Raw genomic sequence first — 56,890 nt, 5'->3', positions numbered from 1 at the left:
ACGGCACCGCCCTGCCGCTGGCCGCCTCGGTGGGGGTCTGCCCGGTCGCTGAGCTGCCGGTGCCCGCGCTCACCGATGCCCTCGCCGCCGCTGATGCGGCCATGTACGCCGCCAAGGGCCGCAGCCGCCGGGACTCCCGCGCTGCTCGCTGACCGGCCACCGGGTGGCGCACAAGCCGCCAAGCACGCCGCCACCCGGGGCCGTCCCTTCCAACCGCAATCGAAAGGAACCACCATCATGGCCCACCACACCCCGCCCCGGCCGAGGATCTGCCCGGCCTGCGACGGCTTCGCCTCCGTCCACATCACCACCGGCGGCCGCAACGCCCGCGGCCACCTGCGCACCATCACCGCCCACTGCCCGGCCTGCCACGGCACCGGCACCACCACCCGCCACACGCGGGAGGGCGCCCGTGCCTGACACCCTGCTCGACCCGACCACCCTCGGCGACCTGCTGAGGGTGGCTTCGGCCTCTGACTACGCCCGCTGGGAAGACCAGATACGCCGCACCGGCGGCTGCGCCAACCCCATCCACCTCACCGGCTGGACCCTCCACAAGGACAAGACCACCGGCGAGACCCTGCACCACTACACCACCGCCGACGAACCCGGCGGACGCCTCCGCCTCGCCTGCGGCAACCGCCGCGCCTCCCGCTGCCCCTCCTGCGCCTGGACCTACGCCGGAGACACCTACCACCTCATCCGCGCCGGACTCGCCGGAGACGACCGCCGCGACATCCCCGCCACCGTCCGAGACCACCCGCGGGTCTTCCTCACCCTCACCGCCCCGTCGTTCGGCCCGGTCCACAACCGGCCCGATCACGGCGCCTGCCGCTGCGGCACCCAACACGCCCCGGACGCCTCAGAACTGGGCACCGCCCTCGACCCGGCGACGTACGACTACGCGGGCGCCGTCCTCTTCAACAACCACGCCGGACAGCTCTGGCAGCGCTTCACCACACGACTGCGCCGCGAGATTGCCGCCCGCGCCGGCATCATTCAACGCGATTTGAAGGAGTGCGCCCGGCTTTCGTACGGCAAGGTCGCCGAGTTCCAGAAGCGCGGCGCCGTGCACTTCCACGCCGTGATCCGCATCGACGGACCCGACGGCCCCGACACACCGCCGCCGTCCTGGGCCACGGTCGACCTTCTCACCGAGGCGATCCACGCCGCCGCAGCGCACTCCTACACCTCGGTCTCCGTCCCGGCCGCCGCCGACCAACCGGCCCGCACCTTCCGCTGGGGCACACAGCTCGACGTCCGCCCGGTCAAGGCGTTCGGAGACGGCTCCGACATCACCGAACAAGCCGTCGCCTCCTACGTCGCCAAATACGCCACCAAGGCCGCCGAGAACACCGGCACCCTCGACCGCCGCGTAGGGGAGCTGTCCGAACTCGACCGTCACAACGTCCCCGACCACGCCCGCCGCCTCATCACCGCGTGCAAGACGCTCGATCCGCTCTACCCCGACCGGCGCCTGTGGGCCTGGGCTCACATGCTCGGCTTCCGCGGCCACTTCTCCAGCAAGTCCCGCCGTTACTCGACCACCCTCGGCGCCCTCCGCCAGGCGCGCGCCGACTACCGCGCCGCCCAGGAACACGCTGCCCTCGCCCTGGACGACGCCGAGCCGGACACCGTCCTCGTCCTCGCCGACTGGCAGTACGCCGGCCACGGCCACACCCCCGGCGAATCAGTCCTTGCCGCGTCTATCGCCCGGGACCTCCAGCTCAACCGCGAGACGGCCCGCGAAGCCCTACGTGACCAACTCACCGACGAAAGGGATCACTGACCATGGCCTCAGACCTGCCGCACCGGTTCCTGACCCCTGACGACCTGGTCGAGATGTTCGAGCTGCCCAGCATCGAGACGGTCTACCAGTGGCGCCGCAAGCGCACCGGCCCCCGCGGCTTCCGCGTCGGCCGCCATCTCCGCTTCGACCCGAACGACGTACGCGCCTGGATCGACTCCCAGCTCAGGGAGGCTGCCTGATGGCCGGCCACATCCAAGACCGCTGGTACCGGACAGAGACCGGCCAGGACGGCAAGGCTCGCAAGGTCAAGACCGACCGTCACGGCACCGGCTTGCGCTACCGCGCCCGCTACGTCGGCCCCGACGGCACAGAGAAGTCCAAGAGCTTCCCGGACCGGCAGAAGCGACTCGCTGAACAGTGGCTCGCGCAGGTTGAGGCTGACATGGCGCGCGGGCAGTACATCGATCCGCAGGCCGGTCGTGTCACCGTCCGGCAGCACGCAGAACGGTGGTTGGCCTCCCTCACCATGGACCCGAGCACGTTTGTGAGCACGGAACAGCGCATCCGGTTGCACGTCCTGCCCTACCTGGGAAGCCGCACGTTGGGCTCCCTGCGACCAACGCACATCCGCGAGTGGTTGCGGAAGCTGCAGGATGGGGGAGTGGCTCCCGCCTATCAGCGCGTGATCTTCGCGAACCTCTCCACCATGCTCACGGCGGCAGTCGATGACCGGCTCATCACTGAGAACCCGTGCCGCTCGTCGTCGGTACGGGCTCCGAAGCTCGATCACCGCCGCGTCGCCCCGTGGTCGCGTGACCGCGTCCTCGCCGTTCGCTCAGCGCTGCCCGAGAGGCATCGGGCCATGGTGGACCTGGGTGGTGGCTGTGGGCTGCGTCAAGGTGAGGTGCTGGGCCTGGCCGTCGATGACCTCGACCTCATCGAAGGGCTGGTGCACGTGGAACGGCAGGTCAAGCTCATCCGCAACCGGCCGGTGTTCGCTCCGCCCAAGGGCGGCAAGACGCGCACGGTCCCCCTGCCCGAGAGCGTCGCGCGGTCGATCGAGGAACACATCAGTCAGCATCCGCCGGCCGCTGTCACCCTGCCCTGGCGGGTGGTCGACGGAGAGCCAGTCACGGCGTCGCTGCTCTTCCATAGGGATCACGGCCGCCCGGTCAACCGCAATGACTTCAACCGCTGGACCTGGCGACCGGCCCTTGCTGCGGCAGACGTGCCCTTCGGGCGGGCGAGTGGGATGCACGCGCTGCGGCACTTCTACGCATCTGTCCTCCTGGACGCGGGGGAGAGCGTCAAAGCCCTCTCCGAGTACCTGGGGCACCACGACCCGGGCTTCACGCTCCGCACGTACACCCACCTGATGCCCAGCAGTGAGAAGCGCACCAGGGAGGCAGTGAACCGGGCCTTCGCGGACGGCCCGGAAACCGATGACGGCCCCACGACGGCCCAGGAGGCGTGAGAAGGGGCGGGAAGTGCAGGTCACGGCCCACACGACCTGACTTGCCCGTCTACTGACCGGCTCCCGGACCCGCTTCCCGGACGGCGGGGGTTTCGCGCACCGCAGGTGCCCGAAGCCCCCGCCGCCGTCATGAGCAGACCTTGCCGTCCTTCGGCACCGTCCCCTTCAACAGGTAGGCGTCCACCGCGGAGTCGACACAGTCGCTCCCGCTCCCGTACGCGCCGTGGCCCTCGCCCTTCCAGGTCAGCACCACGCCGACGTCCTTGCCCATCTCGTCCGCCATCCTGCGGGCGCCCTCGTAGGGAGTGGCGGGGTCGCCCGTGTTGCCGACCACCAGGACCGGGGCCGCGCCGGGCGCGCTCACCTCCGGGGTCTCGTGCTGACCGGCCACCGGCCAGTCGTGGCACCACCCGGCCGTGTCCCAGCCGAGGAAGGCCCCGAAAACGGGCGAGACCTTCTCGAACCTCGGCAGCAGCTTCTTCGTCTCCTCCACGGTCGGCCGCTGCTTGTCGTCCAGGCACGATATGACCCGCTGTGAGTGGGTCGTCGTGCCGTAGCGACCGGAGGGATCACGCTCGTTGTAGCCGTCGGCGAGCGCCAGCAGTTCGGAGCCGTCGCCCTCCTCGGCCGCCGCCAGCGCACTGGTCAGGGCAGGCCAGCCGCTCTCGCTGTACAGCGGCAGCACGATCCCGGTGAGCGCGAGCGTCTGCGTCAGCTCGCGCCCCGGCGAGGACGTGGGCAGCGGGTTCGAATCCAGCCGCTTCATCAGGTCGGCGATCTTCTGCGCCCCCTGCCCGGGTTCCTGTCCGGTCGACTTCAGGTAGTCGTCCAGCGCGCGCTGGAAGCCCCGGGTCTGGTTCTCGGCATGGCCCATCGTGTCGGCGCTCGGGTCCACCACGGCGTCGAGGATCACGCGTCCCACGTGCTTCGGGAAGAGGTGGGCGTAGACGCCGCCGAGTTCGGTGCCGTAGGAGATGCCGAAGTAGTGCATCTTCTCGTCGCCCAGGACGTGTCGCATCAGGTCCATGTCGCGGGCGGTGTCCGTGGTCGAGACGTGCTCCATGAGCTTGCCGGCGGCCTTCTCGCAGCCCTTGCCGAAGTCGGCGGCGTCCTTCAGGTACGCCTGCTCCTCGGCCGGGGTGTCCGGAGTGGAGTCCACTGATTCGGCGGCCTCGATCGCCTTGTCGGAGCGGCAGCGGACGCCCTCGCTGGCGGCCACCCCGCGCGGGTCCCAGCTCACCAGGTCGTACCGCTCGTGCAGGGAGGAGACGGTGTCGGCGTAGGAGGGCATCATGGAGACGCCGGAGCCGCCGGGGCCGCCGAAGTTGAACAGCAGGGAGCCGATGCGGTCGTCCCCGGTCGCCCCGGACCGGATCAGCGCGAGATCGATGGTCTCGCCGTCCGGATCGGACCAGTCCAGCGGCGCCTTGAGTGTGGCGCACCGCCAGTCGCCGTCCGGCGCCGGGGCATCGTCGGTGCCCTTGCAACGGGTCCAGTCAAGCGTCTGGGACGCCAGCGCCTTCGGCACTCCGGACGGTGCCGCCGCCGAAGGCCCCGCACTGCTCCTGCCCCCGTCGTCCTTGTCCTCGTCGGACGAGCCCCCGCTGCAGCCCGCTGTCAGCAGTGCGGCGGCGGCCGTCACAGCCGTCCACCTCACGAGACGCGCCATGTCCTCTCCCCCCTGGCAAGCCGTCCGCGCCGTGCGGCGGATGGCGTTGCTGCCATGGTAGGTGGAGGCGGCAGCGTCCGCCGAAGCCTGTGGATAACGCTCTGACCTGCCGGTTCGCCGATTCGCCGACGCCGTCCGCGGTCAGGAGCAAACGGTCCCGGCCGCCGGCACCTTGCCGTCGAGCAGATAGCCGTGCACCGCGTCCTGCACGCACCGGTTCTTGCTGTCGTAGGCACCGTGCCCCTGACCCTTGTAGGTCAGTTCCACGCCGACGCCCTTGCCCAGCGCGTCCACCATCCTGCCGGCGCCCTCGTAGGGCGTCGCGGGGTCGCCGGTGTTGCCGATCACCAGGATCGGCGGCGCACCGGGCGCGCCGACGTCGGGATGGTCGGCGGCTCCGGCGACCGGCCAGTCGGTGCAGCTGAGCATGGACCAGGCGAGGTAGTCCACGAACAGCGGGGAAGCGTCCCGGAACTCGGGCAGCTTGCGTTCCACGTACGCGGTGTCGTACCGGGGCTTGTCGTCGGCGCAGTTGATGGCGACGTTGGCGGCGGTGATGTTGCTGTACTCGCCGTCCTCGTTGCGCCCGTTCAACGCGTCCGAGAGCACCATGAGGACCCGCCCGTCCCCGTCGTACGCCTGCTCCAGGCCCTCGGTGAGGTACTCCCAGAAGTCCTTCGAGTACAGCGCCTGCGCGATGCCGCCGGTCGCGGCGGTCTCGGTGAGTTCGCGGGGGAAGACGCCGGGGATCGGTTTGCGGTCGAGGTCCTTCAGCAGCCGGGCGATGCGCGCCTTGACGTCCTCGGCCGTGTCCCCGACGGGACAGTCCTCGGCCTTCGACACACAGTCCTCGGCGAAGTTGTCGAGCGCCAGCTGGAATCCCTTCGCCTGGCCCAGCGAGCTCTGTTCCGAGGTCTGCGTCGGGTCGACGACCGCGTCGAAGACGGCACGGCCCACGTGCTTCGGGAAGAGGTGGGCGTAGACGCCGCCGAGTTCGGTGCCGTAGGAGATGCCGAAGTAGTGCAGCTTGTCGTCGCCGAGTACCTGGCGCATCAGGTCCATGTCGCGGGCGGCGTCGGTCGTGCGCACGCGCGGAAGGATCTTCTTCGAGTTCTTCTCGCAGGCCGCGTTGAACTTCTCCGTGTTGTCCACCAACTCCGTGCGCTCGGCCCGGTCGTCGGGCGTGGCGTCCTGCTGGAAATAGGTGTCGAGCTGTTTGTCGTCCAGGCACTCCACGGGGTCGCTGCGGCCGACGCCGCGCGGATCGAAGCTGACCAGGTCGTAGCGGGTGCGCAGTTTCGCGTAGTCCTGGCCGAACGCGGGCAGTGTGGTGACGCCCGATCCGCCCGGCCCGCCGAAGTTGAAGACGAGCGATCCGATCCGCCGGTCCGCCTCGCCGCCGGCCTTGGCCCGGATCAGCGCGAGGCCGATCGTGTCACCTTTGGGGTCGTCCCAGTCGAGCGGCGCCTTCATGGTGGCGCACTGCCACTTGTCACCGTCCGGCAGCGGGGAGGGGGCGGCGCCGCCCCCCTCTGCCTCGGACGGCGCCGGGCAGTCCTTCCAGCCGAGCTTCTGGTCCTTCAGGTTCTCGTCGTCCTCCTGGGACCCGCCGCCGCAGCCCGCCAGCAGGACGGACAGCGTGACGGCGGTGGCGGTCAGGGCGGCGGCGCGCAGCCGGGAGGGATTCGGCATGCGTCCATCGTGCGGTCGCGCGGGAGCACCCGCTCGGGACCAGGGCCGTACGAGGTACGGAGAGCACACCCGTGTCCGGTTACAGCGCCTCTTTGCGCGTGAGGTGGTTGAAGACCAGCCAGCCCGGCAGTACCGGCAGCCACAGGGTGAGCAGCCGGTAGAGCAGGACCGCGGGCGCGGCGACCTCCTTGGGGAGGCCGACGGCGATCAGACCGACCGTCAGTGTCGCCTCGACCGCGCCCACACCGCCCGGCGTCGGCGCGGCGGACCCCAGGGCGTTGCCCGCGAGGAAGACGACCGCGACGCTCGCCAGACTGATCGACGACGACTCGTCACCGAAGGCGCGGATCGAGGCGTCCAGGCACATCACGAAACAGGCGGTGAGCAGCAGCATGCCGCCGATACCGGTGATCAGCTTCTGCGGTCGCTGCAGCACGTCCAGCATGCGCGGCACGACCCCGGCGAAAAGCGACCGCACGCGCGTGACGACGAATTTGCGCAGGAACGGCACGGACGTCACCACGAGCACCAGCACCGCCACGGTCAGCAGGCCCGCGATGACCGTCCGGGACGGCGACAGCGACGGCGTCTTCTCGGTGCCGGTCAGATAGCCGAAGGACAGCAGCATCAGGATGTGGCAGCCGAGCCCGAACAGCTGGGACGCGCCGACACTCGCCACCGCGAGCCCCGGCCGCACGCCCGCACGTTGCAGGAAGCGGGTGTTCAGGGCGACGCCACCGACCGCCGCGGGGGCGACGATCTTCACGAACGACCCGGCGACCTGCGCGGCCACGGTCCGCAGGAAGGGCACTCTCTCGGGCACGAAGCCCAGCAGCGACATCGCAGCCGCGACGTAACTCGCCGCCGAGAACAGCACGGCCGCGGCCACCCAGCCCCACTGGGCGTTCGAGATCAAGGGGCCGAACTCGATGTGGGTGAGCTGCGTCAGCAGGAAGTAGGCGCCGATCGCGCCGGCGATGAAGCTGATCAGCGTGCGTGGCCGTACCCGCTCCAGACGGGCCGGTTCGACGGGGGCCTGCGGCCTGATGCGCAGCACCGCGTGGCGGATCAGGGTGAGCAGGTCCTCCTCGCGCGCCTCCTCGATGGCCTCGTCCACGGCCCGCTTCTCGGCCCGCTGCTCGGCACGTACGGCCTTCTTGTCCGGCTTGTCCGGTTTCTCGGGTTGGGTCGGCTTGTCGGTTCTCTCGGACGCGGGGCTCGTGGCGTCGCTGCCGGCCGCCTCCGCGCGGGCCAGCTTGGCCTGGCGGGACGACTCCAGGACCGCCTCGCGCTCGCGCTGGGCCCGTTCCCGCGCCAGCTTGCGCAGGGTCGCGCGCGTGGAGCGGCTGAGCGCGATGGGCTGGAGCATGGGCAGGCAGTCCGCCACGGTGTCGGGGCCGAGCACACCCACCGCCGACGCGACCGCGCGTTCGGCACCCACCCGCAGGCCGAGCGTCACCAGGAGCTGGGAGATGTCCATGCGCAGCAGCAGGTCGCCGGCGGCGATCTCGCCGATGCGCAGGTCGGTGAGGATCACCGTGCCGGAACGATCCACCAGGATCGCGTCGCCCACCAGCCTGCGGTGCGCGATGCGCCGGGACTGCAGGGCCTGTACCTGCTCCCAGGTGTCGCGCAGCAGGTCGTCGGTGATCTCCTCGTCCGCCAGCGAGTCCAGGGAGCGCCCGCCGGTGTGCTCGTAGACGAGCATCACGGCGTCGGGACCCAACTCCGATGTGGCGATCAGCTTGGGCGCGTTGGCGCCGGCCGCGATGGCCGCGTAGGCGAGCAGTGCCTCCTGCTCCAGGGCCTGCCGCAGCGAGGGAAGGCTGCTGCGGGTGGCGAAGCCGCGCAGCGTCAGATTGCGCCACGCCCGGTAGAAGAAGCCCTGCGCCTGCTGCTCCCGGTCCACCACCGTCACGTCGAGCGGCCGGCCGTCCTCCAGCGTGACGAAATAGCGGCGGCCGCGGTCACCGGTCTCGACGCTGTCCGACGGTGCCTCCTGCCGGGCGGCGGTCACCGGCCGGAAGCCGACGTGCCGCAGGCCCGCCATCAGGGTCCGGCCGGTGGGGCGCACGTTGGGGGAGCCGACGGCATACAGGGTGCCGTAGGCGACGGTCCAGCCGATGAGGACGGTCAGGATGATCGAGAAGGGTGTCGTGTAACCGGTGACGAGCATCGAGAAGGCGTCGAGGAGCAGCACGATCCACAGCACCGCGCGCCAGCGGGGTCTGCGGGACATGCCGACGGCCGTCATGTACGCGATGACCGGTGCGAGGTAGCCGTGCACGGGGTCGGTCAGCGCGTGGATGTCGCCCGGCGACGGCTGGGTGAGCGCCTCCTGGATCGAGCCGGGAGCGGCCTTGGCGACCCACAGGTCGGTGGCGAGGGTCACCCCGTGTGCGAGGACCGCCGCCAGCACGCCGTCGGCGATCCGCAGCCCGTCCCGTTTGATCAGCCGCTCGATCGCGAACGCGACCGGCACCAGAAGGATCGCGATGCTGGAGGCCAGTCCCGCGATCTTGATGAGCAGGTCGGGAGCCTGTCCCGTGCCCTTGTTGATGTCCTGTTCGAGGCCCGAGGTGGTGCCGTGCGCGAAGGCGGCGATGGCGAGGAGCACGGCGACGGCGAGCACGCCCACCAGGAGGCGCACCAGGTCGGAGGGGCGGTGCACGCGCGCGGGGAGCAGGGGTTCGTCGCCCTCGACCTCGTCGATGTGTGCCACGTCGTCGGGGTCCGCGGCCGTCGCCGACGGGCCCTCGGTCGTCCGGTCGCCGGTCTTCCCGCCGCCCGCGTCCGCGGTGTCCGGGCGCGACGAAGAGTCAGAGGTGCCCTCGGCGTCCTCGGGGTGCACACCCTGCTGCTTCATCGCCTCTTCTTGCTCTCGTATCACTGGTCACCGCCCGCACGATGGTGGCATGCCGCGTCGGCCTCGGCAGGCATCAGGGTGCCCGTGCGGGCCGCACAGTCTGCCCGAAGCGCCGCTTCCGGGCGAGGGACGCGGGCCCTCGGGAGTGCCCCGCGTTGTCGGCGGGGTGCGGCAGGATGGGGCGGATGAGCGAGCAGAGCCTTCCGGACGGCATCCGTCCGGAGAACGCGGACGCGCTGCCCGAGTACGCCGAGCGGGTCCTCGACGTGACCGAACTGATCCCGCCCGGCCGCGTCATGACGTACGGAGACGTGGCCGAGTACCTGGAGGAGGGAGGACCCCGCCAGGTCGGCCGCGTGATGTCCCTCTACGGGGGAGGCGTCCCCTGGTGGCGTGTCGTCCGCGCGGACGGGGCCCTGCTCGCGGGGCACGAGCTGGAGGCGATCGACCGCTACCGCGAAGAGGGCACGCCCCTGAAGGAGGCGAGCAGAGCCGCCGAGGGCCACCTGCCGCGCCTCGACCTGAAGCGGGCGCGGTGGGACGGCGGCCAAAGCGCACAAGGACACGGCGGACGTGCGCAGGGCGGCAGCGGACGCGCACAGGGTCACACCTGACAGCTTCCGCCATGCGACCTGTCGATGTGTGACCTGTGATCCGTACGAGGTAAACCGGACAGTTCGGGCATGTCCGTGGCATGGCGTACGTTCGTGGGGCAGGGATCGTTCGTGCCGTGAGTGACGCGATGGACGCGAGGGAAGAAGGGGAAGCGCTGCTTCCGCCTCTTCCGTCGGCGTAGCGTCGGCCGCACGCGTCCCCCTCATCCCGTGGCCACCGCCCCACCCGCGGCGCGGACGGCCCACCAGCACACCCACCAGGACCGGCGAACCACGTGAGCTCCTCTTCCTCCAGCGGACACCCGTCGCACCCCCAGGTGCGGCGGGGGAGCCGTGGCGCTTACCGACTGGTGCGTACCCCGCCGGCACGCATGGACCCCCCTCGTCTGGACGCCGCACAGCGTGCCGTGGTTGACCACCGGGCCGGACCGCTGCTCGTCCTGGCGGGGCCGGGCACCGGCAAGACCACCACACTGGTCGAGTCGGTGGCGGACCGGATCGCACAGGGCGGCGACCCCGAGCGCATCCTGGTGCTGACCTTCAGCCGCAAGGCGGCCGTCGAGCTGCGCGACCGGATGGCACTGCGCATCGGCGCCGCGCGTGCCCCTCGGGCGACGACCTTTCACTCCTTCGGCTACGCCCTGGTCCGCGCCCACCAGGACAGCGACCTGTTCGTGGAGCCCCTGCGGCTGCTGTCCGGCCCGGAGCAGGATGTGACCGTGCGCGAGCTGCTCGCCGGGCAGGTGGACCTGGAACGGCTCGGGCTCGCCCATGTGCGCTGGCCCGACGAGCTGCGCGCCTGCCTGACCACCCGCGGCTTCGCCGACGAGGTCCGCGCGGTGCTCGCCCGCAGCCGGGAACTGGGGCTGGGCCCGGACGCGCTCGGGGCCTTCGCCCGGCGCATCGGCCGCCCCGACTGGCGCGCCGCCGCCGTCTTCCTCGCCGAGTACCTCGACGTGCTCGACCTCCAGGGCGTGCTCGACTACGCGGAACTGGTCCACCGCGCGGTGCTCCTCGCCCGCCGTCCCGAGGTCGCCGCGCACCTGACCGCCCAGTACGACGCGGTGTACGTCGACGAGTACCAGGACACCGACCCGGCCCAGGTACGGCTGCTGCACGCCCTGGCGGGCGGCGGGCGCACCCTCGTCGCCTTCGGTGACCCCGACCAGTCGATCTACGCCTTCCGGGGCGCCGATGTGAACGGCATCCTGGACTTTCCGGCCGCCTTCCCGCGCGCGGACGGCCGTCCGGCGCCGGTCGCGGTCCTGCGGACCTCACGCCGGTCCGGGGCTGCCCTGCTGGCTGCCACCCGGCTGCTGACCCAGCGCATGCCGCTGACCCGCCTTCCCGCCGACAAGGTCCGCGCCCACCGCGAGCTGACCCCGGTACGGGACGGCGGGCGCGTCGAGGCGTACACGTACCCGACCTCCGGCACCGAACTGGACAACATCGCCGACATCCTGCGCAGGGCGCACTTGGAGGACGGCGTTCCGTGGGGCGACATGGCCGTCCTGGTGCGCGCCGGCTCACGCACCATCCCCACGCTCCGCCGCGCCCTCACCGCGGCCGGCGTCCCCCTCGACATCGACGGCGACGACCTCCCGCTGCGCCACGAACCCGCGGTGGCACCCCTGCTGACGGCACTGCGAGCCGTGGCGGAGGCGGAGACGGGCGCGGGGGAGCAGCCCGGGGCGGGCGCGGACACGGCGGGGGAACCGCTGCCCGACACGGCCACCGGCACGCGTGACATCGGCGAAACCGCGCCCGCGGAGCGCGCCGACGACGCGCCGCGCGCGACCGAAGCCGAGGACGTGCCGCGCACGACCGATGCCGAGGACGCGCCGCGCAGGACCGATGCCGACGACGCGCCGCGAGCGACCGACGCCGATGCGGCCCCCGACGCGGCCGCCAAGGACGAATCCGTACCCGACACCGACACCGACACCGACACCGACGCCGACACGGAGGCAAAGCCCCCGCGCGGTGAACGCGCGCCCCGCGCGTACGATCCGTGCTGGCTCCCCACCGAGACCGCCCTCACCCTGCTCACCTCGCCCCTCGCCGGCATGGACGCCGCGGACCTGCGCCGACTCGGCCGCGCCCTGCGCGACGAGCAGCGCGCCGCCGGCAACCCGTTGCCGCCGCCCTCGGACGAACTCCTCGCTTGGGCGCTGGCCGAGCCGGAGCGGCTCGCCGTGCACGACCCCGCGTACGCGCGCGGCGCACAGCGACTCGGCGCGCTGCTGCGCAAGGCACGTGAGCGCCTGGCGGGAGGCGGCAGCGCCGAGGAAGCGCTGTGGGACCTGTGGGACGGCACGCCGTGGCCCACCCGTCTGGAACGCTCCGCCCGGCGCGGCGGCGCGGCCGGACGCAACGCCGACCGCGACCTGGACGCCGTGTGCGCACTGTTCGCGACGGCCGCCCGCGCGGAGGAGCGCACCGGCGGCCGGGGCGCCCTGAACTTCCTGGAGCAGATCGATGCCGAGGACATCGCCGCCGACACCCTCACGCGGCGTGCCGTACGCCCCGACGCCGTCCGCCTGATGACCGCGCACCGCGCCAAGGGGCTGGAGTGGCGGCTGGTCGTCGTCGCCGGCGTCCAGGAGGGCCTGTGGCCGGACCTGCGCCGCCGCGGCTCCCTGCTGGAGGCCGACCGGATCGGCCGCGACGGACTCGCCGAACCCCTCACCCCCGGGGCCCTGCTCGCCGAGGAGCGCCGCCTGTTCTACGTGGCCGCCACCCGCGCGCGTGAACGGCTCGTCGTCACCGCGGTGAAGGCACCGGCCGACGACGGGGACCAGCCTTCCCGGTTCCTGACCGAACTCGGCGTCGAACCCGCCGACGTCACCGGCCGTCCGCGCCGCCCCCTCGCCGTCGCGGCGCTCGTCGCCGAACTGCGCGCCACCACCGTCGACCCCCGTGTCTCCGCACCCCTGAGGGAGGCCGCCGCGCGCCGCCTGGCCCGCCTCGCCGCCCTGACCGACGAGGACGGCCGGCCCCTGGTGCCCTCCGCCCACCCCTACCGGTGGTGGGGCATGTGGGACCCGACCGAGAGCAAGGTGCCGCTGCGCGACCGCGACCAGCCCGTCACGCTCTCCGGCAGCGCCCTGGACCAGTTGGCCAACACCTGCGCCCTGCAGTGGTTCCTCGGCCGTGAGGTGAAGGCCGACGCGCCGGCGACCACGGCCCAGGGCTTCGGCAACGTGGTGCACGTGCTCGCCGACGAGGTGGCCTCCGGACACACACCGGCCGACCTCTCCGTCCTCATGGAGCGCCTGGACTCGGTGTGGAACGCGCTCGCCTTCGACGCGCCGTGGAAGTCGGCGCAGGAGAAGGCCAACGCGCGCGTGGCGCTCGAACGCTTCCTGAAGTGGCACGTCATGGACCGCGTCGGGCGCACCCCGGTGGCGAGCGAGCACGACTTCGACGTGACCCTGGAGGCGGGCGACTACGAGGTCCGCATCCGCGGCCAGATGGACCGGGTGGAGGCCGACGGCGACGGCCGCGCCTACGTCGTGGACTTCAAGACCGGCAAGCAGGCGCCCACGTCCGCGGAGGTGGCCCGCCACCCGCAGCTCGCCGTGTACCAGCTCGCCGTCCGCGAGGGCGCCGTCGACGAGGCCTTCGACGGCGTGCGCCCCGAACCGGGCGGCGCCGAACTCGTCCACCTGCGCCAGGGCGCGCCCAAGCGGGACGGCGGGGAGACCCTGCCCAAGGTCCAGGCGCAGGAGTCGCAGGAGGGGCCGGAGGGCGAGTGGGTCGGCGACCTGCTGGCCACGGCCGCCGGCAAGGTCCTCGACGAACGGTTCACCCCGACCACGGGCCAGCACTGCACCCACTGCGCCTTCCGTGCGTCGTGCAGCGCGCGGCCCGAGGGCCGGCACGTCGTGGAGTGAGCGACGGGACCAGCCGGTGTGCGGCGCGCCGGGGCTTCCGAGCGAGCGGAAGCCACCGAGCCCACAGAACCCACAGAGCCCACAGAAGCCGAGTGGCCGGTGTCACCGGTGTGACAAGTCGCACCACCCCGGCTGACCTGCGCTTCCCCCGGCCCCTGAGGACATCCGGCACCCGCTGTCAGTGACCGCCGCTAGCCTCTCTGACGTGCCCGCCCACATCACCGATCCCGAGCAGCTCAAGGAGCTCCTCGGCATCCCCTTCACCCCCGAGCAGACGGCCTGCATCGTCGCGCCGCCCGCCCCGCAGGTGATCGTGGCCGGAGCCGGATCGGGCAAGACGACGGTGATGGCGGCACGCGTGGTGTGGCTGGTCGGCACCGGCCAGGTCGCCCCGGAACAGGTCCTCGGCCTCACCTTCACCAACAAAGCGGCCGGCGAACTCGCCGAACGCGTCCGCAAGGCCCTGATCAGAGCGGGCGTGACCGACCCGGACGCGATCGACCCGGACCACCCGCCGGGCGAGCCCGCGATCTCGACGTACCACTCCTTCGCGGGCCGCCTCCTGACCGACCACGGCCTGCGCCTCGGGCTGGAGCCGACCTCCCGACTGCTCGCCGACGCCACCCGCTACCAGCTCGCCGCGCGGGTCCTGCGCGAGGCCCCCGGCCCCTATCCGGCGCTCACCCGGTCCTTCGCCGACCTGGTCAGCGACCTCCTCGCCCTCGACGCCGAACTCGCCGAGCACCTCGTACGCCCCGAGGACCTGCGCACCTGGGACGCCGGCCTCCTGGGCACCCTGGAGGGCGTCCGGCTCAGCAACGCCGACCTGCGCAAGGTCCCCGAAGCGGCCGCCGCCCGCCGCGAACTGGCCGACCTGGTGATCCGCTACCGGGCCGCCAAACGCCGGCAGGACCTGCTCGACTTCGGCGACCAGATCGCCCTGTCCGCGCAGCTCGCCGGGCTCCCCGAGGTGGGCCGCGCCCTGCGCGACGAGTACCGGGTCGTGCTGCTCGACGAGTACCAGGACACCTCGGTGGCCCAGCGCATCCTCCTGGCGGGATTGTTCGGCGGCGGCACCGGCCACCCCGTGACCGCCGTGGGCGACCCCTGCCAGGCGATCTACGGCTGGCGCGGCGCCTCCGTCGCCAACCTCGACGACTTCCCCGAACACTTCGCCCACGCGGACGGGCGGCCCGCGGCCCGGCAGGCGCTCAGCGAGAACCGCCGCAGCGGCGGCCGCCTCCTCGACCTCGCCAACGGCCTCGCCGAGCCCCTGCGCGCCATGCACGCGGGCGTGGAGGCCCTGCGACCCGCCCCGGGCGCCGAACGCGACGGCACGGTCCGCTGCGCCCTGCTGCGCACCCACGCCGAGGAGATCGACTGGATCGCCGACTCGGTCGCCCACCTCGTGCGCACCGGCAAGGCGCCGGGTGAGATCGCCGTCCTGTGCCGCACGGCGACCGACTTCGCCGAGATCCAGGGCGCCTTGGTGGCCCGCGACGTCCCCGTGGAGGTCGTCGGCCTCTCCGGGCTGCTGCACCTGCCCGAGGTGGCCGATCTGGTCGCCGTCTGCGAAGTCCTCCAGGACCCGGGCGCCAACGCTTCCCTGGTCCGGCTGCTCTCCGGACCACGCTGGCGCATCGGCCCGCGCGATCTCGCCCTCCTGGGCCGCCGCGCCCGGCTGCTCGTGAGCCACGCGCGCGTGGAGGGCGACGACGACCCCGACCGGAGGCTCGCCGAGGCCGTCGAGGGAGTCGACCCGTCCGAGGTGATATCGCTCGCGGACGCCCTCGACACCTTCCTGGAGACGCCGCTGGACGGCACCGGGGACGACGACGGGCTCCCCTTCTCACCGGACGCCCGCGTGCGGTTCGCACGGCTGGCCACCGAACTGCGCGAGCTGCGCCGAGCCCTTTCCGACCCGCTCATGGACGTCCTGCACCGTGTCCTCGCCGTCACCGGCCTGGAGGTCGAGCTGTCGGCCTCCCCGCACGCCCTGGCCGCCCGCCGCCGCGAGACCCTGTCCAACTTCCTCGACGTCGCCGCGTCCTTCGCCGCGAGCGACGGCGAGGCCAGCCTCCTGGCCTTCCTCGGCTTCCTGCGTACCGCCGCCCAGTACGAGAAGGGCCTGGACAACGCGCTGCCCGGCGGGGAGAACACCGTCAAGGTGCTCACCGCCCACAAGTCCAAAGGCCTCGAGTGGGACGTCGTCGCCGTACCCGGCCTCGTCACCGGCACCTTCCCCAGCGGCCAGGGCCGCGAGAAGTGGACCGCCCAGGGCAAGGTGCTGCCGCACGGCCTGCGCGGCGACGCCGACACCCTGCCCGACGTCGAGTCCTGGGACTCCCGTGGCCTGAAGGCCTTCCAGGAGGCCATGAAGGACCACCAGCACACCGAGGAGCTCCGCCTCGGCTACGTCACCTTCACCCGACCCCGCTCCCTGCTCCTCGGCTCCGGCCACTGGTGGGGGCCCAGCCAGAAGAAACCCCGCGGACCGTCCGACTTCCTCACGGCCCTCTACGAGCACTGTGCCGCCGGACACGGCGAGATCGAGGCCTGGGCGGACGAACCGGCCGAGGACGAGGAGAACCCGGCCCTGCACCGGGCGACCGTCGACGAGGTCTGGCCCCTGCCCCTGGACGACGAGGCGCTCGCCCGGCGCCGGGCAGCCGCGGAGACGGTCCTCGCCCACCTGGACGCCCTCGACACCCGGCAGGAAGGCCTTCCCGCCGCCCCCGACACCTACGACGACCCGGACTGGCCGCCGCCCCCCGACGACGACGAGGCGCTACCGGACGAAGCGGACGCCGACCGGGCCGGGGACCCCGCCGACTGGGACACCTGGACCACTGACCGTCCGACCGACCCGGAAGCCGGCCCCACCCGCCCGCGCAGCGGCCCCGCGGCCCCGCAGGACAGCCCCACCGTCCCGCACCAGGCGGCTCCCCCCGAAGAGCCTCCAGGCGCGGCCCCGGCCCCCGGGTCCGCCCCCGCGCACCTCACCCCGGAAGAGGCCCGTACCGTCGCCTCCTGGGACCGCGACCTCGACGCGCTCACCGGCGAGCTCCTGCGCGCCCGCGAGAGCGTCACCGAGGTGCCCCTTCCGGCGTCGCTGACCGCTTCCCAGCTGCTGAGTCTGGCCGCCGACCCGGACGGTTTCGCCCAGGAGCTGGCCCGCCCCATGCCCCGCCCGCCCCAGCCCGCAGCCCGCCGCGGCACCCGTTTCCACGCCTGGGTGGAGGCACGGTTCGAACCGCTGACGCTGCCCCTGCTGGAACCGGAGGAGCTGCCGGGCGGCGACGCCGAGATCGCCGACGAACAGGACCTGGAGTTCCTGAAGGACGCCTTCGAGCGCACCGAGTACGCCCGCCGCACGCCGTTCCGCGTAGAGGCGCCCTTCCAGCTCTCGCTGGCCGGCCGGGTCGTACGCGGCCGCATCGACGCCGTCTACAAGGAAGGCGACGGGGCGACCGCGACGTACGAGATCGTCGACTGGAAGACGAACCGCGCCGCCACCGCGGACCCGCTCCAGCTCGCGCTCTACCGCATCGCCTGGGCCGAGCAGCAGCGCGTACCGCCCGCCTCGGTGACGGCCGCCTTCCTGTACGTACGCACCGGCGAGGTCGTACGGCCCGAGGGACTGCCGGACCGTGCGGCGCTCGAGAAACTGCTGCTGGCCGAGCCGGTCGGTGACGAACCGCACGATCGGAGTGTCCGCGCGGGCCGATAGGCTCGTAAGCATGAGCCACCCCGTTGACAATGCTGTCAGCGCTGTCCGCACGTACATCGAACAGCACCGCGCCGCCTTCCTCGACGACCTCGTCGACTGGCTGCGCATCCCGTCCGTGTCGGCCCAGCCCGACCACGCGACCGATGTGCGCCGCAGCGCCGACTGGCTCGCCGCCAGACTGAAGGAGACCGGCTTCCCGACCGCCGAGGTCTGGCCCACCCCAGGCGCCCCGGCGGTCTTCGCCGAGTGGCCCTCCGGGGACCCGCAGGCACCGACGGTCCTCGTCTACGGCCACCACGACGTACAGCCCGCAGCACGCGAGGACGGCTGGAACAGCGAGCCCTTCGAGCCCGTCGTCCGCGAGAACCGTCTCTACGCGCGCGGGGCGGCCGACGACAAGGGGCAGGTGTTCTTCCACACACTCGGCGTCCGCGCCCACCTCGCCGCCACCGGCCGCACCGCCCCCGCGGTGAACCTCAAGCTGCTGATCGAGGGCGAGGAGGAATCCGGCTCCCCGCACTTCCGCGCCCTCGTCGAGGAGCGCGCCGAGCGGCTCGCCGCCGACGCGGTGATCGTCTCCGACACCGGCATGTGGTCCGAGGACACCCCCACGGTCTGCACCGGCATGCGCGGGCTCGCCGAGTGCGAGATCCGGCTGTACGGCCCCGACCAGGACATCCACTCGGGATCCTTCGGCGGCGCGGTCCCCAACCCGGCCACCGCCGTCGCCCGCCTCGTGGCCGCCCTGCACGACGAGCACGCGCGCGTGGCGATCCCGGGCTTCTACGACGGCGTGATCGAACTCACCGACCGCGAACGCGAGCTCTTCGCCGAGCTGCCCTTCGACGAGGGGCAGTGGCTGCGCACGGCCAAGTCGTACGCCGCCCACGGCGAAGCCGGACACACCACCCTGGAGCGCGTCTGGGCCCGCCCCACCGCCGAGGTCAACGGCATCGGCGGCGGCTACCAGGGCCCCGGCAGCAAGACGATCGTTCCGTCGTCCGCCATGGTGAAGCTCTCCTTCCGCCTCGTCGCGGGCCAGGATCCGGACCACGTGGAGAAGGCCGTCCGTGCCTGGGCCGCCGAGCAGGTGCCTCCGGGCATCCGCTGCGAGATCACCTTCGGCTCCGCCACCCGCCCCTGCCTGACGCCGCTGGACCACCCTGCTCTGCAGTCCGTGGTCCGCGCGATGGGCCGGGCCTTCGACAAACCGGTCCGCTTCACCCGGGAAGGCGGCTCCGGACCGGCCGCCGACCTCCAGGAGGTCCTCGGCACCCCGGTGCTGTTCCTCGGCATCTCCGTCCCGTCCGACGGCTGGCACGCCCCCGACGAGAAGGTGGAACTGGACCTGCTCCTCAAGGGCGTCGAAACCTCCGCCCACCTCTGGGGCGACGTGGCGGAGTACTGGCGTCACGCGCCTTGAGCGCCGCGCACGGTCCGGGACCCGACCGGCATCGCGCGCGGCACACTGGAAAGGCCGCCCCGCACCGCCGAGCCCTCCCGGACCCGGTCACCACCCGCCGTACGAACCGCTGAACCCGCCTGCCGAACCGAACCGCTCACCGGGGGAGTTGGAAGCACTCGTGACCACCTGGACCGACCACACCGCCGACCGTCCCATCTCGCTCACCGCCCCGAGCGGCATCGACCGCGCCGCCCACCACCGCCTCGACGAGGCCTGGCTCGCGGCGGCGTGGAGCCACCCCTCGACGCGCTGCTTCGTGGTCTCCGGCGGCCAGGTCCTCATCGACGAGACACCCGACGGGGCCACCGAACTCGTCATGACCCCCTCCTTCGAGGCCCCGCTCACCGAGGCGCACCGCTATTTCCTGGGCACCGACGAGGACGGGACCAGCTACTTCGCCCTCCAGAAGGACTCCCTGCCCGGCCGCATGGACCAGTCCGCGCGCCCGGCGGGCCTGCGCGAGGCCGGCCTGCTCCTGTCGGACCGCGACGCCGGACTGATGGCCCACGCGGTCGCCCTGGAGAACTGGCAGCGCCTGCACCGGTTCTGCTCCCGCTGCGGCGAGCGCACCGTCATCGCCGCGGCCGGCCACATCCGCCGTTGCCCCGCCTGCGGCGCCGAGCACTACCCGCGCACGGACCCCGCGGTGATCATGGCGGTCACGGACGGTGAGGACCGCATCCTGCTCGGCCGCCAGGTGCACTGGCCCGAGGGCCGCTTCTCGACCCTCGCCGGTTTCGTGGAGCCCGGCGAGTCCATCGAGCAGTCTGTGCGCCGCGAGGTCCAGGAGGAGGTCGGCGTCACCGTCGGTCCGGTCGAGTACGTCGCGAGTCAGCCGTGGCCCTTCCCGTCCAGCCTGATGCTGGGCTTCATGGCCCACGCCACCTCGACCGAGATCAACGTCGACGGCGACGAGATCCACGAGGCCCGCTGGTTCTCCCGCGACGAGCTGGGCGCCGCCTTCGAGTCCGGCGAGGTGCTGCCGCCCTACGGCATCTCGATCGCGGCGCGCCTCATCGAGCTCTGGTACGGCAAGCCACTGCCGACACGCGGCGCCTTCTGAACCCGGCAGCACAAGAGGGGCGGCCCTCCCGTTGCGGGGGAGGACCGCCCCCTCTTGGGGCGTCTGACTGCGTCCTGGCCTGCCGGCTGCTTGTGGCGGCCAGGGAGACCATGCGGAAGACGGGCCGCCGACCGGGCGGTCCGGTGCCGTTCGGCCGCAGGGCTGTGAAGGGGGAGGAAGGACCCGTATGCGTGCGGCGGCAGGAGAGAGTACGACTCGGCTGGCGGCCCCGAAGCCCCGGAGGAGCAGGTGGACGCCGACCACGGTGGTGTCCGGCGTCGGTGTGGTCCCGGTAGTCCTCGGCAGGTGCGAGGGGGATCAGCGCCCGAGCACGTCAGTCCAGCAGCGCGACAGTGAACGTCTCGCGGTGGTCGGCCAGCCAGGCCTGCATGCGGTCCCAGCGCTCCCATCCGCCACGGTCGGCCAGCGCTTGGAGGTAGACAGGGTCACCGCCAGCCACGTGGCGAGCGACGAAGGCCCGGCAGACCTGCGTGGCTTGTTCGATCACGCCGGGCAATTCGGTGCGCTCTTCCGGCGAGAGGCCGTAGCTGTTGGCGAGGATCCGCAGCCGTGCAGGCGCATCCAATCCGGCGGGATACAGGACAGCTGCGGATACCGGATCAAGCATGGGAACCCAGTAGCGGGCGGCCATGGCCACGTCCCAGAGAGGACGGCCCGGAGCCGCCAGGTCGAAATCGATCAAGGCGGCGGCACGACCGTCGCGGAAGACGACGTTGTCCGGGCACACGTCGTTGTGGCACAACATCGTTCCGCCCTCCGGGTCGGCGAGGTCCTGGGGCCATTCGACGTCTGTGTCGACCGCGATGGTCGCGCTGGCCGCATGCAGGCGGCGCAGCAGGATCCCCACCGATTCGAGAGCGGTTGTCGTCAGCACCCAGGGCGGGAACGGTGGCAGAGCCACATCGCCGGGAATGAAGGTCAGCTGCTCACGACCGTTGGCAGTCAGACCCACGGGAGTCGGAGCCGCGTCGAAGCCGTGCTCTTTCAGCGCGAGGAGGTGGGCATGGAGAGCGTGTGCGTTGTGCGGTGCCGGGCGTTCCACCAACGCACCCCGGCGGAAGACCGCGCCTGCGTTCGCCATGCCTCCGACCAGCGCCTCGCAGTCCGCCTCGTCCTCGGTCGTCATGTCGATCACGCTACCGCCAAGCCGCCTCGTACAGACTGGGCACACAAAACCCCCCGATCCGGCGCCAGGCCGGTCGGGGGGGTCGTGGGCGTCATGCGAATCAGACGCCCAGCGCCTGCTTCACCTGGGCAAGGCTCGGGTTCGTCATCACGACCTCGGCGCCACCACTGGAGGGAACTACCTGAACAGTGGGCACCGTCTGGTTTCCGCCATTCGCCTTCTCCACGAACGCGGCGGACTCCGGGTCCTGCTCGATGTTCACCTCGGTGTACGCGATGCCCTCGCGGTCCATCTGGCTCTTCAGCCGACGGCAGTAGCCGCACCACGTGGTGCTGTACATCGTCACAGTGCCCGGCATGTCTCTCGTTCTCCTTCGGCGACTCGGGTAAGCGGCGGCTCGGGGATGAGGTCGCAGGAAGGGAACGTCCTCGGCGGCGCCACCATTCCCGTCGCGTGATGCCTGTCGCATCGGTACGACTATCGGTGCGTGCCTGTGGACAACCGACTCACCCGTCTCGCGAGACCTGGCAGCATGGCGGTGTGACAGCAGCAACGCACTCCACCCTCTTCCCGCAGGTACCGGACTCGGCCGACGCGGTGCTCGAAGGGCTCGACCCCGAGCAGCGCGAGGTGGCGACCGCCCTGCGCGGCCCGGTGTGCGTGCTGGCGGGAGCCGGTACGGGCAAGACCCGGGCGATCACGCACCGCATCGCCTACGGGGTGCGCGCCGGGATCCTCCATCCCTCCAGCGTGCTCGCCGTCACCTTCACCAATCGCGCGGCCGGGGAGATGCGCGGTCGGCTGCGCCAGCTCGGTGCGTCCGGTGTACAGGCCCGCACCTTCCACTCGGCGGCACTGCGGCAGCTGCAGTACTTCTGGCCGAAAGCGATCGGTGGCTCCCTGCCCAGGCTCGTCGACCGCAAGATCCAGCTCGTCGCCGACGCCGCCGCCGCCTGCCGCATCCGCCTCGACCGGGGCGAGCTGCGCGACGCCACCGCGGAGATCGAGTGGTCCAAGGTGACCCAGACGGTCCCCGCCGACTACGCCCTGGCGGCGGCCAAGGCCGGCCGTGAGGCTCCCCGCGACCCGGCGGAGATCGCGCAGCTGTACGCCGCCTACGAGGACCTCAAACGCGCACGCTCCGTCATCGACTTCGAGGACGTGCTGCTGCTGACGGTGGCCGTCCTCCAGGACCGGCACGACGTCGCCGAACAGGTCCGCGCCCAGTACCAGCACTTCGTCGTCGACGAGTACCAGGACGTCAGCCCCCTCCAGCAGCGGCTGCTGGAGCTGTGGCTCGGGGACCGCGACGACCTGTGCGTGGTCGGCGACGCCAGTCAGACGATCTATTCGTTCACGGGAGCAACCCCCGACCACCTGCTCGACTTCCGTGGCCGTCACCCCGGTGCCACCGTCGTCAAGCTGGTCCGCGACTACCGTTCCACCCCCCAGGTCGTCCACCTCGCCAACGGCCTGCTCGCCCAGGCCCGGGGCCGGGCCGCCGACCACCGTCTGGAGCTGGTCTCCCAGCGTCCCGCGGGTCCTGAGCCCGTCTACGCCGAGTACACCGACGAACCGGCCGAAGCCGAGGGCGCGGCCCGCCGCATCCGCGAGCTCATCGACTCGGGCGTTGCGGCCGCCGAGATCGCGGTCCTGTTCCGTACCAATTCCCAGTCGGAGACGTACGAGCAGGCGCTCGCCGACGCCGGGGTCCCGTACCAGCTGCGGGGCGCGGAGCGCTTCTTCGACCGGCCCGAGGTGCGCAAGGCCGGCAGTGCCCTGCGGGCCGCGGCGCGCTTCGGCGGCAACGACTCCCTCCTCGACGACGTCGTCGACCTGCCCTCGCAGGTGCGCGCGGTGCTGTCCGGGGAGGGCTGGACGACCGAGCCTCCGGCCGGGTCGGGTGCCGTGCGGGAGCGCTGGGAGTCCCTGGCCGCCCTGGTCAGCCTCGCCCAGGACTTCGCTGCCGCCAGGGCGGGAGCCACGCTGAGCGACCTCGTCGTGGAGCTCGACGAGCGCGCGGGCGCCCAGCACGCCCCGACGGTGCAGGGCGTCACCCTCGCCTCCCTGCACTCGGCCAAGGGCCTGGAGTGGGACGTCGTGTTCCTGGTCGGCGTCGCCGAGGGCATGATGCCGATCACCTACGCAAAGACCGACGAGCAGATCGAGGAGGAACGCCGCCTTCTCTACGTCGGTGTCACCCGTGCGCGTGAACGCCTGCACCTTTCCTGGGCGCTGGCCCGATCGCCCGGCGGTAGGCCGAGCCGTAGGCCCAGCCGCTTCCTGAAGGGGCTGCGGCCCGGTTCGGGCACGGCAGGCGGGCGGGCGTCCGCCGGCGGTACCGGGGGCGTGGAGCGCGGGTTCCAAGGCGGCGGTGGCGGTGCCGCGGTCGCCGTGCCGAGACGGACCCGGCGGACGCCGGCCCGCTGCCGGGTCTGCGGGCGCACGCTCACCGACGCCGGTGAGATGAAGCTGATGCGCTGCGAGGGCTGCCCGTCCGACATGGACGAGGGCGTCTACGAGCGGCTGCGCGAGTGGCGGGCGGTGCAGGCGGAACGCAGCGGACAGCCCGCGTTCTGCGTCTTCACCGACAAGACGCTGATGGCGATCGCCGAGTCCGTCCCCGAGGACGAGCGGGAGCTCGCCCGGATCCCGGGGGTCGGGGCACGCAAGCTCAACCGTTACGGAGCCGAGGTGCTGGCCATCTGCGCAGGCCAGGAGGGAGTGGGGCTTGACGCGGACGGCTGATACAAACTCGTCGAAAAAATAGTTTGCGCATGCCCCGGGAATCCCCATAGGTTCTTGGTCACGGGAACAGCGGCCTTCCCGAAGGCCCTGAATCCGTGTTGTACTTGCATATCCGCGGACTGGTTCGTCCCAGTCCCCCGAGACGCCGAGAGGAGGCGAGTCCAGTGATCAGCATCAACAGCAGCTTCGTCGCCAGCTCCAACGCCAAAATGACCGATCGCTCGGCCGTCTCCCTGTGCATCCTCGGCGCTTCCCACTCGGGCACCGGTCTGTCCGGCATTCGTGCCGTGCGTCCGGCTGCCTCCGCCGCTGCCCCCGCGGGCCTTCCCGTCCGCGAGCGCAATGAGCGACCGACCAAGGCACTGGAAGCAGCAGTAGCGGCACAGGCGCAGGCCTATGCCTTTACCGCGACCGGTGCCGGATTCCGGAAGCAGACGACGCAGCACCACCTGATGTGGGCCTTCCGTGGGCCAGAACCCTGGAGTGATCCAGCCTGATCGCCGATCAGGCCGGCGCCTTCAGGGCCGCGGAACCCCACCCGGGATCCGCGGCCCTTCTGTTTGTCCCCGAACGGGGGCGACGGCACGAAGGAGCCTCGGGACAAGAAAAGAACCCGGTACCAAGCCGCCACCCGGTCAACCGGCCGGAACGACCAGACGAGGAAGACCACCCGTGCAACTCGAAGCGCACGCCCCGTCCGTACCGCCTTCCGACACGATCCCCAAGCCCTGTTCCACGGAGGACTCCACCTTGACCCCGCTCACCGCGCTCACCGCGCTCGACGACGCCATCGAGAACCTCGGCGTGCCCGTCCCCTGCCGCTCCTACGACCCGGAGGTCTTCTTCGCCGAGTCGCCGGCGGACGTCGAGTACGCCAAGTCCCTCTGCCGCACCTGCCCGCTGATCGAGGCCTGCCTCGCCGGTGCCAAGGAGCGGCGTGAGCCCTGGGGCGTCTGGGGTGGCGAGCTGTTCGTCCAGGGCGTCGTCGTCGCCCGGAAGCGGCCCCGTGGTCGCCCGCGCAAGAACCCGGTTTCGGCATGAACACCGCAGGCACGATCGACCGCCCCCTCACGTACGACCCCCAGAAGCAGGCCCCGATGAAGCCGTCCACCCACGACACCGCAGGCACCGCGCCTGAAGACTTCACCACCAGCGGCGCGAAGGACTCGCGTCAGAACAGGACCCGTGAAATGCAACTCATCCCAGAAGCCCTGGCACGTGCGCATATGCACGACCGCCTGCATGAGGCCGAGCGGGAACGCCGGGCGCTGCGCCTGGCGACCGCTCGCCGGATGCAGCGCCGGGCGGAGCGCGCGTCGATGCGTGCTCGGCGTGCGCTGGCCATGGCGGTCATGCAGTAACCGACACACCTGAAGCGGTGGTCTCCCGGCGGGAGACGAAGCTCCACGCGTGGGGGCCGGTCCGGCCGAACGGACCGGCCCCCACGGCGCGTTCGGCTCCGGACGATCAGGCCTCCGCCGCCGTCTCCTCGACCTCGTAGGCGTCCTCGTCCTCTTCGGTGACGTCTTGGTCCGCCGGCTCGGTCTCCTCCTCGGCGAGGAAGCCCACCAGCCACTCCTCCAGCTCGTCGCGCAGCCGAACGGTGGCCCCCAGCTGGCACAGCACACCGATGGTGCTCAGGGTCACGCGGTGGATCAGCAGGTACGCCGGCGGCAGGTTGAGCTGCTTGGCCAGCTGGTACGCGGGGGAACGGGGATCGCCGATGCGGGCCGCCTGGCTCCGCATCCAGCCGCGGGTGAACGTGAACGCGTCGACCCTGGCCGGCTCGATGATCGGCAGGAGGTAGTCGAGAACGGCGCCGGGGTCCAGCTCTATCGATTCCTTGACGAAGCCCTCCGCGCAGAGCATCTCGTAGACGGCCTCCGCCTCGCCGTCCAGCGTCATGCGCAGGGCCTCGCCGATGGGCTCGGGCAGGCCGCCCGGGAGGCGGTCGACCGTGCCGAAGTCCAGGACACCCAGACGCCAGTCGTCCTCGCCCTCCGGCCCGCCGGGCAGCAGACGGAAGTTGCCCGGGTGCGGGTCGGCGTGCAGAAGACCGGTGCGCGCCGGACCGGAGAAGAGGAAGTGGGCCAGCAACTGGCCGGCCCGGTCCCGCTGCTCCTGCGTGCCGTTCGAGATGATCTCGGACATCGGGATGCCGTCGATCCACTCGGTGATCAGCACCTGTTCGCACTGATGGACGACGTCCGGCACCACGATGTCCGGGTCGTCGGCGAACACCTCGGCGTGCGTCCGCTGTGCCTCGGCCTCCAGGTCGTAGTCCAGCTCCTCCGAGACCCGGTCCTTCAACTCTGTGATCAGCGGTTTGATGTCCATGCCGGGGACCAGCGGGCCGAGCAGGCGGGCGAAGCGGCTGAGCTGGTTCAGGTCGGACAGCAGCGCCTCGCCGGCGCCCGGGTACTGCACCTTGACCGCCACCTCGCGGCCGTCGTGCCACACCCCCCGGTGCACCTGACCGATCGACGCGGCCGCGGCAGGCTTGTCCTCGAACTCCAGGAACAGGTCCTGCCAGTCCCCTCCGAGCCGCTCCGTGAGCACGGCGTGCACCGTGCGCGTCGGCATCGGCGGCGCAGCCTCCTGCAGTTTGGTCAGCGCCGCCCGATAGGGGCCGGCGACCTCCTCGGGCAGCGCCGACTCGAAGACGGACAGGGCCTGCCCGAACTTCATCGCCCCGCCCTTGAGCTCGCCCAGCACCTTGAACAGCTGGTCCGCGGTGCGCTGCTGCAGCTGCTGGCCGACGATCTCCGCGGACTCGCCCACGATTCGCTTGCCCAGCCCCCAGGTGGCCCGCCCGGCAAAGCCGAGCGGGAGCGCGGCGAGCTTGGCGGTCCGGGTGACCGCCTTGCGCGGAAGATCAGACATGCGCCCTCCAAGTCCCAGCCGGCCGCGCCGGTTCCGCCTCGTGGCGTACTTCCGCTGACGGCCCTTGCCCAGCCATTGTCGCGCGCCACCCCCCGTCCTCGGGGATGTGTTCCTGCTTACCTTTTCCGGCCGCCCCGCAGGGGCACGCGGGGTGTGCCCGGACCGGCCGCGCGTGCCAGCGCAGACCGGGCAGCGAGACCTCCCAGCGCGCATCCGTGCTCGAGGGCGTCCGGCCGTCCAGGAAGGCGAGTGCGTGAGCCGCCGCGAGCCCGGCGACGGTCGTCGCGAGAGTGAGGTCGCAGGGCGGCACCCGGCGCTGCCGGCCGGAGCGCCACTGTGCCACCAGCCGCGGCCAGGCCGGGTCCCGGTCGGTGCGGTCGGCGTGCAGGCAGCCGGCGCACCCCGTCTCGCCGGGCAGCACCAGGGGGCCGACGACACCGGTCCCCTCCACGACACCGGCATACAGGTGGGGCGTGCCGGAGGCCATGAGGGATTCCGCGGCGGCGGGGTCGGGCGTGTGCACCGCGACGTCGTCGCGCGGGGCGACGATCACCAGGGAGAAGCCCGGGGCGGCCTCCTCGTGCGGCGTCGTCGGGCCTCGGCGCGGCGGCCGGTCGGGGGCGGCCCGGCGGACGACACGGCGGGCCGCCTCGTCCCGGCGGTCGCCGATCGACTCGGCGGGCAGGCCGCCCGGAGCGACGTCCCACGGCTCGACGCGTCCGCCGTCGCGCACGTCGATCTCGCCGACGCCCGAGCCCGCCAACAGGCCGGCCAGCACCGCGCCCACCCGTCCGGCACCCCTCACGCCCACCCGCAGAGCGCGTCGGGCGGCCAGGTGTCTCATCGCGTCGCCCGGTTCGGAGGTGGTCAGGGACAGCGAGGCCAGGTCGGGGCGGAGCCGGTCGAGGACCTCCTTCTTCTCCCGCAGGGCGTCGGCGGCCGGCCCGCCGCCGCGGGAGTCGTCGAGGAGACCGGCCCGCGCCAGCCGCTCCACCACTCGGTCCACATGCCCGTCCGGCAGGTCCATGCGCTGCCCCGCCTCGCGCAGGAGCGCCGGACCACGGGTGCCGTTGAGCAGGTCGAGGAAGCTGCCCGTCGCGGTGTCGACCGGCGCCAACGTCAGCGCGTGCGCCGGTGTCATCCCGAACTGCACGGTGTTCAGATCGCGCCAGCCGCGCCTGAGCGCGGGCTTCACCATCGGATGCATGCCAGGTCCCCCGTTTGTCTTCCAGTGTCCGTGTATGCGGCCCCGCGGGCGGTCGCGAATCCGCCGGCGAGTGCCAGCATGCCCGGATACGCGGAGGGGCGTCGAAAGTTGTCCACAGGTGGTGGGTATTCGTCGTACGAATCAGCCGCACATCTCCCAGGACGAGTGGCGGATCGGCGCCGAAGCGTCCCGGAGCCGGGACTTCCCCGTGTGCAGCGGGTAACGTCGTGGCGTGTCCGCCGACCCACTGCACCGCGCCGGGGCACCCCCGCGCACACCGACGAATCCGCCGCCGAGCGGCTCGGGTACGAGCGCGATCGAGGTGCGCAGGAGCGCCCGGCGCCGCCGGACGGTATCCGCGTACCGCGAGGGCGACCGCACCGTCGTGCTGATCCCCGCCCGGATGTCCGAGGCCGAGGAGCAACGCTGGGTGAGCGTCATGCTGGACAAGCTGGCCGCCCAGGAGAGCAAACGCGTCCTCGGCGACGCCGAGCTGGCCGAGCGCGCGGAGCGTCTGTCGGGGCAGTACTTCGAGGGCCGGGCCCGGCCCGCCTCGGTCCGCTGGGTCACCAACCAGAACACCCGCTGGGGCTCGTGTACCCCGTCCGAGGGAAGCATCCGGCTGTCGCACCGCCTCCAGGGCATGCCCGAGTACGTCGTCGACTACGTCCTCCTGCACGAACTGGCGCACCTGCTGGTTCCCGGGCACGGGCCCCGGTTCTGGCGGCTCCTGGAGGCCTATCCGCGGACCGAGCGCGCCAGGGGCTACCTGGAGGGCGTGGTCGCCGCGGACCGGCTGCCGCACGTACCCGGCGCCCGCAGCGAGTAGCGCGCGCGACCCGGGCGGGCGCCCCGCCACGGCCCCGCACGGGTTTCGTACCGGGTCTGTACCGACTTCCTCCGGTGTCGGTGTTTGCCGTTAGCCTGTCGCGACGCACTCACATTCGGATGGGGGACGGTCGTAACGCATGGCCAGGGAATTTCAACGCGGCCACAAGGCCAGGATCAGTGACCTCACCGCGGGCACGGATCTGTACGTAGGCGTGCAGATCTCCGGCCCCGGGCTGAGCTTCGACATCAGCTGCTTCGGCCTCGACGCCGACGAGCGCTTGTCGGACGACCGGTACTTCGTGTTCTTCAACCAACCGAAGACTCCCGAGGAGTCCATCCAGCTCCTGGGTGCGCAGGCAGGTGACACGGAGTCCTTCCGGGTCACCCTCGACAGGGTCCCGCAGCAGATCCAGAAGCTCTCTTTCACCGCGACGATCGACGGCGCGGGACAGATGTCGCAGGTCGGCCCCGGGTACATCCGGATCGTCGCAGGTGGCGAGGAGGTGGCCCGGTACCCGTTCAGCGGTTCGGAGTTCTCCACCGAGCGCGCCGTGATGCTGGGCGACTTCTATCTGAAGGACGTGTGGCGGTTCGCCGCCGTCGGGCAGGGCTTCGACGGCGGTCTCGACGCGCTGCTGAGGAACTTCGGCGGCGAGGTGGCCGAGGACGAGGCGCCCGCCCCGCAGCAGGCCCAGCAGCCGCAGTCCGGCGCCGCCCCGGGCTTCGCCCCGCCCGCCCAGGCCTCGGCGCCGCCGGCCTTCGGCGCGCCCGCCGCCTCCGCACCGGCCCCCGCGCCGCAGCCCGCCCAGCAGGGCTTCGCCCCGCCGCCCGCCGCCACGCCGCCACCGGCTCCCGCCCCGGCGCCCGGGCCGGACGTGCACGCCGCGCAGACCATCGTCGCGCCCATGAACACGCCGCCCGGCGGCGCCCCCGTGCCGCCCCCCGCCCCGCCGCCCGCGCCGTACGGCCACCCGGGCCAGCCCGGTCAGCAGCCGCCGTACGGTCAGGTCCCCGGCCAGACCGCGCCGCCGCCGCCCGGCTACGGCCAGCCGCAGGCCCCCCAGGCACCGGCCCCGCCGCCCGGCTACGGCCAGCCGCCCGCGCCTCCCGGCTACGGGCAGCCCGCCCCGCCCGCGGGCTACGGCCAGCCGGGCCAGCCGACGCCACCTCCCGGCTACGGCCAGCAGGCTCCCCAGGGCGCACCGCAGGGCATGCCCCAGGGTGCACCACAGGGCGCCGGTGTGACCGCGGCGCTCCAGCAGTTCCGGGAGACCGCGACCGGGCAGCGCTGGACGCAGCAGAACAAGAAGCTCGTGCGCGTCGACCTCGGCGCCGAAGGCCAGCCCGTGCTCGCCCGGCAGGGCAGCATGGTGCTCTACCAGGGCAAGGTCGACTTCAGCTACAAGGGCGCCGGATTCGCCGGCCGGGTCGTGGGCAACGCGACCGGCCAGGAGATGCAGCTCATGCGCTGCACCGGCAAGGGACAGGTGTTCCTCGCGGAGAACTCCGCGATGCTGCACCCGATCGAGCTCCAGGGCGACGCCGTGTGCGTCTCCGCGGAGAACGTCCTGGCCTTCGACGAGAGCCTCCAGTACGAGGTCCGCCGCATCGAGGGGCACGGCATTCCGGGCGGCGCGCTGTTCACGATGCAGTTCCAGGGCACCGGCACGATCGTCGTGAAGACGCGCGGTGTGCCCGTGGTGCTGCCGGTCACGCCCACGACCTTCGCCGACTGCAACGCCGTGGTCGCGTGGTCCGCCGCCGCCCAGGTGGTCGTCTCCAGCCAGGTGCGGATGCGCCGCAACTCCTACGCGGGCGACACGGGCGAGAGCGTCAACCTGCAGTTCCGGGCCGCGCCCGGCAGCTTCGTCGTCGTCCAGCCGTACGAGATCTGAGGGAGAGCCCGACATGAACCAGCCGCTCGCGGGCTACGCTCCCGCACCCGTCGGCGCCCGCATGGAGAACCACGGCAACCACATGCTGAAGGTCGCCATGCAGACCGGAAACGACCTCCTCGCGCGCGTGGGGTCGATGGTCGCCTACGAGGGCTTCGTCCAGTACGAGCCCAACCCGCCGGCCGTCCGGCAGATCGCCAAGGACTGGATGACCGGCGAGGGCGCGCCCCTGATGAAGTGCTCCGGCGACGGACTGCTCTACCTCGCCGACTACGGCGCCAACGTCGTCGTCATCAACCTCAACGGCGACGGGATCTCCGTCAACGCCACCAACCTGCTCGCCTTCGACGCCCACCTGACGTGGGGCGTGGAGCGGGTCAAGGGCCTGGCGAAGTTCGCCGGGCAGGGCCTGTGGAACACCAAGATCTCCGGGCAGGGCTGGGTCGCGCTCACCTCCCGGGGCAAGCCGATCGTGGTCGACTGCGGCGGTGGCGAGGACGAGACCTACGTCGATCCGGACGCGCTCGTCGCCTGGTCCCCGAACCTCAAGGTGAAGGGCAAGCGCAGCTTCAAGGCGCAGTCGCTGATCGGCCGCGGCAGCGGGGAGGCCTTCCAGATGGCCTTCTCCGGTCAGGGCATCGTCGTCGTCCAGCCCAGCGAGGACAGCACCGACCGCCTCCGGGTGCGGGGCTGAGGGGGAGCCAGACATCATGCAGAGCCCGATTTTCGCCTACAACGACCAGCAGGCCCAGGAAGCCTGGAGCCTGCAGAACAAGCACATGCTCCGTGTCGCCCTGACGGGCCATGACGACGTGCTCGCCCGCAAGGGCACGATGGTCGCCTACCAGGGGCTCGTCGAGTTCGACGCCGAGTACCGGAGCAACAACCAGTCGCGCGCGCGTGCGCACACCGGTGAGGGCCTGGACCTGATGCGCTGCCACGGGCAGGGCACGGTCTACTTCTCCAACCTCGCCCAGTGCGTCCACGTGGTGGACGTCGACCAGGACGGTCTCACCGTCGACAGCAGCTACGTGCTCGCGATGGACTCGTCCCTCCACCACGAGGTCATCGCGGTGGACAGCCTCTACGGCATCTCCGGCTCCGGGAAGTACCAGCTCAACATCACCGGCCGGGGCAAGGTCGCCCTGATGACCTCGGGCTCCCCCCTGTTCATGCAGGTGACGCCCGACAAGTACGTCAACTGCGACGCCGACGCGATCGTCGCCTGGTCCACCGGCCTGCGCGTGCAGATGCAGGCCCAGACCCACTCCTCCGGCGTGTGGCGGCGCCGCGGCAACACCGGTGAGGGCTGGGAGCTGAGCTTCATGGGCAGCGGCTTCGCGCTCGTCCAGCCCAGTGAGCTGCTGCCGCCGCAGAACGCGCAGGTCGGCTCGGGTCTCGCCGCCCAGTACGGCATGGGCCAGCAGGGAGCCCGCGGTCAGAACCAGGGCAACGTCTGGAGCTGAGCGCGCAGCACAGCCGCAGTTCGGTAAGGGGTGATCGCAAGAGCGGTCACCCCTTACCGGTCACAGGCGGGCGCGGGTCGCCTCCAGCAGGCGTACGACCGACTCGTCGGCCACGTCCGCCACCTCGGCGTACGGGAACCAGCGCAGGTCGAGGGACTCGTCGCTGATCGCCTCCACGGCCCCCTCGGGAGCCAGGGCCGCGTACTGGACGTCCAGGTGCCAGGCACAGGGCGTGTGGTGGCGGTCCAGCCGCACCGGGCCGCCCGGAAGCAGGGTCAGCCCGGCGATGCCCGACTCCTCCGTGCCCTCGCGCAGGGCCGCCCGGGCCAGCGTCTCGTCGACCGGCTCGCAGTGACCGCCCATCTGCAGCCACATGCGCATCTTCTTGTGCAGGGTGAGCAGGACCCGCTCGCGCACCGGGTCGATCACCATGGCGCTCGCCGTGATGTGCCCGTCGGCGCAGGCCTTCCACATCCCGTCGGGGTGCGTCGCGAGATGGTCCAGGTAGACCTGGCGCAACTCGTCCTGGCCCTCGTACCCCTTCAGGACCAGGACCGCGTCGTCGTGGAGGCTCACTCGCCGTCGTCGCCCTTGGCCTCGTCCTGGCCGTCGTCCCTCTGCTGGCCCTGGTCCTTCTTCTTCAGGTCGGGCTTGCCGGCCGCCTCGCCGAGCATCTTGTCCAGCTCGGAGAAGTCGAGCTGCTCACGGTGCACGAAGCCGTCCGGGTCGTCCAGGTCGGTCGCGGTCGGCAGCATGTCCGGGTGGGCCCACAGACCGTCCCGGCCGTCGACACCGTGCGCGTCCGTCAGGGACGCCCACAGGCGTGAGGCGTCGCGCAGACGGCGCGGGCGCAGCTCCAGACCGATCAGCGTCGCGAACGTCTGCTCCGCGGGACCGCCCGAGGCGCGACGGCGCCGCAGCGTCTCGCGCAGCGCGTCGGCGGAGGACAGGCGCGGCTTGGCGGCGGTGTGCACCACCGCGTCCACCCAGCCCTCGACGAGTGCCAGAGCCGTCTCCAGACGGGCCAGGGCCGCCTTCTGCTCCGGGGTGTCCTCCGGCTGGAACATGCCCTGCTGGAGAGCCTCCTGCAGCTGCTCGGGGTTCTGCGGGTCGAACTGGCCGACCACGTCCTCCAGCTTGGCCGTGTCGACCTTGATGCCACGGGCGTAGCCGTCGACGGCACCGAACAGGTGCGAGCGCAGCCACGGCACGTGCGCGAAGAGGCGCTGGTGGGCGGCCTCGCGCAGGGCGAGGTACAGCCGCACCTCCTCCTGCGGCACGCCGAGGTCCTTGCCGAACGACTCGATGTTCGCCGGCAGCAGCGCGGCCTTGCCGGCCGGGCCGAGCGGCAGGCCCACGTCGGTCGAGCCGACGACCTCGCCGGCGAGCACGCCGACGGCCTGTCCGATCTGCGTGCCGAACATGGCGCCGCCCATGGACCGCATCATGCCGATCAGCGGGCCCGCCATGGCCTGCATCTCCTCCGGCAGCACGTCGCCCATGGCGTTGCCGACGCGCTCGGCGACCGGGTCGACCAGCTCGCGCCAGGCGGGCAGGGTCGCCTCGACCCACTCCGCGCGGCTCCAGGCCACGGCGGTGCCCGCGCCCGAGGGCAGGGCGGTCGCGTCGTCCAGCCAGAGGTCGGCCAGACGCACGGCCTCCTGGACGGCATTGCGCTCGGCGGGACCGACGCTGGCGTCCTTGCGGCCGTCCGGCGTGCCCTGGGAGACCGTCTGGCGGGCGATCTGCTTGGCCATGTCCCAGTTCACCGGGCCGCCCTCGTAGGAGAGCATCTGGCCCAGCTGCTGGAACGCGGCGCCCAGGTCGTTGGGGTTCATGGAACCGAACATGGCAGCGAACGGGTTGTCCGCGCCGGGGCCGCCCAGGCCTCCGGCTCCGGACATCCCGAAACCCAACGGGTTGGCCGGTCCCTGACCACCGCCGCTCTGCTGGTCCTTCTTCTTGCCCTCGTCGCCGTCGTCCGGCTCCTCCGGCGGAAGGCCGAATCCGAATGGGGTGTCACTCACGGGGTTCCTCGGCTGGTAGGGCCGCCGGTTCTTTCCGGCGGCACGGCTGCCCGACTTCACCACCCAGCGTAGACACCCGAGGCCGATCGGGCCTCGGTGCTTCGCCGACTGACGGCCTGCGGCAGGATGGATGCCACCTGGTACGCACGCGTCGCTCGCGCTCGTACTGAAGACAACCTCTGGAGACGCCCGGTGAGTTCCCCAGATCCGCAGGTTCGCGCAGCGCGAAACCAGTCAACCAGTTCCGCCCGCCCCGGCGCGCGCGGACCCGTCGTCGCGGTCACCGGTGCCGCCTCCGGGGTCGGGGCGCTGCTCACCGAGCGGCTCGCCGCGTCCGACGAGGTCAGACAGGTCGTGGCCATCGACGAACGGCGCGGCGGGTGCGAGGCGGCCGAGTGGCAGATTCTGGACGTCCGGGACCCGGCCATCGCCGAGAAACTGCGTGGTGCGGACGTTGTGGTGCACCTGGCGCTCGACCTCGACCTGGAGACCGACGCGGCCGCCCGTACGGCTTACAACGTACGGGGGACCCAGACCGTTCTGACCGCCGCGGCGGCGGCCGGTGTGCACCGGGTCGTGCTGTGCACCTCCGCGATGGTCTACGGCGCCCTCCCGGACAACGAGCTGCCGCTCTCCGAGGACGCCGAGCTGCGCGCCACGGCCGAGGCCACGGGCGTCGGGGACCTGCTGGAGATCGAGCGGCTCGCACGGCGAGCGCCGCGGGCGCACCCCGGCCTCAACGTGACGGTCGTCCGGCCCGCCGTACTGGTCGGCGGCATGGACACCGCGCTGACCAGGTACTTCGAGTCGCCCAGGCTGCTGGTCGTGGCCGGGTCGCGGCCGGCCTGGCAGTTCTGCCACGTCGACGACCTGTGCAGCGCCCTGGAGTACGCCGTCCTGGAGAAGGCCGACGGTGAGCTGGCCGTCGGGTGCGACGGCTGGCTGGAGCAGGAGGAGGTCGAGGAGCTCAGCGGCATCCGGCGCATGGAGCTGCCCTCGGCGGTCGCGCTCGGCGCGGCGGCCCGGCTGCACCGGATCGGACTGACCCCCTCTCCGGCCGGGGACCTTGCGTACACGATGTACCCCTGGGTCGTGAGCGGCAGTCGCCTGCACGATGCCGGGTGGCGCCCGAAGCACACGAACGAGGAGGTGCTGGCGGAGCTGCTCGAGGAGGTATCGGGGCGGCACACGGTCGCCGGCCGGCGCCTCGGGCGCAAGGACGCGACGGCGGCGGGAGCCGCGGGCGCGACGGTGGCGCTGCTGGGCGCGGCCGCGGTGGTGCGCCGCGCGCGGAAGGCCCGGCGCCGCATCTGAGCTGCCTCTCGCTCGGCCGGGGCCGCCGGAGTGGCCCCCTGTAGGAGACTCCAACGCCGTACGCGCGCGTGCCGGGCGATCACGCTATTCCGCGTCGTCCGCGGCGTGGGGCACGATGGGCGTATGGCAACCACGAACGACCACCCCGGTGAGCTGGCCGCAGCGGAGCCCGTCAGGCTGATCGGCATCCGCGAGACGCCCCTGTCCGTGGACGAGGTCTTCCGCGCGGTCGGGGACGACGCGGCCGGCGGGACCGCGCTGTTCGTGGGGACCGTGCGCAACCACGACGGAGGCACCGACGTCGACCGGCTCGGGTACTCGTGCCACCCGAGCGCCGAGGCCGAGATGCGGCGGATCGCCGAGAAGGTCGTCGCGGAGTACCCCGTACGGGCGCTCGCGGCGCTGCACCGTGTGGGGGACCTGGAGGTCGGGGACCTCGCGGTGGTCGTCGCCGTGTCCTGCCCGCACCGGGGCGAAGCCTTCGACGCCTGCCGGAAGCTGATCGACGACCTGAAGCACGAGGTGCCGATCTGGAAGCACCAGACGTTCTCCGACGGCACCGAGGAATGGGTGGGGGCCTGCTGACCACGGGTGTCACCTGCGCGACTCCGGTTGCGTAACCCGCCCCCCGGCGTGAGCGTTGTCACTGCGAATGGTTAATCTGCTGATCAGTCAGTCGCGGACGCTCATGGGGTTGGGAGGTCGGCATGGCGGCGCTTGCCTGGTTGCTGATTCCGCTGGTGGCCGCTGTCGGTGCGGGCCTGTGGGGCAGTTGGGCCAACCGGACCCGCAAGGCACGGAGCGACGGCCCCGAACTGGACGGGTACGCCCGGTTCCGTGCGGCCATGGAGAAGCCCCGCACGGGTGCCTGACGACCGCCTGGACGGCCGCCTGGCAGTCGCAGCCCTGACGGTGTTCCGACAGCCGCGTCCCGTACTGTCGTGCCATGCCACGCCGCACCGCGACGATGCTCGCCTCCACCCTGATGCTGATCGCGCTCCTGTGCGCGGGTGTTTTCATCCCCGTGCCCTACTCGGAGATGTCTCCCGGGCCGACGGTGAACACCCTCGGGGACCACGACGGCGAGCCGGTGCTGCAGATCCCGGACCACAAGACCTATGAGGCGAGTGGTCATCTGAACATGACCACCGTCCGGGTCACCAGCGCCGAGTACAAGATGAACCTAGTGGAAGCCGTCTACGGCTGGCTGGCGCACGACAACAGCGTGGTGCCGCACGAGACCCTCTACCCGGACGGCAAGACCGAGGAAGAGGCCACCCAGGAGAACGCGGAGGAGTTCAGCCACTCCCAGGAGACCGCGAAGGTCGCCGCCCTGAAGGCGCTCGACATCCCGGTGAAGTCCTGGGTGATCGTCTCCGCGGTGGTCAAGGACTCCCCGGCGCAGGGCAGGCTGCACGCCGGTGACGTGATCAAGGCCGTGGACGGCACGACCGTCAAGGAGCCCGCGGACGTCGCCGAGCTGGTGACCAAGCACAAGCCCGGACAGGACACCGTCTTCACGGTCGTGCCCGCCAAGGAGCAGGCCGCCGCGGAGAAGGAGGGCCGGACGGCGACGAAGACGCACAAGGTCACGATCACCACCGAGACCTCCGACGACGCCGGAGAGAAGCGCGCCGTCGTCGGGATCTCCGCCGGGACCGATCACACCTTCCCGTTCGAGATCGACATCAAGCTGGCCGACGTCGGCGGCCCGAGTGCCGGTCTCATGTTCGCCCTCGGCATCTACGACAAGCTCACCCCGGGCGACCTCACCGGCGGCAAGTTCGTCGCCGGCACCGGGACGATCGACGACGAGGGCAAGGTCGGCCCGATCGGCGGCATCGGCATGAAGACCATCGGCGCGCACGACAAGGGCGCCCAGTACTTCCTGACGCCCGCGGACAACTGCGCGGCAGCGGCCGAGGACACCCCCGACGGGCTCACCCTCGTGAAGGTCGACACCATCGACGACGCCCTCGGCGCGCTGAAGGACATCCGCTCCGGAAAGACCGCCGACCTGCCGAAGTGCACGGAGGGATAGCCCCCGCACAGGCGTCCGGCAGCCCGGCGTTCGGAAGGCCTACTCCTCGAAGGTCGCCGTCAGCGCCTCGGCCAGACCCGGCACCAGGTCGGAGCCCGTGAGGACCTCCGTGGCCGTGTCCTTCTCCCGCAGCCGCAGGGCCGAGTCGCGGGCGCCGTCGCGCAGGACCGCGACCGTCATGCGGACCTCCTGACGGTCCGGGTGCTCCGCCACCCACTGCGCGAGCTTCTTCCCGTCGAGGCCCGAGGGCACCTGGGCCTCGGCCGAGGGGGGCAGCATCAGGCGCTCCACGGCGAGCGCGCAGCCGACCACGGCATCGGGCCAGGCGATGGTGCCCAGGAACTCGTCGAGCGCCTGATCCGTTGGAACTTCGTCCTGCTCGATCGGGGTGAGGCCGGAGGTCTCCGGTTCGTCCTGCAGACCGAGCCGGTCCGCGAGGGAGGGCTGGTCGGCCCGCAGCCGTGCGGTGTCGACAAGTGCGAAGAGGCGTGCGGGCTGGTCCCAGCCGAGGCCGGAGACGTACTCGTCGATCTCGAGTACGGCCCGGGTGAGGGGGCTCGCTGCCATGGGGGTGTTGGACATGGTCACAATCCTGCCTCGTTCATGGCCCGAATCGGGAACCGAGTAAACGATGAGTAAGTTGCATAAGTGTGGGCCCACGATCACGGGGGCGCACGGGGGGCCCGCGAACCCGAGGGCCTGACGGATCAACAGCGAACTTCGAGGTGCGCACCTTGGCTTTCCAGATGCCGGACCGCGGCGGAGGCCCCCCGACGGGGCCGCGGATGAGAGTGGGCCGCCCGTCCCGGCGTGTCCGAACCCTGCTGCTGACACTTGGTGTCCTCGCCGTGCTCCTCATGGCGTTCACCATGTTCGCGGGATTCTGGACGGACTGGCTCTGGTACCGGTCGGTCCACTACTCGTCGGTGTTCACGACGACCCTGTGGACGAAGATCGGTCTTTTCTTCGTCTTCGGCCTGCTGATGGCGCTCGCCGTCGGGTTCAACATCTGGTTGGCCCACCGCCTGCGTCCGCCGCTGAGCGCCATGTCGATGGAGCAGCAGAACCTCGACCGGTACCGGATGGGCATCGCCCCGTACAAGAAGTGGCTGCTGCTCGGCATCACCGCCCTGGTCGGCCTGATCGCCGGCGCCTCGGCGTCCGGCCAGTGGCGGACCTGGCTGATGTGGGTCAACGGCGTGTCCTTCGGGCAGAAGGACCCCCAGTTCAAGCTGGACGTGTCCTTCTACGCCTTCGACCTGCCCTGGTACCGGTTCCTGCTCGGCTTCGGCTTCGCAGCCGTGATCATCTCGGTGATCGCTGCCGCGCTCACCCACTACCTGTACGGCGGGCTCCGCGTCACCAGCCCGGGTGCGCGCGCCACGGCCGCCGCCACGGGACACCTGTCGGTGCTCATCGGCGTCTTCGTCGCCCTCAAGGCGGTGGCCTACTGGCTCGACCGGTACGGGCTCGCGGTGAAGTCCAGCGACTTCAAGGCGACCGACAACTGGACGGGCCTCAGGTACGTCGACGCCAACGCCTACCTGCCGGCGAAGACGATCCTGTTCTGCATCGCGGTCATCTGCGCGCTGCTGTTCTTCGCCACCCTGTGGCGGCGCACCTGGCAGCTGCCCGTGATCGGCTTCGGCCTGATGGTGCTCTCCGCGATCCTCATCGGCGGCCTGTACCCGGCGCTGGTCCAGAAGTTCCAGGTCCAGCCGAACGAGCAGGCCAAGGAAGCGCCGTACGTCGAGAAGAACCTCGCGGCCACGCGCGACGCGTACGACATCGAGGGCACCCAGGTCGCCGAGTACCCGGGCAAGAGCGAGACCAAGGACAAGACCAAGCTCCGTGACGACGCGGACGCCGCGGCGTCCATCCGCATCATGGACCCGAACGTCATCTCGCCGACGTTCCAGCAGCTCCAGCAGATGCGTAACTACTACGCGTTCCCGACCAACCTGGACGTCGACCGCTACGCCAAGGACGGCAAGGACCAGGACACGGTCATCGGTCTGCGCGAGCTGAACCTGGCGGGCATCCCGAAGAAGAACTGGATCAACAACCACTTCCGCTACACCCACGGCTACGGCGTGGTCGCGGCGAAGGGCACCCAGGTCGACTCCGAGGGGCGCCCGGTCTTCACCGAGTCCAACCTGCCGTCCGAGGGCGACCTCGGGAAGTACGAACAGCGGGTCTACTACGGCGAGAAGACCACCACTTACTCGATCGTCGGCGGTCCCCAGAAGGAGATCGACTACTCCGACGACACCGGGGAGAAGACCTTCAGCTACAAGGGCGACGGCGGCGTCGACCTGTCCAGCCCGATCAACCGGGCGGCGTACGCGGCGGCGTTCAGCGAGCCGCAGATCCTCTACTCCGGTGCGATCGGCGACGGGTCGCGGATCCTGTACAACCGCACGCCCAAGGAGCGCGTCGAGGCGGTCGCCCCCTGGCTGACCATCGACGGCGACGCCTATCCGGCGGTGGTGGACGGCCGTATCCAGTGGATCGTCGACGCGTACACCACGACGAACGGCTATCCGTACGCCTCGCGTACGACGCTGGGCGACACCACGGCCGACTCGTTGACCGCCAACAACAACTCGCGCGCGGTGGTGGCCCAGCAGAACCAGGTCAACTACATCCGCAACTCCGTGAAGGCGACCGTCGACGCGTACAGCGGCGACGTGAAGCTCTACCAGTGGGACACCCAGGATCCGATACTGAAGACCTGGATGAAGGCGTTCCCGGACACGGTGCAGGACAAGAGCGAGATCTCCAAGGAGCTGATGGCGCACCTGCGCTATCCGCAGGACCTGTTCAAGGTCCAGCGCGAGCTGCTCACGCGCTACCACGTGAAGGACGCCAACACGTTCCTCAGCGGCAGCGAGGTGTGGCAGGTGCCGGACGACCCGACCAACAAGTCGGGCGACGCGGTGCCGCCGTACTACCTGAGCATGAAGATGCCCGACCAGAAGGCACAGGCCTTCTCGCTGACGACGACGTTCACCCCCAACGGGCGTGACAACCTCAGCGCGTTCATGGCGGTCGACGCCGAGGCGGGCACCAGCGACTACGGCAAGATCAGAATCCTGAAACTGCCGACGAGCACGACCGTCGACGGACCCAAACAGGTGCAGAGCCAGTTCAACTCCGAACAGGACATCGCCGAGTCCATCAGGCTGCTGAGAGGCGGCGACTCGGAGGTGGAGTACGGCAACCTGCTGACGGTGCCGCTCGACGGCGGGCTGTTGTACGTCGAGCCCGTCTACGTGCGCGGTGGCGACCTCAAGTACCCGTTGTTGCGCAAGGTCCTGGTGAGTTACGGGGGCAACACCGCCTTCGAGAACACGCTCGACGCGGCCCTCAACAAGGTCTTCGGAGCCCAGGCCGCCGAGAACGAGCAGCCACCGGACGAGGGCGACGACACGACCGAGCCACCGCCGACGTCCACCAACCCCACGGTCCGGGACGCGCTGAGCGATGCGCAGAAGGCCTTCGACGCCGGGCAGAAGGCCCTGGAACAGAAGGACTTGGCCGCGTACGCCGAGGCGCAGAAGGACCTCGAGGAGGCGCTGCAGCAGGCCGAGGACGCACAGGCCAAGGCCGACCAGAGCGCCGGCGGCAAGAACGGCGACGACAAGAACACCGGCGACAAGGACAGCGGGGACAAGGCCGGGGACGACAAGGCCGGTCCGGACGCGACACCGACCGGTGATGCCGGTGGCGGATCGGACACCGGCTGACCGTCCGGTCGTGTCGAGCCGGGCGTTCGAGCTGGTCAAAGCCCATCCCGCGCCGTGCTAGGGTTGTGAACACAACGGCGCGGGGTGGAGCAGCTCGGTAGCTCGCTGGGCTCATAACCCAGAGGTCGCAGGTTCAAATCCTGTCCCCGCTACTGATGTCGTGAGCTTGTTGCGAACGACCACGAAGGCCCGGATTCCCACAAGGAATCCGGGCCTTCGTGATGTGCGAACGCATGTACCGGTGGACACGACGGCCGCGCCGCCAAGGGGAGTTGGGCAGATCTGTGTTTGACTTGTCTCCCTGTGGGCATGTCGACAAAACGCTGAAGTGACCTCACTGACTGCGGTATACCGGATGTACCGAGGTTGCGGGTGGTGCGACGATGGACGTTATGGGGGACATGGCAAATCTGTTCGGGACAGGGCGTTTTGCGCAGCCGTCCGGTCAGGACCAGGCCACGGACGAGGCCACGGACGAGGCTCAGGAAGCCGCCGACGAGGCCGCCGAGGAAGTGCGTCTGCGGCTCGCCGTCGACGGCGGTGACGTCGAGGCGATGAGCGTGCTCGGCGCGCTGCTGCTGCGCCGCGGCGACTTCGACGGAGCCGAGTCCCACCTGCGCGCCGCCACCGCGGCCGGCGACCGGGCCGCCGCCAACAACCTGGGCGTCCTGCTGCACCAGCGGGGATACGCCGACGAGGCCGCCGGATGGTGGCGCATCGCCGCCGTCGCCGGGTCCGCCGCCGCCGCGCACGCGCTGGGCCGGCACTTCCGTGAACGGGGGGACGAGCCCGCCGCCGAGTACTGGCTGTGCCAGTCCGCCGAGCAGGGCCACGTACTGGCCGCCTACGCGCTCGCCGACCTGCTGGAGCACCGCGGCGACGACACCGGGTCCGAGGGGTGGATGCGGGCCGCCGCCGAGCGTGGGCACCGGGAGGCGGCGTACCGGCTGGCGCGGACGCTGGACCGGCGTGCCGGGCAGCGCGACGACGACAAGGCGGCCGCCCTCGTGGCCGACGAGGCCGAGCAGTGGTACCGGCAGGCCGCCGCGCGCGGTCACCGGCGGGGCGCGCTGCACCTCGGGACGATCCTGGAGAAGCGCGGCGAGCTCAAGGAGGCCGGCCGCTGGTACCTCACGTCCGCCAAGGACGGTGAGGCCCGCGCCGCCTGTGCACTGGGCTTCCTGCTGCGGGACGCCGGGGACACCGAGAGCGCGGCCGTGTGGTGGCTGCGCGCCGCCCAGGACGGCGACGGCAACGCCGCCAACGCCCTCGGCGCGCTGCACGCCGAGCGCGGCGAGACCCAGACCGCGGAACGCTGGTACCGGGCCGCGATGGACGCCGGCGACGACAACGGGGCGTACAACCTCGGCCTGCTCTGCGCCGAGCAGGGGCGCACCGCGCAGGCCGAGCAGTGGTACCGGCGGGCCGCGTACGCCGGACACCGGGAGGCCTCCAACGCGCTGGCCATCCTGCTGCTGCGGGCCGGGGACGAGACCGGTGCCGAGCCGTGGTTCTCCAAGGCCGCCGAGGCGGGCAGCGTCGACGCCGCCTTCAACCTCGGGATCCTGCACGCCGGGCGGAGCGAGGGACGGGCGGCGCTGCGCTGGTACGAGCGGGCCGCCGCGGCCGGGCACACCGAGGCGGCACTGCAGGTCGGTATGGCGCGGCTGCGCGACGGGGACGAACGTGAGGCGGAGCGGTTCCTGCGCTGTGCGGCGGGGGGCGGCAGTGCGGAGGCCGCGTACCGGCTGGCGTCGGTGCTGGACGCGCGCCGGCCGCCCGCGCCCGCGCACGAGCTGGGTGAGCCGGCGCAGGAGAAGTCCGAGTGCGAGGAGTGGTACGAGCGGGCGGCCTCCCAGGGGCACCGGCGGGCCCAGGTGCGGGTCGGGATGCTCGCCGCGGCGCGGGGGGACGTGGTGGAGGCGGCGCGGTGGTACCGCGAGGCGGCCGAGGCCGGATCCCGCAACGGCGCGTTCAACCTGGGGCTGTTGCTGGCCCGCGAGGGGAGTGAGCCGGAGGCCGTGGTGTGGTGGCGCCGGGCCGCCGACGCGGGGCACGGGCGGGCCGCGCTGCGGCTGGCGCTGGTGTGTGCGCGGCGGGGGGAGCTGGCGGAGGGGCAGCGGTGGGCGGATCTGGCGGTGTCGCTGGGGCCGGCCGAGGTGGGGGAACGGGCGGCGCGGTTGCGGGACGCGTTGCGGCAGGAGCTGTCGGCGTGACGCTGCGCTGAGCTCCGGCGCATTTTGCAGGTGCCCCGGGTTTTGGTGGCCGAGGTGGGTCGCGCGGCCCGGCGCCGGCGGGGTGCCTCCCCCACTCTCGGCTTCGCTCGAGCGGGAGGACCCCCATCGCCCTGGGGGTACCTCCCAGGCCGTTCAGGCACTGGGGGAGGCGCACGACTTCCCGCAGTTACGGCGGGAACGGCGGCACGACTGCCCGCAGCCACGCCAATGCACCGAGGGCCGGGATCCTTTCGGATCCCGGCCCTCGGCCTTCAGTAGCGGGGACAGGATTTGAACCTGCGACCTCTGGGTTATGAGCCCAGCGAGCTACCGAGCTGCTCCACCCCGCGTCGATGAATGGAACACTACGTCAACACGAAGACGAGAAGCAAATCCGCGCTCACGCCGCCGCGCAGTTCGGGCAGGTGCCGCGGTACGTCACCTCGACCTCCGACACCGCGAAGCCGAAGCGCTCCGAGTCGGGGAGGTCGGCCAGCGGATTGCCCGTCGGATGGACGTCGCGGATCGCACCGCACTGGGCGCAGACCAGGTGGTGGTGCGGCCGGTGCGCGTTCGGGTCGTAGCGCTTGGCGCGCTTGTCCGTCGCGACCTCCAGCACCTCGCCGAGCGAGACCAGCTCGCCCAGGGTGTTGTAGACGGTCGCCCGGGAGATCTCGGGGAGCTTGTCCACGGCCCGGGAGTGCACCTCGTCGGCCGTCAGATGGACGTGTTCGCCGTCGAGGACCTCGGCCACCACGCGCCGCTGTGCGGTCATGCGCCAACCGCGACCGCGCAGCCGTTCCAGAAGGTCACTCATACCGACCAGCCTAACAGCAAGGGGGACCAGGTCCCGAACGGGTGTGACTTTGGAGTCCTGCTTGACTTAGACACTGTCTATTGTAGGATTCGGAGTGGCATTAGCCAAGGGACAGGTTTTGCACGATTGCCAGGATTGGCGCAGGAGGAGCTCGTGACTCAGGGACCGCTCACTACGGAGACAGGTGCTCCCGTAGCCGACAACCAGAACAGTGAGACCGCGGGCGTCGGCGGCCCCGTGCTCGTCCAGGACCAGCTCCTGCTGGAGAAGCTGGCCCACTTCAACCGTGAGCGCATCCCGGAGCGCGTCGTTCACGCCCGCGGCGCCGGCGCCTACGGGACCTTCACGGTCACCGCCGATGTCACCCGGTACACGCGAGCGGCCTTCCTCTCCGAGGTAGGCAAGGAGACGGAGACTTTCCTCCGCTTCTCCACCGTGGCCGGCAACCTGGGCGCGGCGGACGCCGTCCGTGACCCGCGCGGCTTCTCGCTGAAGTTCTACACCGAAGAGGGCAACTACGACCTCGTCGGCAACAACACCCCGGTGTTCTTCATCAAGGACGCCATCAAGTTCCCCGACTTCATCCACACCCAGAAGCGCGACCCCTACACGGGTTCGACCGAGATGGACAACGTCTGGGACTTCTGGAGCCTGTCGCCGGAGTCGACGCACCAGGTGACCTGGCTGTTCGGCGACCGCGGCATCCCGGCGTCGTACCGCCACATGGACGGCTTCGGCTCGCACACCTACCAGTGGAACAACGAGGCCGGCGAGGCCTTCTGGGTCAAGTACCACTTCAAGACCGACCAGGGCATCAAGTGCCTCACGCAGGCCGAGGCCGACAAGCTCGCCGGTGAGGACCCCGACTCCCACCAGCGCGACCTGCGCGAGGCCATCGAGCGCGGCGACTTCCCGTCCTGGACCGTCGGCGTGCAGATCATGCCCGTGGCCGAGGCGGCGACGTACCGGTTCAACCCGTTCGACCTGACCAAGGTGTGGCCGCACGCGGACTACCCGATCGTCTGGTTCGGCAAGCTGGAGCTCAACCGCAATCCCGAGAACATCTTCGCCGAGGTCGAGCAGTCGATCTTCTCCCCGGCGCACTTCGTGCCCGGCATCGGCCCGTCCCCGGACAAGATGCTCCAGGGCCGCCTCTTCGCCTACGGCGACGCCCACCGCTACCGCGTCGGCATCAACGCCGACCAGCTGCCGGTGAACCGCCCGCACGCCACCGTGGCGCGCACCAACTCCCGTGACGGCCACCTGTACGACGGCCGCCACAAGGGCGCGAAGAACTACGAGCCGAACAGCTTCGGCGGCCCCTTCCAGACGGACCGGGCCCTGTGGCAGCCGGTCCCGGTCTCCGGCGTCACCGGCGAGAGCGAGGCCCCCTCGCACGCCGAGGACAACGACTTCGTCCAGGCGGGCAACCTCTACCGGCTGATGACGGACGCGGAGAAGGAGCGGCTGATCGGCAACCTGGCCGGCGCCCTCTCCGGCGTCTCGCGCGACGACATCGTCGAGCGCGCGGTCGACAACTTCCGTCAGGCCGACGGTGACTTCGGCAAGCGGCTGGAGGCCGCGGTCCAGGCCCTGCGCGGCTGACATCCAGCACTGGACCGCTTGCCGTAGCGACGGGCCGGATCCCCGGGGACGGGGGTCCGGCCCGTTTGCCGTACCGGCCCGCTTGTCGTACCGGCCCGCTTGTCGTACCGGTCCGTGTGTTGTAACCGGTCCGTGCGTGTCGTTCGGGTCCGTGCGTCTTGATCCTGCTGTCCGTACGTCGCTCCGTTGGCGTCAGGCGGTCACCACCGGCGCGTTGTGCGGGGCGCGCGCCGGCGCCCATTGGCGGATGATGTCGCGCACCGAGACGATGCCGACGGGCTCGCCGCCGTCCAGGACGATGAGGTGGCGGAAGCCGCCGTGCGCCATCGCACCCGCCGCCTCCTCCACGGTCCAGGTCGGGGCGGCGAAGACGACGTCGGTGGTGGTGTGGCCGTGGGCGCGCTCGGTGTCCGGGTCCTGGCCCCGGCCCACGGAGACCAGGACGTCGCGTTCGGTGAGGATGCCGATGCCGCCGGCGTCGGGGTCGTAGACCACGGCAGCGCCGACGCGGCGGGCGGACATCAGGGCGGCGGCCTGGCGGAGCGTGTGGGCGGGACCGATGGTGAGGACGACCGTGCTCATGACTTCGCGGACGAGCATGGGTGGAGCCACCTCCTGCCGGTGATCCATGAGTTAGTTCATGGATTCACAAGTTCACAAGTGGGGGAACTCTCAGAGTGGCAGGTAAAACACCGGTCAACAAGGGGGCGCGGAGGGCGAGTCGGCGGGCGCTCAGTAGCGCTGGTTGAGATACCCGAGCAGCTCGTCGTGGAGCCGGCCGTTCGACGCGGCCGCGTTGCCGCTGTGCGGGCCGGGACGGCCGTCGAGGCCGGTGAAGGTGCCGCCCGCCTCCGTGACGATGATCGCGTTGGCGGCCATGTCCCAGAGGGAGAGCTCGGGTTCGGCGCAGATGTCCACCGAGCCCTCGGCGACCATCATGTACGGCCAGAAGTCGCCGTACGCGCGCGTGCGCCACACCTCGCGGGTCAGGTCCATGAAGCCGTCCAGCCGGCCCTGCTCCTCCCAGCCGCTCAGCGAGGAGTACGCGAACGAGGCGTCGGAGAGCGTGGAGACCTGGGAGACGTGGAGCCGGTGGGCGGAGGTCAGGCTGCGGCCGGTGAACGCGCCGTGGTCCTGCACAGCCCACCAGCGGCGGCCGAGCGCGGGCGCCGAGACGAGCCCGACGACTGGCTGGTACCCCCCCTCCTTCGCCTCCATGAGGGAGATGAGGGTCGCCCAGACGGGGACGCCGCGCACGTAGTTCTTGGTGCCGTCGATCGGGTCGATGACCCAGCGCCGGGGGCCGGTGCCCGCGACGCCGAACTCCTCGCCGTGGACCGAGTCACGGGGGCGGGCACGGGCGAGGTGGCCGCGGATGAGTTCCTCGGCGGCCTTGTCCGCCTCGCTCACCGGGGTCATGTCCGGCTTCGTCTCGACCTTCAGGTCGAGGGCCTTGAAGCGGTCCATCGTCGCGGCGTCGGCGGCGTCGGCGAGCACGTGGGCGAGGCGGAGGTCGTCGAGGTAATCGGGCATGCCGTCACGCTATCTGTCGCGGGCGGGGCGGGGCCACCAGGGGTTTGGCTGGCGTGGCGGAGCGCGGGAAGGCGGCGCGAGGGCCCTGCACAGCGGGTGCGAGGACCCTTGACAGTGCCCCCGTACCCGTCAAATCTGGCAGCGAGTCGCTCGGCACATCTGGCAGCAAGTCGCTCGGCCCGAGGGAGGCGAGGGTGCCTGCAGCCCGGGAGTCCCTGCTCGACGCCGCGTACACGGCGCTGGCGTGCCGGCCGTGGTCCGCCGTGCGGATGGTGGACGTGGCGGCCTCTGCCGGGGTGTCCCGGCAGACGCTCTACAACGAGTTCGGCAGCAAGGAGGGCCTCGCCCGGGCGCTCGTGAGGCGCGAGGCCGACGGCTATCTCGCCGGGGTCGAGCGCGCGCTGTCCGGACCCAGTGATCCGCGCGACCGCCTCACCGCGACCGCCGAGTGGATGATGTCGGCGGCTCATGAGAACGCGCTGGTCAGGGCCATGCTCACCGGTTGCTGGAGCGAGCGGCTGCCCTCACCGGTTCTGACGGAGGTGCCGTCCTCCACCGCCGCCGTGCCGGCCCAGCGGCGGGCCGACGGTCCGCTGCCCTCGCCCGGCGACTTCGTGAGCCTCGTCCGCGACCGTGCCGTGGCCGTCCTCCACGGCGCCGGTCCGCTTCCGCCGCCGGACGCCGCCGAACTGGCCCGCTCCTGCGAACTGGCCGTACGACTCGCCCTGTCCTGCGTCGCCGCGCCGCCCGCCGAGGGCGGGGTGGCCGACCTCCTGCGCACCGCCCTGCCGGGCCGGTTGACGGCGTAGCGGCGCGCGGCTCAGTGGGCCGAACCCGACAGCTGCAGCCCGATCACGCCGATGATGACGAGGCTGATCGAGACGATCTTCAGGGTCGAGACCAGGTCGCCGAGGAAGACCATGCCGTAGATGGCGGTGCCCGCCGCGCCGATGCCGGTCCACACCGCGTACGCGGGACCGACGTCGAGCTTCTTCAGGGACATGGTCAGCAGGCCGAAACTGCCCAGCGCGAAGGCGCAGAAGGCGATGGTGGGCCAGAGCCGGGTGAAGCCGTGCGACAGCTTCAGGCAGACGGCGAAGCCGGTTTCGAGCACCCCGGCCACTATGACCAGCAGCCACGCCATGTCTCGTCCTCCCGTAGTCCCGTACCGTGACCGCTGCGTCGATCGGTGCCGGTCAGTGGCTTCGCCCGGCGCCGACCTCGTCCGGTTTTGCTCGTGCTTGGTTCCGGCTTGGTGCGATTATGCACTTACCGGCTGCACGGCACGGCAAACAACGCGGTGGTCAGTCCCCTTCCTTGCGTTCCCGTGTCGACAGCAGTCGGCGCAGCGAGTACAGCCGGGCCGGGTCGGCGTGCCCCTCGGCGACCCAGGCGTCCAGCGCGCAGTCGGGCTCGTCGTGACTGCACGCGCGCGGACAGCCCTCCGTGCCGGGCACCAGGTCGGGGAATGCGTTGATCACCCGGGACGGGTCGATGTGCGCCAGCCCGAACGACCGTACGCCCGGGGTGTCGACGACCCAGCCGCCCTCCGCCGAGGACAGCGGCAGGGCGAGCGCCGAGGTCGTGGTGTGCCGGCCGCGGCCCGTCACCGCGTTGACGTGACCCGTGACCCGGCGGCGGTCCTCGGGCACCAGGGTGTTGACCAGGGTCGTCTTGCCGACGCCGGAGTGGCCGACGAAGGCGGTGATCCTCCCGTCCAGGTGCTCGCGCACGAGGTCCGCGGCGGCGCCGTTCTCCAGCTCCTCGCGGCTGGTGACGACGTAGGGGATGTCCAACGCGCCGTACAGCTCCAGGAGTTCGTCCGGCGGAGCCAGGTCCGACTTGGTCATCACCAGCAGCGGGGTGAGGCCGCCGTCGAACGCCGCGACCAGACAGCGGTCGATGAGGCGGGGGCGCGGCTCGGGGTCGGCGAGGGCGGTGACGATGGCGAGCTGGTCGGCGTTGGCGACGACCACCCGCTCATAGGGGTCGTCGTCGTCGGCCGTGCGGCGCAGGACCGAGGTGCGCTCCTCGATGCGGACGATCCGCGCGAGCGTGTCCTTCTTGCCGGACAGGTCGCCGACCAGGGCCACCCGGTCGCCCACGATCGCCGCCTTGCGACCCAGTTCGCGCGCCTTCATCGCCATGACGATCCGGTCGTCGACGAGGCAGGTCAGCCGGCCGCGGTCCACGGTGAGGACCAGGCCCTCGGCGGCGTCCTCGTGCTTGGGCCGGATGTGGGTGCGCGGCCGGTTGCCCTTGCGGTTGGGGCGGGAGCGGATGTCGTCCTCGTCGGTGTGCTTGCCGTAGCGGCGCATGGCGAACCGTCCCTACGCCCCGAGCATCCCGGTCCACAGATCGGGGAAGTCGGGCAGGGTCTTGGCGGTCGTCGCCACGTTCTCGACCTGAACGCCCTCGACCGCGAGGCCGATGACGGCGCCGGCGGTGGCCATGCGGTGGTCCTCGTAGGTGTGGAAGACGCCGCCGTGCAGCCGACGCGGGCGGATGTGCAGACCGTCGGCGGTCTCGGTGACGTCACCGCCGAGCTCGTTGATCTCCTTGGTGAGCGCGGCCAGGCGGTCCGTCTCGTGCAGCCGCAGATGGGCCACGCCGCGCAGGGTCGAGGGGGAGTCCGCGAGGGCGGCGACGGCCGCGACGCCCGGGGTCAGCTCGCCGACCTCGCTCAGGTCGACGTCGATGCCGTGAATCGCACCCGATCCGGTGAACATGAGCCCGAAGTCCGTCAGTTCGCAGGAACCGCCCATTTCGGTGAAGATCTCGCGCAGCCGGTCACCGGGCTGGGTGGTGTGGGACGGCCAGTCGGGGACCACGACCTTGCCGCCGGTCACCAGCGCCGCCGCCAGGAACGGCTGGGCGTTGGAGAGGTCCGGCTCGATCGTCAGGTCCCGGCCGAGCAGCGCGCCCGGCGTGACACGCCACACGTTCGGCTCGCCGCCGGACTCGGGAGTGTCGACCTGGGCGCCGACCGCGCGCAGCATGTCGACGGTCATGCGGATGTGCGGCATGGACGGCAGTGCTGAGCCGGTGTGGCGCACCTCGACGCCCTGGTTGAAGCGCGGTCCGGACAGCAGCAGGGCGCTGACGAACTGCGAGGAGGACGACGCGTCGATCTCGACCGGCCCGCCCTCCAGCGCGCCGCCGCCCTGCACGGTCAGCGGCAGGGAGCCGCGCCCGTCGTCGTCGATACGGGCACCCAGCACGCGCAGCGCGTCGATCACGCCGTGCAGCGGACGCTCGTAGGACCGGGGGTCGCCGTCGAAGCGGACGGCGCCGTCGGCGAGCGTGGCGACCGGCGGCAGGAAGCGCATCACCGTGCCGGCGTTGCCGACGTCGACCGTGGCCGGGCCGCGCAGGCCCGCCGGGATGACCCGCCAGAACTCGCCGGTGCCGTCCGGGCCGACGCCCTCCTCGATCTCGACGCCCATCGCGCGCAACGCCTCGGCCATCAGCACGGTGTCGCGGGAGCGCAGCGGGCGGCGCAGCCAGCCGGGCTCGGAGGCGAGGGCGGCCAGCACCAGGGCGCGGTTGGTGACCGACTTGGATCCGGGCACGTGGACGGTCGCGTCGACGGCTCCGCTCGCGTGCGGGGCGGGCCAGAGGGCGGTGTGCGCGGGGTTCACGGTCATGGGCCCCACTTTAATGGCTGAGGACGACCGGAGATCTTGATCAAAAGCGGCGAAACCTGACCGAAACCGCAACAGTGCACTTGCCGTGCATATATGCGGAGCGTGAGGACGGCGTCCGGGCTCTCACAGCTCCAGCAGCCAGCGCCCGCCGCCGATCAGCGAGCACAGCGACACCGCGTGGAAGAGGAAGAACCACACCCCCGCCGGCGCATGGGTCAGCCGCGCCAGCTGGTCCGCGTCCGAGTCCCCGGCACCGCCCCGGGCCCGCTTGGCCTGCAGCTCGAACGCCGGGCGCACCCCGCCGAGCAGCAGGAACCACACCACCGCGTACGCGAACGCCGCCTGCACCTGCGGCCCGGCCAGCCAGGACACCAGGACGAACGTGCCGCCGGTGACCACCACGGTCAGCACCCCGTACGCGTTGCGGACCATCACCAGCAGGGCCACGAGCAGTGCCGTCGCCAGCCACAGCAGCAGCGTGATGCGCCCCGCGGCCAGCAGCGCGGCGCCGCCGAGTCCGAGCAGCGGGGGAGCGGTGTAGCCGGCGACGGCGGTGAGGATCATGCCGACCCCGTGCGGCTTGCCCCGGCTCACCGTCAGGCCGCTGGTGTCCGAGTGCAGGGTGATCCCGGTCAGGGTGCGGCCGGTCAGCAGGGCCACCAGACCGTGACCGCCCTCGTGGGCGATGGTGATGGCGTTGCGCGCTATCCGCCACGACCCGCGCGTCGCGACGACGGCGAGCGCGGCCACCAGGGTCGCGATCACCACCCACAGGTCGGGATCGGGCTGGGTGCCGGAGACCTCGTCCCACAGGGAGGTGAGCGAGGCCGTTGCGAGGTGGTCCATGTCGGGTGGGGGCTCCTCGTTCGTGCGGTTGAGCGGGTGCGGCGCGAAGCGCCTCGTCGAGGGGTGGTGGCCGGACGACGGGTGGGCCTGGCAGTGTGGCACGTATGTGCGGACGGTATGCGGCGAGTCGTCGACCCGAGGATCTCGCGGGAATCTTTGAGATCGAGAAGTGGGAGCCCAGGGAGAGCTTGGAGCCCGACTACAACGTGGCCCCCACCAAGGAGGTCTACGCCGTCCTGGACCGTCCCCTGAAAGACGTCGAGGACCCGGAGCCGGTTCGCCAGCTGCGGAAGCTGAGGTGGGGTCTGGTCCCGTCCTGGTCCAAGACGCCCGAGGGCGGCGCCCGGATGATCAACGCCCGCGCGGAGACCGTCCACGAGAAGCCCTCCTACCGCCGGGCATTCAGCACCCGGCGCTGCATCCTGCCCGCCGACGGCTACTACGAGTGGGTCACCGGCAAGCAGGAGCGGGACCTGGAGGTCGAGGGACGCAAGAAGCGGCCCCGCAAGCAGCCGTACTTCGTGACCCCGGCCGACGGGTCCGTCTTCGCCATGGCCGGACTCTACGAGTTCTGGCGGGACAGGACGCTGCCGGACGACCACCCGCAGGCCTGGTGGGTGACGTGCTCGGTGATCACCACCGAGGCCGAGACCACACCGCTCGCCGTCGCCCCGGAGGACGGCCCGCACGCCCTGGCCGACATCCACCCCCGGATGCCCCTCATGCTCCCGCAGGACCGCTGGGACGACTGGCTCGACCCGGCGCGCACCGACCCCGACGAGCTGACCTCCCTGCTGGCACCCCCGCCCGCCGGGCTGATGCGGGCCTTCCCCGTCTCCACGGCCGTGAGCAACGTCCGCAACAACGGGCCGGAGCTGCTCAAGGAGCTGGAGGCACCGGAAGAGGGCACACTCTTCTGACGTGACGGATGCGACAACGGTTGTGACAGAGACGGTCGAGACGGACGCCGGCCCCGCCCGCATCACCTGGCACCCGGCGAAGGAGCCCCGACTCGTCCTCGCCGTGAGCCACGGCGCCGGCGGCGGCATCGAGGCACGCGACCTGCAGGCCCTGGCGGCCGTACTGCCGGACCACGGGGTCGGCGTCGCCCTCGTGGAGCAGCCCTGGCGGGTGGCGGGCAAGAAGCTGGCGCCCGCGCCGAAGACCCTGGACACCGGCTGGCGGCGCATCTGGCCCGCGCTCGCCGCGCCCGGCCTGCCGGTGATCTCGGGCGGCCGCAGCGCCGGCGCCCGCGTCGCCTGCCGCACCGCCGGGGAACTGGGCGCCCACGCCGTCCTCGCCCTCAGCTTTCCCCTGCACCCGCCGGGCAAGCCGGAGAAGTCCCGCGCCGACGAGCTGCTCGGAGCCGGGGTGCCCACCCTCGTCGTCCAGGGCGGCAACGACCCCTTCGGCAGGCCGCAGGAGTTCCCCGAGGCGCCGGAGGGGACCTACGACCTGATCGAGGTGCCGTACGGCGACCACGGCTTCGCCGTGCCCAAGCGGGCGGAGATCACCCAGGAGCAGGCGCTGGAACTGATCACCGACGGTGTCGCCCAGTGGGTCGGCTCACTCGGCTGAACGCCCGGGAATGACCGACGGGCGGCCACTGTTGTGCGGTGCATACGTTGCTGAGAATCAGCACCGACGCCGTAGGAGAGGAAGTCCGCCGCATGGGTTCAGCCTTCTGCCCTCCCGTCTCCCACCACCACCCCGTGGACGGGCTGCGCCCGGAAGCGTTGGATTCGAGTCGCAGCAGCCGCGCCGACCTGGACTGGACCGTGCTGCATGCTGCCAAGACCGCCCCTGTTCGGGCGGCGGGCGGACCGGATCGTCGTCTATCCTCCGATTCGAGTGAGACCGGTCTCGGTTTCACGACATCACTGGAGGAGGTGGGTCCGGTCACTGGGACCGACGCAGGGACCGAACACGGCCAGGCGGAGCAGCCCGAGGGCCGGGGTACGGACGCGGAGTCGACCGCGGAGCGCAGCGCGCGCTTCGAGCGGGACGCGCTGGAGTTCCTCGACCAGATGTACTCGGCCGCGCTGCGCATGACGCGTAATCCGGCCGACGCCGAGGACCTGGTGCAGGAGACCTACGCCAAGGCGTACGCGTCCTTCCACCAGTTCCGCGAGGGCACCAACCTCAAGGCGTGGCTGTACCGCATCCTCACGAACACCTTCATCAACTCGTACCGCAAGAAGCAGCGCGAACCCCAGCGCAGCGCGGCCGAGGAGATCGAGGACTGGCAGCTCGCGCGTGCCGAGTCGCACATGTCGACGGGTCTGCGCTCCGCGGAGTCGCAGGCGCTCGACCACCTGCCCGACTCGGACGTGAAGCGGGCGCTCCAGGCGATCCCCGAGGAATTCCGTATCGCCGTGTATTTGGCGGACGTCGAGGGCTTTGCCTACAAGGAGATCGCGGACATCATGGGGACACCCATCGGTACGGTGATGTCCCGGCTGCACCGTGGACGCCGTCAGCTGCGCGGCATGCTGGAGGACTACGCCCGCGACCGCGGTCTGGTCCCCGCCGGCGCCGGAGAGTCGAACGAAGCGAAAGGCTCGGGGTCATGAGCTGCGGAGAGCCGCACGAGACGGATTGCAGCGAAATCCTCGATCATCTCTACGAGTTCCTCGACAAAGAGATGCCGGACTCGGACTGCGTGAAGTTCGAGCACCACTTCGAGGAGTGCTCGCCCTGCCTGGAGAAGTACGGGCTGGAGCAGGCCGTGAAGAAGCTGGTCAAGCGGTGCTGCGGACAGGACGACGTGCCGGGTGACCTGCGCGCCAAGGTCATGGGACGGCTGGACCTGATCCGGTCGGGGCAGTCCGTGCCCGAACACGACGTCACGGCCACGCCGTCGGCTCCGCAGGAGTCCTGAGCAGTCCAGAACCGCCCGGTGTCCCGAGCCGCACCGAAGTCACTCGTACGTGCTAATCCGCGGGTTATCTGCCCGCGGCCTCCCCGCCGCCGCCCTAGGCTCCGAGCCTTACAGGCGTGGCCGGGGAGGGGCTCATGGACGCGGTACCCGCACGCGCGCGTGCGTACGTCGTTTGCGTCGCCCTCGTCGCCCTGCTCTGCCTGCGGCCGCTGCCGTCGGTGCACGCCCCCTGGTGGGCGGTACTGCTGCTGGCCGGGCTGTACGCGGGCTCCGAGCTGGTCGCGCGGTCCCGCTTCGTCGGGACCTGCTACCCCGTCCTGCTCGCCGGTGCCTTCCTGTTGCCGCCGCCCGCCGCCGCGCTCGTGGCGCTGCCCGGGGCGCTGCTGTCCCCGGTGCCGCGGCGGCCGTTCGGCCTGCGGCGCGTCTGGCGGGCCGCGCAGCTGACCCTCGCCGTGTGGGCCGCCGCCTGCGTCCACTGGCGGCTCGGCGGGCGGGACGCGGTCGTCGAGCCCGCTTTCCCGTACGCCCTCGTGCCGGCCGGGGCCGCCGTACTCGCGTTCTGCCTGGTGCTCACCGTCCTCGACGGCGGGATCCTCACCCTTGCCGACCGCGTGCCGCCGAGCCGGGCGTGGCGGGGGTTGTTCTCCCGGTCGCTCGCGCCGATCGCCGTGCACGGGCTCGCCGGGCTGATGATGGCGGTCCTGTGGCGGAGCCCGTACGGCCCGGTGGCCGCGCTGCTCGTTCTGCTGCCGATGTGCGTGGCGTGGTGGGCCTTCGCCCAGTACCACCGCGAGCGGGCCGCGCACCAGGCGACCATCCGGGCGCTGGTGCAGGCCGTCGACATCAAGGACGGCTACACGCGCGGCCACAGTGAGCGCGTCGGCCAGGCCTCCATGATGATCGCCCGCGAGCTGGGCATGGACGACGAACGCGTCGAGACCCTCCGCTTCGCCGGGATCCTGCACGACGTGGGCAAGCTCGGTGTGCCCACCCGGCTGCTGCGCAAGGACGGGCCGCTGACGCCCGAGGAGCGGCGGGTGATCGAACTGCACCCCGAGTACGGGCACGAGATGGTGCGCGGCATCCGCTTCCTCGGAGAGGCCCGCGCCGCCGTCCTCCACCACCACGAACGGCTGGACGGCAGCGGCTACCCCTACGGACTGGTCGGCGACCGGATCCCCGAGTCGGCCCGGGTGGTGGCCGTGGCCGACGCCTTCGACGCGATGACGTCCACGCGCTCCTACAGCAGGGCCCGTCCCGTCGCGACGGCGCTGGAGGAGCTCCAGCGGTGTGCCGGGGCCCAGTTCGATCCGCGGATGGTGCGGGCGCTGGTCCACGCTCTCGGACGCCACGGCTGGCGCCCGTCGGTGACGGCGGACGGCACGCCGGCCCGCGCCGATCCGGTACCGGGCCGGGGCGGGGGCGCGCGGGACCGCGTCGGCAAGGGGGCGTCATGAGGAAGCCTAAGCCCCCGGCGCGCCTCCACCGGGCTTGTCGCCCGGGCCGCTTCTGTGGCCCGGGTCCTGCCGGCCACCTCTGCCGGGCCTGCCGCCCCGGTCGTATCAGGCGGCTCCGCCGAGCCTGTGGCCTGGGTCGCTTCTGTGGCCCGTGTCCTGCCGGCCGCCTCTGCCGGGCCTGCCGCCCCGGTCGCGTCAGCCGTCTGGGCCGTGTCTGTGGGTCGGGTCGTGGCTGCCGTCTGGGCCGTGTCTGTGGGTCGGGTCGTGGCTGCCGTCTGGGCCGTGTCTGTGGGTCGGGTCGTGGCTGCCGTCTGGGCCGTGTCTGTGGGTCGGGTCGTGGCTGCCGTCTGGGCCGTGTCTG

General features: G+C 71.5%; 48 protein-coding genes and 2 tRNA genes (1 of these 50 only partly in view). 32 read left to right on the top strand and 18 right to left on the bottom strand.

From position 1 onward, the window contains the following. The 5 genes from ABS735_RS30775 to ABS735_RS30755 all read left to right on the top strand — a co-directional run. Positions 1-152 carry the final stretch of a GGDEF domain-containing protein gene (locus ABS735_RS30775; protein WP_373902539.1) on the top strand. It extends 400 nt beyond the left edge of the window, so 152 of the gene's 552 nt are visible here — the last part of the coding sequence; its start codon lies off the left edge, out of view; it ends in the stop codon at positions 150-152. Positions 153-237: 85 nt separating this feature from the next. Then, a complete protein-coding gene (locus tag ABS735_RS30770) occupies positions 238-420 on the top strand; it encodes a hypothetical protein (protein ID WP_373902538.1) in 183 nt (60 codons plus the stop codon). After that, complete coding sequence (gene repSA, locus ABS735_RS30765; protein ID WP_373902537.1) at positions 413-1,789, top strand: replication initiator protein RepSA; 1,377 nt, start codon at positions 413-415, stop codon at positions 1,787-1,789. The genes ABS735_RS30770 and repSA overlap by 8 nt, the downstream gene beginning before the upstream one ends. Positions 1,790-1,791: 2 nt before the next feature. After that, a complete protein-coding gene (locus ABS735_RS30760; RefSeq protein ID WP_373902536.1) occupies positions 1,792-1,989 on the top strand; it encodes a helix-turn-helix transcriptional regulator in 198 nt (65 codons plus the stop codon). Beyond that, on the top strand, positions 1,989-3,224 hold the full coding sequence (locus ABS735_RS30755) for a tyrosine-type recombinase/integrase (protein ID WP_373902535.1): 1,236 nt from the start codon (positions 1,989-1,991) through the stop codon (positions 3,222-3,224). The genes ABS735_RS30760 and ABS735_RS30755 overlap by 1 nt, the downstream gene beginning before the upstream one ends. Before the next feature lie 127 nt (positions 3,225-3,351). Here ABS735_RS30755 and ABS735_RS30750 read toward each other — a convergent pair whose 3' ends face one another. The 3 genes from ABS735_RS30750 to ABS735_RS30740 form a co-directional block, all read right to left on the bottom strand. Further along, positions 3,352-4,893: an alpha/beta hydrolase gene (locus tag ABS735_RS30750; RefSeq protein WP_373902533.1), complete on the bottom strand. Its 1,542-nt coding sequence runs from the start codon at positions 4,891-4,893 to the stop codon at positions 3,352-3,354. Between the two features lie 141 nt (positions 4,894-5,034). Then, on the bottom strand, positions 5,035-6,585 hold the full coding sequence (locus ABS735_RS30745; protein ID WP_373902531.1) for an alpha/beta hydrolase: 1,551 nt from the start codon (positions 6,583-6,585) through the stop codon (positions 5,035-5,037). A 79-nt stretch (positions 6,586-6,664) separates the two neighbouring features. Continuing rightward, positions 6,665-9,451, bottom strand: a complete 2,787-nt coding sequence (locus ABS735_RS30740) for a lysylphosphatidylglycerol synthase domain-containing protein (protein WP_373902530.1) — start codon at positions 9,449-9,451, stop codon at positions 6,665-6,667. Positions 9,452-9,636: 185 nt separating this feature from the next. On the opposite strand from ABS735_RS30740, the gene ABS735_RS30735 reads away from it, so the two are divergent. The 5 genes from ABS735_RS30735 (at position 9,637) to nudC (ending at position 20,219) form a co-directional block, all read left to right on the top strand. After that, positions 9,637-10,065: an MGMT family protein gene (locus ABS735_RS30735; RefSeq protein WP_373902529.1), complete on the top strand. Its 429-nt coding sequence runs from the start codon at positions 9,637-9,639 to the stop codon at positions 10,063-10,065. 371 nt (positions 10,066-10,436) lie between these two features. Beyond that, on the top strand, positions 10,437-13,961 hold the full coding sequence (locus ABS735_RS30730; RefSeq protein WP_373902528.1) for an ATP-dependent helicase: 3,525 nt from the start codon (positions 10,437-10,439) through the stop codon (positions 13,959-13,961). 205 nt (positions 13,962-14,166) lie between these two features. After that, positions 14,167-17,691 carry a UvrD-helicase domain-containing protein gene (locus ABS735_RS30725; RefSeq protein WP_373902527.1) on the top strand — a complete coding sequence of 1,175 codons (3,525 nt, stop codon included), beginning with the start codon at positions 14,167-14,169 and terminating at the stop codon, positions 17,689-17,691. Between the two features lie 10 nt (positions 17,692-17,701). Beyond that, positions 17,702-19,114, top strand: coding sequence for a dipeptidase (locus ABS735_RS30720; RefSeq protein WP_373902526.1), 1,413 nt, complete (start codon positions 17,702-17,704; stop codon positions 19,112-19,114). A 160-nt stretch (positions 19,115-19,274) separates the two neighbouring features. After that, entirely contained in the window at positions 19,275-20,219 is a 945-nt protein-coding gene (gene nudC / locus ABS735_RS30715; RefSeq protein ID WP_164414690.1) for an NAD(+) diphosphatase, read from the top strand. A 334-nt stretch (positions 20,220-20,553) separates the two neighbouring features. Here the strand turns inward: nudC and ABS735_RS30710 are convergent, their stop codons facing one another. Both ABS735_RS30710 and ABS735_RS30705 read right to left on the bottom strand, forming a co-directional pair. Then, complete coding sequence (locus tag ABS735_RS30710; RefSeq protein ID WP_373902525.1) at positions 20,554-21,366, bottom strand: phosphotransferase; 813 nt, start codon at positions 21,364-21,366, stop codon at positions 20,554-20,556. Between the two features lie 100 nt (positions 21,367-21,466). After that, the gene (locus ABS735_RS30705; protein WP_373902524.1) at positions 21,467-21,724 is read right to left on the bottom strand and encodes a mycoredoxin; all 258 of its coding nucleotides are present in this window, start codon (positions 21,722-21,724) and stop codon (positions 21,467-21,469) included. A gap of 98 nt (positions 21,725-21,822) precedes the next feature. Between ABS735_RS30705 and ABS735_RS30700 the strand changes: the two genes are divergently transcribed. From ABS735_RS30700 to ABS735_RS30685, 4 genes are all read left to right on the top strand, one after another. Continuing rightward, positions 21,823-24,114, top strand: a complete 2,292-nt coding sequence (locus ABS735_RS30700; protein ID WP_373902523.1) for an ATP-dependent DNA helicase UvrD2 — start codon at positions 21,823-21,825, stop codon at positions 24,112-24,114. A 164-nt stretch (positions 24,115-24,278) separates the two neighbouring features. Beyond that, entirely contained in the window at positions 24,279-24,611 is a 333-nt protein-coding gene (locus ABS735_RS30695; RefSeq protein WP_373902522.1) for a hypothetical protein, read from the top strand. Between the two features lie 175 nt (positions 24,612-24,786). Beyond that, the gene (locus ABS735_RS30690; protein ID WP_003973786.1) at positions 24,787-25,155 is read left to right on the top strand and encodes a WhiB family transcriptional regulator; all 369 of its coding nucleotides are present in this window, start codon (positions 24,787-24,789) and stop codon (positions 25,153-25,155) included. Beyond that, entirely contained in the window at positions 25,152-25,475 is a 324-nt protein-coding gene (locus ABS735_RS30685) for a hypothetical protein (protein WP_373902521.1), read from the top strand. Before ABS735_RS30690 ends, ABS735_RS30685 begins: the two co-directional genes overlap by 4 nt. A gap of 106 nt (positions 25,476-25,581) precedes the next feature. Here the strand turns inward: ABS735_RS30685 and ABS735_RS30680 are convergent, their stop codons facing one another. Continuing rightward, positions 25,582-26,997 (bottom strand): ABC1 kinase family protein, encoded by a 1,416-nt coding sequence (locus tag ABS735_RS30680; protein WP_373902520.1) that lies wholly within the window; start codon positions 26,995-26,997, stop codon positions 25,582-25,584. Then, positions 26,990-28,204, bottom strand: a complete 1,215-nt coding sequence (locus tag ABS735_RS30675) for a TOMM precursor leader peptide-binding protein (RefSeq protein ID WP_373902519.1) — start codon at positions 28,202-28,204, stop codon at positions 26,990-26,992. Before ABS735_RS30675 ends, ABS735_RS30680 begins: the two co-directional genes overlap by 8 nt. A 232-nt stretch (positions 28,205-28,436) precedes the next feature. On the opposite strand from ABS735_RS30675, the gene ABS735_RS30670 reads away from it, so the two are divergent. The 4 genes from ABS735_RS30670 to ABS735_RS30655 all read left to right on the top strand — a co-directional run bounded on the left by ABS735_RS30670 (position 28,437) and on the right by ABS735_RS30655 (position 32,396). Then, a complete protein-coding gene (locus ABS735_RS30670; RefSeq protein WP_373902518.1) occupies positions 28,437-29,033 on the top strand; it encodes a M48 metallopeptidase family protein in 597 nt (198 codons plus the stop codon). A gap of 139 nt (positions 29,034-29,172) precedes the next feature. Next, a complete protein-coding gene (locus tag ABS735_RS30665; RefSeq protein WP_373902517.1) occupies positions 29,173-30,930 on the top strand; it encodes a TerD family protein in 1,758 nt (585 codons plus the stop codon). 13 nt (positions 30,931-30,943) lie between these two features. Beyond that, positions 30,944-31,624, top strand: a complete 681-nt coding sequence (locus tag ABS735_RS30660; RefSeq protein WP_052840795.1) for an AIM24 family protein — start codon at positions 30,944-30,946, stop codon at positions 31,622-31,624. A 16-nt stretch (positions 31,625-31,640) separates the two neighbouring features. Beyond that, entirely contained in the window at positions 31,641-32,396 is a 756-nt protein-coding gene (locus ABS735_RS30655; protein ID WP_373902516.1) for an AIM24 family protein, read from the top strand. A 60-nt stretch (positions 32,397-32,456) separates the two neighbouring features. Here the strand turns inward: ABS735_RS30655 and ABS735_RS30650 are convergent, their stop codons facing one another. Together ABS735_RS30650 and ABS735_RS30645 are read right to left on the bottom strand one after the other, a co-directional pair. Beyond that, positions 32,457-32,972: an NUDIX hydrolase gene (locus ABS735_RS30650; protein ID WP_373902515.1), complete on the bottom strand. Its 516-nt coding sequence runs from the start codon at positions 32,970-32,972 to the stop codon at positions 32,457-32,459. Then, positions 32,969-34,423, bottom strand: coding sequence for a zinc-dependent metalloprotease (locus ABS735_RS30645; RefSeq protein WP_373902514.1), 1,455 nt, complete (start codon positions 34,421-34,423; stop codon positions 32,969-32,971). The genes ABS735_RS30650 and ABS735_RS30645 overlap by 4 nt, the downstream gene beginning before the upstream one ends. Positions 34,424-34,615: 192 nt before the next feature. Here ABS735_RS30645 and ABS735_RS30640 point away from each other — a divergent pair, with 192 nt between their 5' ends. From ABS735_RS30640 to ABS735_RS30625, 4 genes are all read left to right on the top strand, one after another. Further along, positions 34,616-35,737, top strand: a complete 1,122-nt coding sequence (locus tag ABS735_RS30640; RefSeq protein WP_102931330.1) for an SDR family oxidoreductase — start codon at positions 34,616-34,618, stop codon at positions 35,735-35,737. Between the two features lie 123 nt (positions 35,738-35,860). Further along, positions 35,861-36,322: a molybdenum cofactor biosynthesis protein MoaE gene (locus tag ABS735_RS30635; protein WP_373902513.1), complete on the top strand. Its 462-nt coding sequence runs from the start codon at positions 35,861-35,863 to the stop codon at positions 36,320-36,322. A 122-nt stretch (positions 36,323-36,444) separates the two neighbouring features. After that, positions 36,445-36,609: a hypothetical protein gene (locus tag ABS735_RS30630; protein WP_373902512.1), complete on the top strand. Its 165-nt coding sequence runs from the start codon at positions 36,445-36,447 to the stop codon at positions 36,607-36,609. Between the two features lie 74 nt (positions 36,610-36,683). Continuing rightward, positions 36,684-37,778, top strand: a complete 1,095-nt coding sequence (locus ABS735_RS30625) for a YlbL family protein (RefSeq protein WP_373902511.1) — start codon at positions 36,684-36,686, stop codon at positions 37,776-37,778. A gap of 39 nt (positions 37,779-37,817) precedes the next feature. On the opposite strand, the gene ABS735_RS30620 is transcribed toward ABS735_RS30625, so the two are convergent. Continuing rightward, positions 37,818-38,360, bottom strand: a complete 543-nt coding sequence (locus tag ABS735_RS30620; protein WP_373902510.1) for a PPA1309 family protein — start codon at positions 38,358-38,360, stop codon at positions 37,818-37,820. A 164-nt stretch (positions 38,361-38,524) separates the two neighbouring features. Here ABS735_RS30620 and ABS735_RS30615 point away from each other — a divergent pair, with 164 nt between their 5' ends. From ABS735_RS30615 to ABS735_RS30605, 3 genes are all read left to right on the top strand, one after another. Then, complete coding sequence (locus ABS735_RS30615; protein WP_373902770.1) at positions 38,525-41,527, top strand: UPF0182 family membrane protein; 3,003 nt, start codon at positions 38,525-38,527, stop codon at positions 41,525-41,527. Between the two features lie 78 nt (positions 41,528-41,605). Continuing rightward, positions 41,606-41,679 (top strand) — tRNA-Met (locus ABS735_RS30610). A gap of 231 nt (positions 41,680-41,910) precedes the next feature. Continuing rightward, positions 41,911-43,743 (top strand): tetratricopeptide repeat protein, encoded by a 1,833-nt coding sequence (locus ABS735_RS30605; RefSeq protein ID WP_373902509.1) that lies wholly within the window; start codon positions 41,911-41,913, stop codon positions 43,741-43,743. A gap of 276 nt (positions 43,744-44,019) precedes the next feature. Here the strand turns inward: ABS735_RS30605 and ABS735_RS30600 are convergent. Both ABS735_RS30600 and ABS735_RS30595 read right to left on the bottom strand, forming a co-directional pair. Beyond that, positions 44,020-44,093 (bottom strand) — tRNA-Met (locus ABS735_RS30600). Positions 44,094-44,143: 50 nt separating this feature from the next. Then, positions 44,144-44,560, bottom strand: coding sequence for a Fur family transcriptional regulator (locus tag ABS735_RS30595; protein ID WP_042825116.1), 417 nt, complete (start codon positions 44,558-44,560; stop codon positions 44,144-44,146). A gap of 153 nt (positions 44,561-44,713) precedes the next feature. On the opposite strand from ABS735_RS30595, the gene ABS735_RS30590 reads away from it, so the two are divergent. Next, complete coding sequence (locus ABS735_RS30590; protein ID WP_373902508.1) at positions 44,714-46,165, top strand: catalase; 1,452 nt, start codon at positions 44,714-44,716, stop codon at positions 46,163-46,165. Positions 46,166-46,357: 192 nt separating this feature from the next. On the opposite strand, the gene ABS735_RS30585 is transcribed toward ABS735_RS30590, so the two are convergent. Beyond that, positions 46,358-46,765, bottom strand: coding sequence for a CBS domain-containing protein (locus ABS735_RS30585; protein WP_373902507.1), 408 nt, complete (start codon positions 46,763-46,765; stop codon positions 46,358-46,360). Positions 46,766-46,897: 132 nt separating this feature from the next. Next, positions 46,898-47,698: a histidinol-phosphatase gene (hisN, locus tag ABS735_RS30580; RefSeq protein ID WP_373902506.1), complete on the bottom strand. Its 801-nt coding sequence runs from the start codon at positions 47,696-47,698 to the stop codon at positions 46,898-46,900. A 194-nt stretch (positions 47,699-47,892) separates the two neighbouring features. Between hisN and ABS735_RS30575 the strand changes: the two genes are divergently transcribed. Then, a complete protein-coding gene (locus tag ABS735_RS30575) occupies positions 47,893-48,507 on the top strand; it encodes a TetR/AcrR family transcriptional regulator (protein ID WP_373902505.1) in 615 nt (204 codons plus the stop codon). 11 nt (positions 48,508-48,518) lie between these two features. Here the strand turns inward: ABS735_RS30575 and ABS735_RS30570 are convergent, their stop codons facing one another. The 4 genes from ABS735_RS30570 to ABS735_RS30555 all read right to left on the bottom strand — a co-directional run bounded on the left by ABS735_RS30570 (position 48,519) and on the right by ABS735_RS30555 (position 52,191). Continuing rightward, positions 48,519-48,842 carry a DMT family transporter gene (locus tag ABS735_RS30570; protein WP_030400671.1) on the bottom strand — a complete coding sequence of 108 codons (324 nt, stop codon included), beginning with the start codon at positions 48,840-48,842 and terminating at the stop codon, positions 48,519-48,521. 160 nt (positions 48,843-49,002) lie between these two features. Continuing rightward, entirely contained in the window at positions 49,003-50,016 is a 1,014-nt protein-coding gene (rsgA, locus tag ABS735_RS30565; RefSeq protein WP_373902504.1) for a ribosome small subunit-dependent GTPase A, read from the bottom strand. A gap of 12 nt (positions 50,017-50,028) precedes the next feature. Continuing rightward, positions 50,029-51,345 (bottom strand): 3-phosphoshikimate 1-carboxyvinyltransferase, encoded by a 1,317-nt coding sequence (gene aroA / locus ABS735_RS30560; protein WP_373902503.1) that lies wholly within the window; start codon positions 51,343-51,345, stop codon positions 50,029-50,031. Between the two features lie 123 nt (positions 51,346-51,468). After that, positions 51,469-52,191, bottom strand: a complete 723-nt coding sequence (locus ABS735_RS30555) for a M50 family metallopeptidase (protein WP_373902502.1) — start codon at positions 52,189-52,191, stop codon at positions 51,469-51,471. A 104-nt stretch (positions 52,192-52,295) separates the two neighbouring features. Between ABS735_RS30555 and ABS735_RS30550 the strand changes: the two genes are divergently transcribed. From ABS735_RS30550 to ABS735_RS30530, 5 genes are all read left to right on the top strand, one after another. Next, complete coding sequence (locus ABS735_RS30550) at positions 52,296-53,111, top strand: SOS response-associated peptidase (protein WP_373902501.1); 816 nt, start codon at positions 52,296-52,298, stop codon at positions 53,109-53,111. Positions 53,112-53,133: 22 nt separating this feature from the next. Further along, complete coding sequence (locus tag ABS735_RS30545) at positions 53,134-53,769, top strand: alpha/beta hydrolase family protein (protein ID WP_373902500.1); 636 nt, start codon at positions 53,134-53,136, stop codon at positions 53,767-53,769. A 311-nt stretch (positions 53,770-54,080) separates the two neighbouring features. Next, positions 54,081-54,764: an RNA polymerase sigma factor SigR gene (sigR, locus tag ABS735_RS30540; protein WP_373902499.1), complete on the top strand. Its 684-nt coding sequence runs from the start codon at positions 54,081-54,083 to the stop codon at positions 54,762-54,764. Then, complete coding sequence (gene rsrA, locus ABS735_RS30535) at positions 54,761-55,072, top strand: mycothiol system anti-sigma-R factor (protein ID WP_061442628.1); 312 nt, start codon at positions 54,761-54,763, stop codon at positions 55,070-55,072. The genes sigR and rsrA overlap by 4 nt, the downstream gene beginning before the upstream one ends. 134 nt (positions 55,073-55,206) lie before the next feature. Further along, positions 55,207-56,529 (top strand): HD-GYP domain-containing protein, encoded by a 1,323-nt coding sequence (locus ABS735_RS30530; protein ID WP_373902498.1) that lies wholly within the window; start codon positions 55,207-55,209, stop codon positions 56,527-56,529. The last annotated feature ends 361 nt before the right edge of the window (positions 56,530-56,890 follow it).

Source organism: Streptomyces sp. MMCC 100, assembly GCF_041538145.2.
Lineage (GTDB): Bacteria > Actinomycetota > Actinomycetes > Streptomycetales > Streptomycetaceae > Streptomyces.
This window is presented reverse-complemented; position numbering and strand designations above follow the sequence as displayed.

What these genes read in the sequence shown, in the direction of transcription:
- ABS735_RS30680 (WP_373902520.1), bottom strand. Translation starts at nt 26,997, where the DNA reads ATGTCTGATCTTCCGCGCAAGGCGGTCACCCGGACCGCCAAGCTCGCC.
- ABS735_RS30730 (WP_373902528.1), top strand. Translation starts at nt 10,437, where the DNA reads ATGGACCCCCCTCGTCTGGACGCCGCACAGCGTGCCGTGGTTGACCAC.
- ABS735_RS30710 (WP_373902525.1), bottom strand. Translation starts at nt 21,366, where the DNA reads ATGACGACCGAGGACGAGGCGGACTGCGAGGCGCTGGTCGGAGGCATG.
- ABS735_RS30655 (WP_373902516.1), top strand. Translation starts at nt 31,641, where the DNA reads ATGCAGAGCCCGATTTTCGCCTACAACGACCAGCAGGCCCAGGAAGCC.
- ABS735_RS30740 (WP_373902530.1), bottom strand. Translation starts at nt 9,451, where the DNA reads ATGAAGCAGCAGGGTGTGCACCCCGAGGACGCCGAGGGCACCTCTGAC.
- ABS735_RS30595 (WP_042825116.1), bottom strand. Translation starts at nt 44,560, where the DNA reads ATGAGTGACCTTCTGGAACGGCTGCGCGGTCGCGGTTGGCGCATGACC.
- ABS735_RS30735 (WP_373902529.1), top strand. Translation starts at nt 9,637, where the DNA reads ATGAGCGAGCAGAGCCTTCCGGACGGCATCCGTCCGGAGAACGCGGAC.
- ABS735_RS30570 (WP_030400671.1), bottom strand. Translation starts at nt 48,842, where the DNA reads ATGGCGTGGCTGCTGGTCATAGTGGCCGGGGTGCTCGAAACCGGCTTC.
- ABS735_RS30700 (WP_373902523.1), top strand. Translation starts at nt 21,823, where the DNA reads ATGCCTGTCGCATCGGTACGACTATCGGTGCGTGCCTGTGGACAACCG.
- ABS735_RS30630 (WP_373902512.1), top strand. Translation starts at nt 36,445, where the DNA reads ATGGCGGCGCTTGCCTGGTTGCTGATTCCGCTGGTGGCCGCTGTCGGT.
- ABS735_RS30660 (WP_052840795.1), top strand. Translation starts at nt 30,944, where the DNA reads ATGAACCAGCCGCTCGCGGGCTACGCTCCCGCACCCGTCGGCGCCCGC.
- ABS735_RS30635 (WP_373902513.1), top strand. Translation starts at nt 35,861, where the DNA reads ATGGCAACCACGAACGACCACCCCGGTGAGCTGGCCGCAGCGGAGCCC.
- ABS735_RS30760 (WP_373902536.1), top strand. Translation starts at nt 1,792, where the DNA reads ATGGCCTCAGACCTGCCGCACCGGTTCCTGACCCCTGACGACCTGGTC.
- ABS735_RS30585 (WP_373902507.1), bottom strand. Translation starts at nt 46,765, where the DNA reads ATGCTCGTCCGCGAAGTCATGAGCACGGTCGTCCTCACCATCGGTCCC.
- hisN (WP_373902506.1), bottom strand. Translation starts at nt 47,698, where the DNA reads ATGCCCGATTACCTCGACGACCTCCGCCTCGCCCACGTGCTCGCCGAC.
- ABS735_RS30625 (WP_373902511.1), top strand. Translation starts at nt 36,684, where the DNA reads ATGCCACGCCGCACCGCGACGATGCTCGCCTCCACCCTGATGCTGATC.
- aroA (WP_373902503.1), bottom strand. Translation starts at nt 51,345, where the DNA reads ATGACCGTGAACCCCGCGCACACCGCCCTCTGGCCCGCCCCGCACGCG.
- ABS735_RS30720 (WP_373902526.1), top strand. Translation starts at nt 17,702, where the DNA reads ATGAGCCACCCCGTTGACAATGCTGTCAGCGCTGTCCGCACGTACATC.
- ABS735_RS30620 (WP_373902510.1), bottom strand. Translation starts at nt 38,360, where the DNA reads ATGTCCAACACCCCCATGGCAGCGAGCCCCCTCACCCGGGCCGTACTC.
- ABS735_RS30550 (WP_373902501.1), top strand. Translation starts at nt 52,296, where the DNA reads ATGTGCGGACGGTATGCGGCGAGTCGTCGACCCGAGGATCTCGCGGGA.
- ABS735_RS30755 (WP_373902535.1), top strand. Translation starts at nt 1,989, where the DNA reads ATGGCCGGCCACATCCAAGACCGCTGGTACCGGACAGAGACCGGCCAG.
- rsrA (WP_061442628.1), top strand. Translation starts at nt 54,761, where the DNA reads ATGAGCTGCGGAGAGCCGCACGAGACGGATTGCAGCGAAATCCTCGAT.
- ABS735_RS30685 (WP_373902521.1), top strand. Translation starts at nt 25,152, where the DNA reads ATGAACACCGCAGGCACGATCGACCGCCCCCTCACGTACGACCCCCAG.
- ABS735_RS30705 (WP_373902524.1), bottom strand. Translation starts at nt 21,724, where the DNA reads ATGCCGGGCACTGTGACGATGTACAGCACCACGTGGTGCGGCTACTGC.
- ABS735_RS30750 (WP_373902533.1), bottom strand. Translation starts at nt 4,893, where the DNA reads ATGGCGCGTCTCGTGAGGTGGACGGCTGTGACGGCCGCCGCCGCACTG.
- ABS735_RS30675 (WP_373902519.1), bottom strand. Translation starts at nt 28,204, where the DNA reads ATGCATCCGATGGTGAAGCCCGCGCTCAGGCGCGGCTGGCGCGATCTG.
- ABS735_RS30605 (WP_373902509.1), top strand. Translation starts at nt 41,911, where the DNA reads ATGGACGTTATGGGGGACATGGCAAATCTGTTCGGGACAGGGCGTTTT.
- ABS735_RS30555 (WP_373902502.1), bottom strand. Translation starts at nt 52,191, where the DNA reads ATGGACCACCTCGCAACGGCCTCGCTCACCTCCCTGTGGGACGAGGTC.
- ABS735_RS30665 (WP_373902517.1), top strand. Translation starts at nt 29,173, where the DNA reads ATGGCCAGGGAATTTCAACGCGGCCACAAGGCCAGGATCAGTGACCTC.
- ABS735_RS30770 (WP_373902538.1), top strand. Translation starts at nt 238, where the DNA reads ATGGCCCACCACACCCCGCCCCGGCCGAGGATCTGCCCGGCCTGCGAC.
- ABS735_RS30745 (WP_373902531.1), bottom strand. Translation starts at nt 6,585, where the DNA reads ATGCCGAATCCCTCCCGGCTGCGCGCCGCCGCCCTGACCGCCACCGCC.
- ABS735_RS30530 (WP_373902498.1), top strand. Translation starts at nt 55,207, where the DNA reads ATGGACGCGGTACCCGCACGCGCGCGTGCGTACGTCGTTTGCGTCGCC.
- ABS735_RS30615 (WP_373902770.1), top strand. Translation starts at nt 38,525, where the DNA reads ATGCCGGACCGCGGCGGAGGCCCCCCGACGGGGCCGCGGATGAGAGTG.
- rsgA (WP_373902504.1), bottom strand. Translation starts at nt 50,016, where the DNA reads ATGCGCCGCTACGGCAAGCACACCGACGAGGACGACATCCGCTCCCGC.